Here is a 57,671-nt window from a genome sequence, read left to right as displayed (position 1 = left end):
CCGTCTAAGTCTACTCTTGAATACAAGATTCAATTTCGGTTAGCAACTCCAAGGTGTTCTTCACATATACCTCCTCATCAGGCTCTCACCGTCCCTGACTCGCTTTGGATTATAGTATATACTACTTTTCCTTATCATCGTCTTTCATTTTGTTAAACTAAAATTAATGTACTACATTCGAGAGAAAGATGCAAGACGCCTAAAAATATATCGACGATTTTTACAATCGTTCCATAAAAAAATTGCCGGAATAAATCCGGCAATTTCTTATTATTTACGTAACTCCGCACCAAATTTCTCTTCTACCGCTGTTAATACACGGTTATGTGCTTCTGTTACTTCTTCGTCTGTTAACGTACGCTCTGCATCGAAGTAGTTCATAGAGAATGCAAGTGATTTCTTGCCTTCTTCCATTTTTTCTCCTTCGTATAAGTCAAATAGTGTTACGTCTTTCAGGAGTTCTCCACCAGCTTCAGCAATAACTTGCTTCATTTCGCCAGCTTTTGTTTCTTTCGTTACGACAACAGCCATATCACGTGTCATAGATGGGAAACGTGGGATCGCTGAGTAGTAAGTTTCTTCTGCATCTGCACCGAATACTTTTACAAGAGATAATTCGAATACGAATGTATTTTTCACATCTAATTGTTTTTCTGCTTCTGGGTGCAATTGACCGATGAAACCAATTACTTCGCCATCTAATACGATGTCAGCTGTACGACCTGGGTGCATACCTTCACGTTTTGCTGGTGCATAAGTGATCTGGTTTGAAACGCCAAGTACGTCGAATAATCCTTCTAGTACACCTTTCACAACGAAGAAGTCTACTACTTTCTTCTCACCTTGCCATGCATGGTGAAGAGCAAGACCAGTCATAACACCTGCAAGATGTTGTTCTTCTTTCGGAAGTTCTCCATCTTCTGTTGGTAAGAAGATAGAACCTACTTCATATAAAGCAACGCTGTCGTTTTTACGAGCAACATTGTATGAAACTGCTTCTAACAATTGTGGCACTAGGCTTAAACGAAGTTGGCTGCGCTCTTCACTCATTGGAAGCGCAAGACCTACAGGCGCCTTTTCGTTTGGCTCAACCATATATTGTTTCGCTTTGTCAGCGCTTGTTAATGAATATGTGATCGCTTCATATAAACCAGCACCTTCTAAGAAGCGACGTACTTTACGACGTTTCGTTTGTGCTGATGTTAATTTACCACGAGTCATTGTTCCAGAAGGTAATGTAACTGGAATGTGGTCATAACCGTATAGGCGACCCACTTCTTCTACTAAGTCTTCTGAAATTGTAATGTCAGGACGACGTGCTGGTACATTCACATGGAATGTTCCTTCTACTTCTGTGAATGGGAATTTTAAGTTTGTGAACATTGTACCCATTTCACTTGCAGAAATATTTGTACCTAATACACGGTTTACTTTTTCTGCCGTAACAGATACTGTACGCTCTTGTACCTGTAAATTGTCAGCTTCTACTACACCTTCAAGCGCTTCTCCGCCAGCGTATTTCGCCATTAAAGCAGCTGCGTGTTGAATTGCTTCAAACGTACGCGTTGGGTCGATTCCTTTTTCGAAACGTGCACTTGATTCACTGCGAAGACCTAAGTCTTTTGATGTACGGCGCACTGTTTGACCTGCAAAGTATGCAGATTCGATTAAAACGTTTACTGTCTCATTTGTAACTTCAGAATCAGCTCCACCCATTACACCAGCAACAGCTAAAGCTTTTGTGCCGTTTGTAATTACAAGATGGTGATTTTGTAACGTACGCTCTTGATCATCTAACGTTTCAATTTTTTCGCCTTCTTTTGCAAGACGAACAACGATTTCTTTTGAACCTAATTTATCGTAATCGAATGCATGTAACGGTTGACCGTATTCCATTAAAATGTAGTTTGTAATATCAACTACGTTGCTAATTGGACGAATGCCAGCTGCCATAAGACGTGTTTGCATCCACATTGGAGATGGACCAACCTTTACGTTTTTCACCATTTTCGCAATATATAATGGGTTTTCTTCTTTCGCTTCTACACTTACAGAAATGTAATCAGCAGTTTTTTCTGCTGTTTCTTGTAAGTCGATAGCTGGAAGTTTTACTTCACGACCGTAAATAGCAGCGACTTCATATGCAACACCTAACATGTTTAAGCAATCTGCACGGTTTGGCGTTAAACCAAGCTCAAGTACTTCATCATGTAAGTTTAAAATTTCAAGTGCATCTGCACCAACTTCAGCGTCACTTGGGAAGATGAAGATACCGTCTGCGTATTCTTTCGCAACTAACTTTCCATCAATACCAAGCTCTTGAAGCGCACAAACCATACCGTGAGAAGCTTCACCACGTAGTTTTGCTTTTTTAATTTTAAAGTTGCCAGGAAGTACAGCTCCAACTTTTGCAACTGGTACTTTTAAACCTTTTGCAATGTTAGCAGCTCCACAAATAATTTGAACTGGCTCTTCTTCACCGATATCGATTAAGCATTTGCTTAACTTATCAGCTTCTGGGTGTTTTTCACATTCTAATACGTGACCAACTACAACACCTTTTACACCTTTATTTAATACTTCAACACCTTCTACTTCAATACCACTTTTCGTGATTTTATCTGCTAGTTCTTGTGCTGTTACATCTTTAATATCTACATACTCTTGTAACCAACGATATGATACGAACATACTTATCCTCTCCTTCCCTTACGCTCGTTTGAATTGTTGTAAGAAACGTACATCATTTGTATAGAAATGACGAATGTCATCTACGCCGTATTTCAACATTGCGATACGCTCTGCGCCCATACCGAATGCGAAACCTTGATATTCTTTTGAATCATAACCAGCCATTTCAAGTACGTTCGGGTGAACCATACCTGCGCCTAAAATTTCGATCCAGCCAGTTCCTTTACAAGTGCCGCAACCTTTACCGTGACACATCATACAAGAAATATCCATCTCTACAGATGGCTCTGTGAATGGGAAAAAACTTGGACGAAGACGGATTTCACGATCTTCACCGAACATCTTTTTCACGAATACTTGCAGTGTACCTTTTAAGTCACTCATGCGAATGTTTTTATCGATTACAAGACCTTCAATTTGCATGAACTGGTGTGAATGAGTCGCATCATCGTCATCGCGGCGATACACTTTACCAGGACAAATAATTTTGATTGGACCTTTTTCTTTATTATTTTCCATCGTACGTGCTTGTACAGAAGATGTATGTGTACGTAATAACGTTTCTTCTGTAATGTAGAATGTATCTTGCATATCACGCGCTGGGTGATCTTTCGGTAAGTTTAATGCTTCGAAGTTATAGTAGTCTTTTTCTACTTCTGTTCCTTCAGCTACTTCATAACCCATACCGATGAATACATCTTCAATTTGTTCAACAACAGCTGTTAACGGATGGTGACAACCTGTTTCAACAGGACGACCTGGCAAGGTAACATCAATTGTTTCATTAGCTAATTTTGCTTCGATTACTGCTTTTTCTAAATTACTAATTTTGTCGTCTAAACGAGTTTGAATCGCTTCACGTACTTCATTTACTAATGCTCCCATACGTGGACGCTCTTCTGCTGATAATTTTCCCATGCCGCGTAATACTTCTGTAATTGGGCCTTTTTTTCCTAAATACGCTACGCGTACATCGTTTAAGCCTTTTAGCTCTTTCGCTTCTTCAATAAGCTCTAACGCTTTTTGCTTTAGCTCTTTTAAACGTTCTTCCATTTGGAACCCTCCTAATTTTAAAAATAAAAAAACCTCGCTCCCAAAAAGGGACGAGGTAAATTCGCGGTACCACCCTAAATTGACAGAACATGTCTGCCCACTCATTAGTTATAACGATCAATTCTGACCGGAACGCCTTTACATGTACATGGTCCTGGCGTCAACTCCAGAGGTGAATTCACTTCCGTCTACCATAAGAATGCTTTCAGTCTACGGCATTCTCTCCCTATATGGCGATTTTGTAAGCTACTCTTCTCTATCAACGTTTTTCGTTATTTAACTTTTAATATAATGTACTTCAACTTATTATAAGAAGTTTTTTATTTGTTCGCAACCGGGCTTTGCAAATAATACGTTAAAATCCCTGCTGCAACTGCAACATTTAATGATTCTGCCCCGCCGTAAATCGGAATATACAAGTTTTGATCCGTTTTCGCAAGAATTTCTTGGCGTACGCCATTTCCTTCATTTCCTACAATTAATGCAAAACTACCAGCTGGTGTTACTTCACCATAAGGAACTCCATTTTCAAGAGCTGTTCCATATACAGGAACGTTATTTTCTTTTAGCTTGTCTACCCATTCTTCTAAGTTACCTTTTACAACTGGTAAGTGGAAAATAGAACCTTGTGTAGAGCGAAGCACTTTACTATTATATGCATCAACGCATCCTTCTCCAAGCACAACGGCATGAATACCGGCTGCATCAGCTGTACGAATAATTGTCCCTAAGTTACCTGGATCTTGCAGGCCATCTAATAAAAGAAATTTCCCATCAGCAAGAGCTACTTCCTTCTCATGCTTTTCACAAACAGCAAATACACCTTGCGTCGTTTCTGTTTCACGAAGTACTTTTACGATAGCTTCAGGTACGATATACATTTCTACATCATTAACTGTCCAATCTTTCGGAAGATCTGTCTGATCTGACACGATAAGTTCCGTTACAATCCCTGCCTTTAAAGCTTCCTCCACTAAGTGGAATCCTTCTACAAAAAATAAACCTTTTTTATCGCGCTCTTTTTTCGTTTGCAGCTTTTTCCACTGCTTCACACGCGGATTTTGTACTGAATCAATGTTTTTCATAATATGTATTTCCCTCTCTTCTTGTCTTATCATTATAGCCTATTTTCCATACATATTTACATAAAAAAGAACAAAAACTAACGTCAGTTTTAATTCTGAAGAAGAGGTGAAAACAATGAGTTTTAATTTACGCGGTGCTGTATTAGCAAATGTATCTGGTAATACACAAGATCAATTACAAGAAACAATTGTCGATGCAATTCAAAGCGGTGAAGAAAAAATGCTTCCAGGTCTTGGTGTTTTATTTGAAGTCATTTGGAAAAACGCTGATGAAAATGAAAAGCACGAAATGTTAGAAACACTAGAGCAAGGATTAAAAAAATAAGCAATTTGAAAATCACCTTTGCATAGATAGGCCAAGGTGATTTTTTTGCGGAAAAATTTTTTCTTCTCCTAAACATTTCTACTTTACTAACGAACTATGATGGAGTACAATGTTCAAAATATATTTAAACCGATCGATTTTCTTTATAGACACCATAAGATAAAAGGAGTGAATGTTTTATGCACCGTATTACGCTTGAACAAATTTTTAAACACCATATTACACAAAAATACGTAAATCGTTCTGGGATGGTCCACGCGATTGCTGTCGCTTACCATGCGTTTCACTTAGCTAAAAAGCATCACGCCTCAGTCGATGCTGCTACAAAAGCTGGTTTCCTTCATGATATCGGACATCATACATGGTACACAGGTGGCGAATGGGACTATGATTTATACAAAAAGAATGATATACACGCAATTAAAGGAGCAGAAAGAGCTCATAAATTGCTTATTAGATTAGGAGAGCACCCTAAACTAGCAAAAGAAATTTCTATCGCAATTCTTCTTCATACAGATTCTTTCTTAGTACAACAAGAAATTGAAAGAACGTCTCTTCAAAATATTATTAAATGGGCAGACGAAGCAGATGAAGAACCGGGCGGAGCGCATCATTATAGAACGATTTCTTATGAAAAAGCATTAAAAGCTATTCAACAGTTAGATCGATTGGTAGAGCGCGAATTGCAAATAGAGCAATCAAAATTGAATAACAAGGCCGAACATAGTTATCAATGAGAAAGAGGCATCACTATAGGGTGATACCTCTTTTATTATTTTATGGAAAATACACCTGTATATGTAATATTTAAATGTTACATCCAAAATAAAATACTTTATAATTAAATATACAAATATAAAGAGGTGATTTTACAAATGCAACCCGCTACACAACTTTCTAATGAACAGAAATACTCTATGTCATGGGGACAATTTATTAGCTCCGTTTTATTTGCTTTTTTCGGAACCGGACTCATTACTGTGTTCCTCGCAATGCCCTTAACAATTTATACAGCTGGTCTTACAGATAAAAAACAAATTGCCCTGTATGAATCTATCGTAAATACTGCAAGTATCGTATTACAACTAGCCGTGTTGTTATTCTTCATTTTTAAATTCGAACCCGCAAAAAAATTACTACTACAATCATTTAACTTTAAAGCACTTAAAGAATGGCGTACATACGTATACTTACTTCTTTTCTTCGCTATAAACATTTTACTCAATTACATCTTGTTAAATTATGTGTTCCAAGACGCACCAAAGCAGCAATCTTCCGCACTAAACTTAGATGTCTTTAAGCAGTATCAAATATTATTACTTCTCGGCTTTGCAATACTCACCCCAATTTTTGAAGAGCTTATTTTCCGTGGCTTTATACTTCGCTTTTTCTCAGAACGCTTTCCATTTTGGATTGCAGCGATTATAACAAGCTTCTTCTTCGGTATCGCTCATACATACTCACTTGGCGTAATGGTCATTACTTTTTTCATGGGATTATTAATGGCTATTTTATGTAAAAAAACAAAATCTATTATTCCAGCTATGTTATTTCATATTATGAATAATCTGTTGGCATTCTTGAGCTAAAAAGAGGTATCATCACGATACCTCTTTTATCAATTCGTATGATCACTTCTCATTTCTATCAATTTATACATATTTATTAATAATATCCAAAATAAACCTCATGTAGTAAAATATAACTTACTTCACATAAAGGAGTTTACATATGTTCATGATTATTTGGATGCTTTTTACGCCACTTCTTTTACTATGCGGGATTGCTGGTGGTATTTTTTTAATAGTAACAGGGATTAAATATCGGAAATTACTCGTTGGTTTAATGGGGCTACTGAGTCTATCCTTTGTCACACTACCTTTTGTTCTTTTAAGTGTAGGGATTCATATCGATACAATTTTCCCGATTCCAACTGCTCTATACTGGACGCTATTTTCTTTAACTGGATTATTAGCAGGGGTAAGTGGAGTACAAACAAAAATTAAAAGTATACGTAATATGGGCTTCATTATTTTTACCACTGGAATCTTAGGGGTTATTTTCTGGGTACTCATGTCTGTAGGTGATTCATTCTATATATAACATTTTTTGAAATCCACAAATCGGAGGTAACACAGAAGTGTTCGGAATATTAACTTGGATGATTTTAGCTCTTACTTTGATTTTATGCGACTTCATCATTGGCATTTTTTTAATTATGGCTGGTATTAAATGTCGTAAATCACTTACCATTATAGCTGGTTTCATTAGCATATCGCTTATCGTTGTTCCTATCGTTTGTATAGGTTCTGGAATAGATTTAGAGGGGATGGTTCCAATTTCGGGAACTTTATATTGGTGCTTCTTCTCTTTAGCTGGACTATTGGCTATTATAAGCGGCAGACAAATATCAAGTATTCGTGCTATGGGAACAATTTTGTTTATAACAGGGCTTTGCTCCGTAGCTGGTTATCAGCTTTTATATTTAACTGCATAAAGAACACAAAAAAAGCAGGGAAATTAATTCCCTGCTTTTCTATTTGGTTTATTGCCTGATGGTAAGAAGAACGATAACACCCAAGCAATCCCTGCCAGTATCGTTGCAATTAAGAAGGCATCGTTAATACCGTTAATTGCAGATAGCTTTGAAATTTGTCCATATAATAGTTGTGTACTCATCGCGTCTCCTGCTTGTGCTGATCCAGCTAAGGCCGCTAAGCTTTGCCCCATGCCATGTACTTTATCAACTAAAATTGGATTTGAAGTTGTTAACATGTTGCCGTAATCTGCTACGTGAGCAGTCGTTTGTTGCGTCATAAGTGTAATTAATATCGCGGTTCCAATTGAACCAGCTACTTGTCTTGACGTATTTTGCGTTGCTGTACCGTGAGAAATTAATTTCATCGGCAGTGCGTTCATACCAGCTGTCATAATTGGCATCATAATGAATGACATACCAATCGAACGTATAATGTAATCCGTCATAATAACACTATACGGTGTATCCATCGATAACGTTGTGAATTCATATGTCGCAAATGTTGTAATGGCTAACCCAACAATCGCTAACGGACGAATACCATACTTATCAAATAGTTTACCTGCAATAGGTCCCATGATCCCCATAATTAATGATCCTGGAAGTAATAATAAACCTGATTCAATCGGTGTGAAACCGCGAATGTTTTGCAGATATACTGGAAGTAATAACATACCTCCGAATAATGCCATCGTAACGATTGCGTTAATTACTAAAGTAAAAGTAAATACTGGGTATTTAAACACTTGTAAATCAAGCATTTTATTATCTGTTGTTAACTCTCTCCAGATAAATAACGCTAAACCAATTACACCGATAACAAGTGAAATAACAACTTCGGCACTAGTCCAACTATTATTTCCAGCTTCACTGAATCCATACAGTAAGCTTCCTAGTCCAATACTTGAACTAACAACACCAAATACATCTAATTTCGTATTAGACACTGGCTGAGCTAGTGTAAAGAATTTTAAAGATAGGAACGTAATAATTAAACCGATAATAAACATCGCGTAGAACATTAAGTTCCAGCTGTAATTTTCAATTACCCAACCTGTTACAGTCGGTCCGATAGCTGGAGCTAAAATCATCGCTACACCTAGTAATCCCATCGCTGCTCCGCGCTTATGAGGCGGGAATAATGTCATGAAGATATTCATACCAACCGGCATTAAAATACCTGCACCAACCGCTTGAATAACACGGCCCGTCATCATCATCGTAAAGTTTCCAGAAGTAGCACAAATGATAGATCCTACCGTGAAGAATAACATTGCTGCTACAAATAATTTACGGTACGTAAATCGTGAAACTAAAAAGGCACTAATCGGTACTAAAATACCATTTACAAGCATGAAACCTGTAATTAACCATTGTGCTGTTGAAGTTGATACGTTAAATTCATTCATTAACGGAGGCAATGCAACATTAATGATTGTTTGGTTTAAAATAGAAACGAACATGCCGAGAATCAATACAGCTACAACTGCTTTTACGTTCACATTCTCTACAGGCGTAGACATTTGTTTTTTCGGCACTTCTTTTACTTCTTCTTGCTTTCCTGTTTCTAACTCAACTACATTAGAAATTTCCGATTCTTGCTTTCGTTCAATTTCTTTCTCTTCTGTTTCTACCTTACTTACTTCTATTTTATTTACGGCTGGGACTTGTTCTTCTCCCACGTTCGTTTTTTTCTTTCGTAAAAGACGATTTACAAGGAAGAAGACGATTATACAAAATAGTGCATATCCTGCAATTGCAATTGAGGACATCTCATCTCCCCCTTACTTATGAATACGAACTGACACATTCATTCCAGGAACAATATTTACTGATTTACTATGATCTAAAGAAATTTTAACTGGTACTACTTGTGTTACTTTCGTATAGTTCGCTGTTGCGTTGCTTGATGGTAACATAGAGAATGTGTTTGCTGTTGTTAATCCAACTTGCTCTACTTTTCCTGATAACGTTGTATCTGGGTATGCGTCTACATACACATCTACGTCTTGACCTTTTTGTACATCGTCAACATCTGTTTCTTCAATGTTTGCCGTTACCCATAAATTGTTCATATCAAATGCATAAGCAATTGGGCTACCTGCTCCAACGAAAGCATTTGTCGTCGCGTTTGATTGTACAACCGTTGCATTTTGTGGAATTGTTACATCTACTGTTTGTTCTCCATTTGCTGCCGCTACAGTAACAGCACCTAATTTATCGTTCTCATTGTAGTTCTTACCTACTTCAGCTTTCCAGTCAGTTAATTTACCTGCTACTGGTGATGCAATCGGAATTACCTTTCCATCAATTTTTGCATTATCTGTTTTTAAGTAATTTTCCGCTTGATTGTAATAGTAATAACCGCCAATACCGCCGCCAACTAGTACAATTAATGTGATAATGTTAATAATCACCATTCTTCGAAACTGATTCATTGCATTCCTCTCCTTATATCGCATATAATTTTTTTCTAAACTATTTATGTCCTTATTGTTTAGACTGTTTAATTGTTAATTATATTAACTTTTAAACAAAAAAATCACACCATCTGAGGTGTAAATCGAAATTTATCTACCTGCGAGCGGTGCTGATTTCTGAAGGACTATCGTTTATAATTATAAATAATTATTTCGAATCTACAACCGACATTTTACGTATGAAATGTCGCTTAAACAACAATATAATACCAATATGTTGTTTAAGTATAAAAAATTAAACGAGGGGAAGTAAAAATGTCTATTAAAAATACAAATGATCCACGTGTAAAGCGAACGAGACAACTCATACAGGATGCTTTTGTCGCTTTAGTAGGCGAAAAAGGGTTTGACGATGTAACTGTTCAACATATTGCCGAACGTGCTCCTGTAAATCGTGCTACGTTTTATAGTCATTACCACGATAAATATGACTTACTAGACAAAAGCATCGAAGAAATGTTAGAAAAATTAACCGAAGTTATTAAACCAAAAAATAGAAATAAAGAAGAGTTTCAACTTACATTTGATTCACCACATCCGACATTTTTAGCTTTGTTCGAGCATATCGCAGAAAATGCGAACTTCTATAACGTTATGCTTGGCGATAAGGCTGCTGGAAACTACTCTTATAAAATGATGAAGACGATACAAACACATTTAACATTAAGCTTATCTATTTCACAGCCCGATGATAAAGATCTTATGGTTCCTCGTGATATTTTAATTAGTTATGTGACAGGAGCTCATATCGGGATGATTATGTCATGGTTAAAAAGAGGGATGATATATACCCCGCATTTTATGGCTATGCAATTAACTCGTTTAATTATTTTAGGAGCTCATACTGCGGCAGGATTAGAGAGACCTTTTTAAAACATAAAAAAAAGCGAAGGAGCACCTCCTTCGCTTTTTCTATTAATTAAATGTAATGTTATGTACAGCCTCTTTATCAAGACGTTTAATAACTTCTACAATTAACTTCACTGCATTTTCATAGTCATCACGATGTAACATTGCTGCATGAGAATGGATGTAGCGCGTTGCAATCGTAATGGCCATAGACGGAATACCATTTACAGCAATATGGATTGCACCTGCATCCGTTCCGCCGCCTGCTACTGAATCATATTGGTATGGGATTTCCAATTCATCAGCAACATCAACTACAAAGTCACGTAAACCTGTATGACCAATAACAGAAGCATCATATAAAATAATCTGTGGTCCATCACCCATTTTACTTTGCGCTTCTTTTGACGTTATACCAGGTGTGTCACCAGCGATACCAACATCTACTGCGAACGCGATATCTGGTTTAATATAGTTTGCAGATGTTTTCGCACCACGAAGACCGACTTCTTCTTGTACAGTCCCTACGCCGTATACAACGTTTGGATGCTTTTCATCTTTTAATTGTTTTAATACGTCAATTGCAATTGCACAACCGATTCGGTTATCCCATGCTTTTGCAAGTAACATTTTTTCATTCTTCATCACTTGGAATTCAAAGTAAGGTACAACTTGATCTCCTGGTCGTACGCCCCACTCCATTGCTTCTTCTTGGCTAGAAGCACCAATATCAATGAACATGTCTTTAATTTCAACTGGCTTTTTACGCGCTTCTGGAGGTAAGATGTGCGGTGGTTTTGAACCAATTACACCTGTTACATCTCCTTTACGCGTTACAATTGTCACGCGCTGCGCAAGCATAACTTGTGACCACCAGCCACCAACTGTTTGGAAACGAAGGAAACCTTTGTCATCAATTTGCGTGATCATAAAGCCAACTTCATCTAAGTGACCTGCAACCATAATTTTCGGGCCGTTTTCTTCCCCTACTTTTTTCGCAACTAAACTTCCTAAATTATCAGTAGAAAGTTCGTCCGCGAACGGCTCAATATATTTCTTCATTACTTCGCGTGGTTCACGCTCGTTACCCGCAATACCACGTGCATCTGTTAATTCTTTTAGCATTGTCAATGTCTCATCTAATTTTGTCATTGCCAACACCCTCCTTTTTCTTCAGTCACTTCATTATACAAAAGGAAATTGAAATATTCAAAAATTAACTTAATATCCTTGTGTTTGACGCTGATGATTTACTTCGTTTTTATCTAAGTATGCCTTTTCGATCTCTTCTTGTTCAAACTCAAGCGCTTGTCCAAGTCGAAGGTAGCTTGTAAATAATTCAATATAGTTCGTAATAGATGGTTGATCTGTAAAACGAATTACCTTCGCATATGTGTCTAAGAAAATCTCTACTTGTGTTTTATTCGTCTGTGCACACTTATAGAATAGGAAGTTTTTATCAATACCTAAATCAATTCCGATTGATAAAATAAAATGTAAACCATCTACGTATTCTTCTAGTATCACTTCACGTTCTGATGCTGGTTTGTTGCTCCAATATTTAAAACAACGTGTTTCATTTGCAAGTTCTCCAATTTCTACAAGAAGAGCTAACATTTTTTCTTTTAACAACTTTTTCGGTTGTAAGTCATGCTCCTTCGCAATACGGTCATCTAATTCTTTTTGTAATTTAAATAGTTGTAGTAAGTCCATTCTATTGTCCTCCTCCAACATCGCATGTTACGCAACAATGTTGTTTCATCTCAAAGTTCATTATTATTTTTCGTTTCTTATTAATAAGTCAGCTATCTACCTCTTTACAAAATAGCTTGTCCTTAATTTACAAATACGTTTCAATCATCACGATTAGATTGTTCATTCCGATTGGTGATAGTTAATAATTATCCAGGAATTGCCCACTAATAAAAATATTATTTTATCTGATGAAAGTTCCATATCATCTTTCCATTATAGCAGTGTCGTTTCAGGTAGGAAAGATACTCTTCTTTCCAGAGAGTGATAATTAAAAGAAGCCAGGAGGATTCTCCTGGCTTCATATATATATTCTTCTATATTACTATAGCTTTTATATTGGTTTTGTCATATCGATAACGACATATCTCTCTTTGTATACAAACAAAAAAACCTTAGAAGAAAAATCTTCTAAGGTTTCAACTAATTAATTAGTTAATGTTGTTTTTTGCAACTGTTGCTAATTCAGCGAAAGCTTTTTCGTCATGAACAGCTAAGTCAGCAAGCATCTTGCGGTTAACTTCGATGCCAGCATTTTTAAGACCGTGCATTAAGCGGCTGTAAGAAAGACCATTCATACGAGCTGCTGCGTTGATACGTGTAATCCATAATTTACGGAAGTCACGTTTCTTTTGACGGCGGTCACGGAATGCATACATTAGAGATTTCATAACCTGTTGGTTAGCAACCTTGAATAATGTATTTTTTGAACCGTAGTAACCTTTTGCTAATTTAATTACTTTTTTACGACGTTGACGAGTAACTGTACCACCTTTTACTCTTGGCATAATATTACCTCCTAATTGTTCTATATATCAGCCGAACTTATTTTAAGTTGTCAAGCATTTGACGAATGCGTTTGAAGTCACCAGCGCTTACTACACCAGCTTTACGTAGTTTACGTTTAGCTTTTGTAGATTTGTTAGCGAATAAATGGCTTGTGTAAGCGTGAGAACGTTTCAGTTTACCTGATCCAGTCTTTTTGAAACGCTTTGCAGCGCCGCGATGAGTTTTTTGTTTAGGCATAGGTATTTCCTCCTCTATCTATTACTTATCGTTTTTCGGTGCTAAAACTAAGAACATACTGCGTCCTTCCATTTTAGGCTTAGATTCGATTGTACTAACTTCAGCACAAGCTTCTGAGAAGCGATCTAAAACACGTTGACCGATTTCTTTATGAGTAATGGCACGTCCTTTAAAGCGAATTGACGCTTTAACCTTGTCGCCTTTCTCTAAAAACTTGATAGCATTACGAAGTTTTGTGTTAAAGTCGTGTTCATCAATTGTTGGACTTAAACGAACTTCTTTCATGCTAATTACTTTTTGATTTTTGCGCTGTTCTTTTTCTTTCTTCTGTTGCTCAAAGCGGAATTTACCGTAGTCCATAATGCGGCATACTGGCGGTTTCGCATTTGGAGCAACTAATACTAAATCAAGATTAAGATTTGCAGCTAAGTCTAAAGCGTCATTACGAGACTTGATTCCAAGTTGATCGCCATTTGCACCAACTAAACGTACTTCACGTGCACGAATTTGCTCGTTAATCATCATATCCTTGCTAATAGTAAGCCACCTCCAAGGTTTTCTCAGAACATAGTTTGTAGTCATAGAACCCGACAAAAAAAGTGCGGGCATACGACACCCACACTTGTAAAATCTTAAGTAAGAAATACATTTACCTGTAAACTGCGAATGCGTCCATCAGGTGAGAAGCGGGTGCTTCTACTTGTTCCACAAAACAATATTCTATTATCCTTGATGAGTTTATCATAGGACATGACGTCTGTCAAGAAGACGCGATGTGTTTTACTAACAACAAGAAATATTGTAACAAACAACTAACATACTTGCAATACTTTTTTACGATAAGTATTACATGGTTTTTTTTTCTAATTTCTCTTACTTATATTACATAGAAAAGCCGCGGTATACCGCGGCTTTTTCTTATCGTTTTCCTTCTACTTTAATCATGTCAACAAAAGCATCTAATGCGATTGTTTCTGATTTTTGTTCACCGTATTTACGTACGTTTACGCCGTTTTCAGTTACTTCATTGTCACCTACTACAAGCATGTACGGAATTTTTTGCATTTGTGCTTCACGGATTTTGTAACCAATTTTCTCTTCACGAGTATCTAATTCAACACGGATACCAGCACGGCGTAATTCGTCTTGTACTTTCTTCGCATAGTCTAAATGTACTTGCGGAGAAACTGGAATTACTTGTACTTGAACTGGAGCTAACCAAGTTGGGAATGCACCTTTGTATTCTTCAATTAAGAAGGCTACGAAACGTTCCATTGTAGATACAACACCACGGTGAATTACAACTGGACGATGTTGTTTACCGTCTTCACCAACGTAAGATAATTCAAAGCGTTCTGGAAGTAAGAAGTCTAATTGTACAGTTGAAAGTGTTTCGTCTTTTCCAAGAGCAGTACGAACTTGAACGTCAAGTTTTGGACCGTAGAATGCCGCTTCACCTTCAGCTTCATAGTAATCAAGACCCATTTCATCCATAGCTTCTTTTAACATACCTTGTGCTTTTTCCCACATCTCATCATCAGCATAATACTTTTTAGTATCTGCTGGGTCACGATAAGATAGACGGAATGAATAGTTCTCTAAACCGAAATCTTTGTACACTTCTAGAGTTAAGTTTACAACACGTTTTAACTCTTCTTTAATTTGATCTGGGCGAACGAAAATGTGTGCATCGTTTAAAGTCATTCCGCGTACACGTTGTAAGCCAGATAACGCACCTGACATTTCATAACGATGCATTGTTCCAAGTTCCGCAATACGGATTGGTAATTCACGATAGCTGTGAATATCGTTTTTATAAACCATCATGTGGTGAGGGCAGTTCATTGGACGAAGAACTAACTCTTCATTATCCATTTCCATTGATGGGAACATACCATCACGGTAGTGGTTCCAGTGTCCAGAAGTTTCATAAAGCTCTCTGCTTCCTAGTACTGGAGTGTATACGTGATCATAGCCTAAGCTCGCTTCTTTATCAACGATGTAACGCTCGATAATGCGGCGGATTGTTGCACCCTTTGGTAACCAAAGTGGTAAACCTTGTCCTACTTTTTGGCTATTAGTAAATAGTTTTAATTCTTTACCTAATTTACGGTGATCGCGCTCTTTCGCTTCTTCAAGCATACGTAAGTGCTCATCTAATTCTGCTTTCTTAACGAATGCAGTACCGTAAATACGTTGTAGCATTTTATTATTGCTATCGCCGCGCCAGTAAGCACCTGCAACGCTTAATAATTTAAATACTTTAATTTTCCCTGTAGATGGAAGGTGAACGCCACGGCAAAGGTCGAAGAATTCGCCTTGCTCATAGATTGAAATAATAGCATCTTCTGGAAGATCGTTAATTAAATCTAATTTTAACTCATCGCCGATTTCTTCAAAACGACGAATTGCTTCTGCACGTGGTACTTCATGACGAACGATTTCTAAGTTCTCGTTCACAATTTTTTGCATTTCTTTTTCGATTTTCTTGAAGTCTTCAACTGTAATTGCTTCTTCCATATCAATATCGTAGTAGAAGCCATTTTCAATTACCGGACCAATGCCAAGCTCAACCTTAACATCTTTATATAAACGTTTTAATGCTTGTGCTAAAAGGTGAGCTGTTGAGTGGCGTAAAATATATAAGCCATCCTCAGAATCTAATGTAATGATAGAAACTGCACCATCTTCTTCGATTGGTGTAACAAGATCGATCATCTCATCGTTTAATTTTCCAGCCACAGCTTTTTTCTTTAAGCCTGGGCTAATAGAAGCTGCGATTTCTTCAGTTGTTACGCCTTTTGGAAACTCCTTCACAGCTCCATCAGGGAAAGTAATTTTAACTACATCTGCCATCACTGGTCACTCCTCTTTTTCTCAAAATAAAAAACACTCATCCCGTAAAAAGGGACGAGTGTTGAATTCGTGGTTCCACCCTTGTTCCAATTAACCTTATTGTTAATTGCTCAAGTTCAACATAACGGTGTTGTCCGTTAGCAATTACTAGAAGAATCGTTCACTGCTAAAGTTTAGAGGTGGTAAGTAATAATCCCGTACTAGGAAGCTCACACCCTAAGGCTTCCCTCTCTGAAAATCGTAGAAAACTACTCATGTCCTCATCATGACATTTCAATATATTTCATTTATGTAGGTAATTATATGCTCAAAAACTTAGAAAATCAAGGGCGTTACCTTTATTTTTTAAATTTTTCACATTACGCTCAAACTCATGTAATCCATGTAATTGTACCCGTTCTTGAAATACATTTCGCAAAGTAATAATCATATTATGGTCTTGTTCTTTCGTATATAAATAAATTTTTTTCGGCGAAATAGAAAGAAGTGGCGCAATTACTTTCGTATCAATATATACATCCTTTTGCTTCAATAATTCCTCATCTATATATTGAACCAATTTCTCCTGTTTTAAACGTCTACCTTTATCATCGTAGAAAATAAAACTCTCATCAAAAATAAGATGCACACAGGACAAACGTGATTTCCGGCTACGCACTTGTTGCCTTAGCGACTCAATAAACATTTGATATTCTTGTTCCAACTTATACTCATCAATCGCCACTTCGGCAAGCTTAGCTACCATTTCCCTATATGTACGAAGACGAAAACGAACATATGATGAAAACGAGAATGAAAGTGGATCACAAAGCCAGTTATCTAAAGAAGATTTAATATATGATTCAAATGTGTGACGCGTTAATTCACGGGTAATCCCTTTTCTTCTTCCCTTTAAAATCTCATGTGCCATATGCAATATTTGATGACACTCTTCCTCTTCTTCATAAAAAAACTTCTCTTTTAAGATTGTATATATCCACTCATTTTGTTTCACATTCACAATAAAATATACCATTACTGGCAATAAAATCTTTTCAATATAATTCGATTCACCTACCGGTATGTGAATCACCACTTTTTGTTCCTGTAAATACACACTCGTTTCATCATATAACAGTTCCGCTCTTTTCAGTAGTTGTCTATATACGTGCATAGCATCATTTTTTTCTTCGAAGCAAATTTCAATCACTTTTGTCCCCCCTTTTATCCCTGCTCTAAAGGACTGTATCTATACGTTACAAATCCTATAAGAGTCCGTCCCACGTGAAGTTCACTCTTAGTAGAATTACATTTCCTATCGTTAGAAAATCCATTCAATATGGCTTGCTAATTTTATATATATTAAGGGAGGGAGAAAAAAATGATACAAGCTACTACGAATTTTCAATAAGAACTTTTCATTTTACAATTCAACTACTTTAAAAAGTACTTCATACGAAAAAAGAGCAAGCTTCTAAGCTTACTCTTTACTTATGACGACGGTTTTTCCCGCCAATTGTAATTGGTTTCGCTAAATATTTAATTCGTTCCATAATACGAGCTGCTTTCATTTCTTCCGCTTCACCGCGCTGTGTATACGTTAAATGATGTTCTAGCTCCTTGAAATCAAAGTTAGACGTAAAGAACGTCGGTAAGTTTTCTAACATACGGAATTGTAAAATTGCACCAAGCACATCATCACGCACAAAGCTTGACATCGCTTCTGCTCCAATATCATCTAACATTAAAACTTGTACGCGTTTCACCGCATCAATCTTTTCCCCAATCGAATTATCTTGAATCGAGCTTTTAATTTCACGTAAAAATTCAGGAAAATATACGAGCATCGAACTTATTTTCTTTCGAGCAAGCTCATTCGCAATTGCCCCTAGCAAATACGTTTTCCCTACACCAAATTTACCGTACAAATATAAACCTTGTACTTTTTTACCAGGTTCATATGTACTTAAAAATTCATTAGCTGCACCAATTGCATCAATACGTGCATCTAAATCTGATGGATCCAAGTTTTCCATCGTTGCCTGTAAAATATCAGATGGCATATATACACTTTGAACGAGTTTTTCATATTTCTTTCTCTCGTCATATGCTACTTTTCTAACGCAACGATCGTATTGAATATCGATCATCTTCCCTTGGATAACGAGCTTTGGCTCATATCCTTGCAACATGTTTTTACAAGAGCCTAAATCTGGACAATCCGCGCAACCTACACTTTGTCCAATATATTCGTATAACTTCACAAGGCTACGCTCAATCATAGAAGTTGTCACTTCACCTTGATGTGCGTCTATAAATTCTTTCACACGAGGATGTGCCATTACTTCCGCCTTTAATACTTCATATCTATTTTTAAAATTTTCATTTTCCATTAACTTTGCAAATGAATTTTGAATATGCTCCATTTCCTCACCTCAAAGAGCGTTCATTCTCTTCTATTAATCACGCTTATATTTTTTCAACACTTCTTCTAATCGTTTTCGTTCATCCTCTAACGTAGTTGCACCTTTTTCAACACTTACATCTTTTTTCACAGTTTCTTTTGCTTGTTCTTTCGGCTCTTCTTTCAGCCAATCTGGTACCATTTCTTTTCGCACTGTTTTCTTCGACGTACGACCTTTTTTCTTCGTCTCAGCCCATTCCTGATATTGACGGTTTTCTTCTTTCGCTAACGCCATTGCTTCAGCTACTGTACCGACCTTTTTACGCGCCCAATGCCCAGCAATCTTTTCCACGTACGTTTTCGCAAGTTTCATATCTGAGCGTAGCATAACGTAATAAATAAGTACATTCACAACACCTGGCGTTAACTTTTGATTGATCATTACATCTTCAACGATTTGCAAGTCCGCCTTCGTCGCCTCTGCACCACCAGAGATTTCTTTCAATAACTGCTTTGGTGAGATTTCCTCTAACTGTTTGATTAACATCTCTTCTTGCGTAGAGGGCTCTTTCTCTTTCATCATACGCGCAGCATGAGGCTGTACTCTTTCACTCAATACAGGTAACGCTTGACCGTTTTCAAACTGATACCAATCACGTGCTCCTTTTCTAAGCCTTTCAATATCAATTGTCTGCATCTCTGTCACCGCACCAAGAACGATATTTTGCATCGATAACACATCTACATCATACACGTAAGCAAGTGTAATGACACATTCTCGCACTTGATCTGTAATTGCCTTTTTAGGGACAAGAGCGGACAATCCATCTACAAATAAGGAGAAATCAAAGAAATCATTCCAAACTTTTGGAGCGTCTCCCTTTTCGCGACTTGGCATAGCTGTCGTTTTCGGAATACGAAGATCCTCTTGCGCATGCTCAAGCTGTCCTGGATTAAACGAACCAAATACATCATTGAAAGAACGCGTAACATTTTCATAAGATACAAAATCAAATTCTTCTTCTAAGAAATATTGCTTTACTTGATTATATTTTGTCCGACTCAATCGATTGTATAAAAAGATACTTAAAACAATATCATCAAAAAACTGCTTCGGAGATAAAGGTGGTTGCAGCTCATATATAAACATTCGAATATCTTTTTCTTTCTTAATATATACTTTCAAAAGTCCAATTGCCTCTAACTTTACTCGTTCCCCATATATTTCAGGAAGTTGCATTTGCATAGTCACCATAAGGGAATGATGCGTATTCTCTTTTCCAAACACACGATCTTGCTCTAACTCTCCCCATAGCGTCATGTACAAGCTAAAAGCTCTACTACCTATTAACGGTTGGTACAACATCGTCAACACTTTTCGGTCGTAATTATGCAGTAACCCTTTCGCACTTACTTTATAACGATCAATCGGCAATAGCTCCATCCATGACTGTTTTTCCATTCTTGCTTTTCCTTTCTCTCATCCAATCTATCCTCTACTGCATTCGTTCTATCTTTACTATATAATTTCTTAGCGAAAAAGAGCTATTAGCTTTCGCTTCTAGCTCTCTTATCTCATTCCTTACAGTATGTAAAGAGAATACAATACAAATTCTACTCTCTTTCTTTTTGCAGTATATCTTTTAATTCTTCAATAAATACATTTAAATCTTTAAATTGGCGATATACAGAAGCAAAACGCACGTAAGCAACATCATCGATATCACGCAGTTCTTCCATAACAATTTCACCAATCATATCACTTTTCACTTCTGATATACCTAAATTACGAAGTTCACGTTCCACACTTTGAGTTACTTCTTCTAATTGTCTTAAAGATACTGGTCTTTTTTCGCACGCTTTAATTAAGCCACGTAAAATCTTTTCTTTATTAAACTCTTCTCGTGTGCCTTCTTTCTTTACAACGATAAGAGGTGACTCTTCTACTCTTTCAAATGTTGTAAAGCGGCTTAAACAACTTTCACACTCTCTCCTTCTTCGAATAGAGCGCCCCTCGTCTACCGGACGCGAATCTAACACTCTTGTACCATTATGAGAACAGGATGGACAACGCAATATATTCACTCCTTTACACTATACTCTTTATTTTTTCTCTACTTACTTCATCTGACAATATATATACATTATTATATAACTCATTCTAACTCTCTTACCACTTTAAGTTAAAGCACGTTATGTCATCATCTTGGTTTCGAAAATAAGATGGTAGATGGAATGCTAACTTATTCGTAAGAGCTCCATTTATTTACCTAACGAGTACGTTATATTTCCCCTTTTTTATAAACTAAAAAAGAGGTGCATTATACACCTCTTTACATTTTAAATCAATTATGTTCTTTTTTAAAGAGCTTTTGTTTCTCTCTGCTTAATTTCGAAGCTACCAGTGCCTCGAGGAAGCTCGATGCTCTCACGCGTTTTCGCGTTTAAACCTTCTGCAATATATTCTGCAGCAACATTTGGATCAATACGATCCCCACAAGTATAAACATCAATACTTGCGTAACCGTGCTCCGGAAAGCTATGAATTGTTAAATGTGATTCCGAGATAATTACTACTCCACTTACACCTTGTGGTGCAAATTTATGGAAAGCTACCTCACGCACTTCAGCACCAGCTCTTAGTGCTGCATCCACAAATAATTGTTCAATATACGGCATGTCATTAAGCTTGTCGAAATCGCAATCCCAAAGTTCAGCGATCACGTGACGACCCATCGTATCCATAGTATCCATTCTACAGTTCCCCCTTGTAAATTTATTCTAACTGTTCGAATTGAAAACTAATTTGCAATTTGGCTTGCTCCACTACCACGGGGGAAAGTTAGTCCAGAGAGGTCCTAACCCTTTAAGTAGTGACTACGTACCTCAGCTCTTAAGTTTACGAGTGTTAGTATACTTTGTTTATTTTCATTTTGCAACAACAGTTTTTTCGATTTTCTGTCATATTTTCCTCTTTACTTTTCCCTAAAAAAAATAAATGATTCACAAATACAGTAATCCCAACGTTTCGTGGTATGTCCACTTCCGAAAATATACTCCTGTAATTTTTTTCCTTTTCAGAAAAAATTAAAAAAAGAGGGCAAATATTCACTTGCCCTCTCCCTTATTCACTTAAATATGTTGCACATTTTCTTGTTTCGCTAATTCTTCAACAACTAACGTTACAAGATCTACAACACGACGAGAGTAACCCCACTCGTTATCATACCAAGCAAGTACTTTCACTTTACGATCACCCATTACCATTGTAGATAAACCATCAATGATAGCTGAGTGTGTATTTGTATTAAAGTCAATAGATACTAAAGGCTCTTCACTGAATTCTACAATGCCTTTAAGCGCACCATTTGCAACAGTTTTGAATGCCTCGTTAATAGCTTCAACTGTCACATCACGTTTTACATCTACTACTAGGTCAACAAGAGACACGTTTGGTGTTGGTACACGAAGTGCCATACCATGAAGTTTTCCATTTAAATGTGGAAGAACTTTTGCTAGCGCTTTCGCAGCACCTGTCGTTGTCGGAATAATCGATTGTCCGCAAGCACGTGCTCTTCTTAAATCTTTATGTGGGTTATCAATATTTTTTTGGTCATTTGTATAAGCATGAACTGTCGTCATTAAACCGTTTTCAATTCCAAACTGCTCATCTAACACCTTAACAACAGGCGCTAAACAGTTTGTTGTACAAGATGCATTTGAAATGACAGTATGTTTTGTAATATCTAATTGGTCTTCGTTCACACCAACTACAATTGTTACATCTTCATTTTTACCAGGCGCTGTTAAAATAACTTTTTTCGCTCCAGCTTCAACGTGAAGAATTGCTTTTTCTTTTGAATTAAACTTACCAGTTGCTTCAATTACAACTTCAACACCTAGATCTGTCCAAGGCAATTCCTTTGGATCGCGGTTGTTTAAAAGGCGAATCATTTTCCCATCAACTAATAAGTGATCTTCAAATGCTTCTACTGTTCCGTCAAACTTGCCGTGAACTGTATCATATTTAATTAAATGTGCTAACGTTTCAGATGGATAGCTTGCATTGATTGCTACAATTTCGAATGCGCTTTCTTTTATTGCCTGACGAAATACCATTCTCCCAATACGTCCAAATCCATTAATTGCCACACGAGTCATAATATGTTATCCCCCTTGAATGCGTTATACTATTTATCTCCAATCCCAATAATAGTATAACACAAAAAGGGGATATGTCACTAAGCATTTTCATTAATTTCACAATTTTTTAGTCAATAATGTTCCAATTCTTTAAAATTACCTGCAATTGTGTTTTCGTTTCCATAATTGTGCCATCATTATTTATCACTTCATCTGCATGTTTCACTTTTTCCTCTAACGGCATTTGAGATTGAATACGTGCTGTTGCTTCTTCTTCTGAAAAATTATTGCGCTTCATTAAACGTTCTAATTGCGTCTGCGGCTTAACCGCTACAACTAAAACACGATCAACGAGACTTGTTAATTTACTTTCAAATAAGAGAGGAATATCTAACACAATCGCTTGCGCACCTTCTTTTATGTACATTTCCTTTTGCCTATTCATTTCCTCACGCACTGCAGGATGAACAATTTTATTTAACTGCAATCGCTTTTCTTCATTATTGAAAACGACACTTCCTAATTTCGGCCGATCCAGTTCTCCATCTTCTTGTAATATTTCCGCTCCAAACACTTCCACTATTTTGTTATATGCTGGTTTTCCTCGCTCTACAACTTCTCTTGCAATAATATCCGCATCAATAACCGGTATACTTAACTCACGAAACATTTCTGATACCGTACTTTTCCCGCTTGCAATGCCTCCCGTTAATCCAATTACTACTGTCATCATAATCCTCCTCACAATATAAAAGGCGCGAAACTAATGTTCCACGCCCATACTTACATTTTCCAAATTCCAATAATAATGAGTAATACCCCAGGCAGGAATGTAAATTTTTGTAACCATTTCATATTTGATAAAACCGTTCCAAGTTTCATTCCGATAAATAAAAACAAAGAACTCATAACCGCAACTAATATTGCCATCATTGCAGGTGCATACCCTAATAAAGATGCACCAATTCCAGCACCGAACGAATCTACAGAAAGAGCGATACCAAGAAGCAATGCTTCTCCTGCAGAAATGGTGCCTGATTTATCGAAATCTGCGACAGTCGGTTTCCGTAAAATTTGGATCACTAGCCCGAGTGAAGCAATTTCTAATTTCCAAACCTTCTCCTCTTGCTTCAGTTCTTCTTTTTTCTCACTTCGAAAAAATTGGTATAATACCCAAATTCCTATTCCAATAAGAACAAGCCCACCGATACGCGTTGCGGTAACAGGTGAAAATATTTTTGCGATCATATGTCCAATTCCCATTGAAACAAGCATAACAGCCGCTGAACACATTCCGATAATTATAATTGATCTTAGTGGAATTCTTACACTTCTTAACCCATATGTTAGCCCTACACTACAGCTATCTAAGCTTAATGTAAAAGCTAATAAAATAAGAGATAAATAAAGGTACATCGGTAAGCTCCTCCCTTATACATAGCTCTGCTGTATGTATATGACAAATGCCTATCCGATGTTATCTCTTTTCTATATTCTTGGCTGACAAATCGGGCAGTAATGCGTTCCTCTTCCGCCAACAACTGTTTTTTCTAATATCGTACCGCAAGTCACACACGGTTCTCCTTTTTTTCCGTATACATTTAGAAGTTCCTGGAACGAACCAATTTGCCCTTGCGAGTTAATATACGTTCGAATGGTACTTCCGCCACGCTTCACTGCTTCGCCTAACGTTGTAACAGTCGCCTCGTAAATTCGTTCGATTTCTTCTGTTGTTAAAGACGACGCTTCTCGCTCTGGATGAATTTGAGAACGGAATAAAACTTCATCTACATATATATTTCCAAGTCCCACTAATAGACGCTGGTCTAATAATACAACTTTTATTTTACGATTCGTCTTTTGCAATCTCTCTTGTAAATATTGTGGTGTCAATTCAGCATCAAAAGGCTCCGGACCTAAATCAGCAAGAGGCATTTGATTCAACTCTTCACCTTTTTTAAAGAGGTGCATCGTACCAAACTTTCTCACATCTTTATAATGTAATTCAGTTCCATCTGTAAATAAGAAACGGACGTGCGTATGCTTATCAATTGGCTCATCCTCTTGATGCAGTAAATACTTACCTTCCATACGCAAATGTGAAACAATGGCATAATTCGTTACATATAAAAGCAAAAACTTTCCTCTTCGCTTTATACTTTCAATCGTCTCGCCTTTTAGCATTTCTTTAAAGATTTCTGCATCATCTGGACGTTTTACTATTTTGGGATAGGTAACAATGACATCTTCAATTGTTTTTCCTGTTACAAGATTTTCAAGTGTCCGTCTGACGTTTTCAACCTCTGGTAATTCAGGCATTTCATCACTTCCTTATTTTGCGTCGTACCAAGTTGGACCGTAAGAATAATCAACTTTTAGCGGAACTGCGAGTTCAATTGCATGCTCCATTACTTCTGGTACAAGCTTCTCTAATTTTTCAATTTCTTCTTTTGGTGCTTCAAATATTAATTCATCGTGTACTTGCAGAAGAAGACGCGCTTGTAATCCTTCTTCTTCTAAACGATCTGCCATAATAATCATCGCTTTTTTAATAATATCTGCTGCAGTACCTTGAATTGGTGTATTCATAGCTGTACGCTCAGCAAAGCTACGTAAATTGAAATTACGACTTGTAATTTCTGGAATGTAACGACGGCGATTTAATAGTGTAGCCACATATCCTTTTTGCTTCGCATCTTTTACGATGTCATCCATGTATTCTTGTACACCAGGGAAACTTTCTAAATACTTTTCAATAAATTCCGCTGCCGCTTTTCTTGTAATTCCTAAGTTTTGTGAAAGACCATAATCACTAATACCATACACAATTCCGAAGTTAACAGCCTTCGCTTGTCTTCTCATATTTGAAGTTACTTCATCTTTTTCAACGCCAAATACATCCATAGCTGTTTTCGTATGAATATCCATATCATGTTGGAATGCGTCAACTAGCCCTTTATCATTTGCAATATGAGCTAATACACGAAGTTCAATTTGCGAATAATCCGCTGCGTACATAATCCATCCTTCTTCAGATGGAACGAATGCCTGACGAATCTTTCTTCCTTCTTCTAATCGAATCGGGATATTTTGCAAGTTTGGATCCGTTGAACTTAATCGGCCCGTTTGCGTTAATACTTGATTGAAACGAGTATGAATTTTAGATGTGTCTTCATGTACAACTTTTAATAAACCCTCAATATACGTTGAGTTTAGTTTCCCTAATTGACGGTAATGTAAAATGTTTGGAATAATTTCATGGTGATCCATCAGCTTATCTAGTACATCAGCTGACGTAGAATAACCTGTTTTCGTCTTTTTAATAACTGGTAAGTTTAAGTTCTCAAACAGAATAACACCTAACTGCTTCGGTGAATTAATATTAAATTCTGTTCCCGCAAGCTTATAAATTTCCTGTTCCATTTCCTTTAATCTACCTGCAAGTTCTTCTCCCATATTACGAAGGCGCTCTGTATCAACTTTTACACCTTTTACTTCCATATCAGCTAATACACGTGCAAGCGGTAATTCTAACTCTGTAAACAGTTCATATTGCTCATTCTTCTCTAATTCTTCAACGAATGTTTGTTTTACATCATATAATACATGCACTTTACGAGCTACATGCTCCGCTACTACTTCTAACTCTGGCACAGCACGCTTCACACCTTTTCCGTAAACTTCTTCATCGGATTTCACAGCATGCGTTTCTTTCATTTTCGCTACAGTACGGAAATCTTTATCCGTATCAGCCGGATCAAGTAAATAAGCGGCGATTAATAGATCAAAGTCGATCCCTTGCATATCTATACCGTTCCATTTCAGTGCAACGATCGCACGCTTCGCATCAAATGTATGCTTTCTCATTTCCCCATCTGCAAGCCACTCTTTAAAAGCGTCTGACTTAAGTGCAATGTCTGTCTGAATAAAGTAGCAACCATTTTCATTTTGAATACCGAAACCTTGAATATCTGCTTTATGATAGTTATCTTCTTGTACTTCAACAATAAGCGCACTATCTTGCTGAAGCATCTCATCTGTAACTTCTTCCACAATATCAAATGTAATATCATCTAATTCCGCTGGAGCCGTTTCTTCTGGCGTAACACCTAATTTATTTAAAAGAGATGTAAACCCTAAATTCTCAAACATCGGAATGACATCACTCGCTTCATACCCTTTATACTCCATATCATCCACATGCACTGTAATCGGCGCATCTGTAATAATAGTTGCCAGATCTTTACTCATAAGAGCTTGGTCTTTATTTGCTTCCAGTTTTTCTTTTAATTTCTTCCCGCTTACTTGATCTATATTTTCATACACTTCTTCAACCGTTCCAAACTGTGTTAACAATTTAATCGCAGTTTTTTCACCAACTCCTGGTACACCTGGAATATTATCTGATTGGTCTCCCATTAAACCTTTCATATCGATAATTTGCTTTGGTGATAAGCTGTATTTCTCAAATAAAGCTTCTTTCGTATATTCATCTACTTCCGTAATCCCTTTTCTAGGAATACATACAAGCGTGTTATCAGAAACAAGTTGAAGTAAATCTTTATCTCCTGAAATAACCTTTACATTTGCTCCTTGTTCACTCGCTTCTTTCGCTAGCGTTCCCATAATGTCGTCCGCTTCATAATTTTCTAATTCATAGCGCGGTACGTTGAATGCATCAAGCATCTCACGAATAAACGGAAATTGCTCTGATAATTCAGGTGGAGTCTTTTGACGCCCTCCTTTATACTCACTATATGTTTTATGACGGAATGTCGTTTTCCCCGCATCAAATGCTACTAACATATGCGTCGGTTTTTCTTCCTCTAATATTCTCATCAACATCATTGTAAAACCGTAAATTGCGTTCGTATGTATACCTTTGTCGTTATTTAAAAGCGGTAGTGCAAAGAAAGCACGATACGCGATATTATTACCATCTACTAATACGACCTTTTTTTCCAAATCAGAAACCTCCCCATACAAATTTGAAATGATTTTTTTCACAGAAAAAAACCGTTCCTTTCCTCTCTCTATATTAACATGACTAATAGAGAGAAGAAAAATAACGGCTATTTTCTATCATATATAAAAACGTTTACTAATATAAAAGGGAAGTGACGAGAACAGCATAACTATTCTCGTCCAAAATTACTCCTTGGATGAAGGGGTTTTCATGTATTATATTAACAGAGCTTTATTAATATTTAATTAAGCCATTGTTAATATATTGTAAACATCCTTCACCCTATTTTTCAGTTGCTGATTTTGGTAAAACAACTGTAAATGTTGTCCCTTCCCCAACTTCACTATCCACTGTAATCGTACCGTGATGCGCCTCAACTAAATGTTTTACAATCGATAATCCGAGACCTGTCCCACCAGTATTTCGACTTCTCGCCTTATCTACTCGGTAAAAGCGTTCAAAAATACGTGGAATTTCATCTTTACTAATACCAATTCCAGTATCCGAAACTTTTATATAAGCATTATATTTATCTTCTGCTAATTCTACAGAAACAACGCCTCCAGCCGGCGTATATACGATTGCATTGTTAATTAAATTAATAAAGATTTGCTTCAAACGACTTGGATCTCCAATGACAGAGACTCGTTTTAGCGTATTTACTTGTAAAGAGATTTCTTTTTCTCCCGCTTTATTATCAAGCACCATATGAATGTCTTCAAGAAGTCCCTTCATATCAACGGTCCCCATACTCAATTTAAATCCTTGTTGTTCAATCTTTGATAGATCTAATAAATCTTCAATTAACCCTTGCATGCGTTCACTTTCTTTTAAAATAATGTGTAAGAAATGTTCGCAGAATTTTTTATTATCCATAGCACCGTCCAATAGCGTTTCCGAAAAACCTTTAATAGAAGTAATCGGCGTCTTTAGTTCATGAGAAACATTCGCTAAGAAGTCTTTTCTCATTTGTTCTAATTTCTTCAGCTCAGTAATGTCATGGAATACAAGGACAATTCCTTTCCATTCATGATTCGTCCCGATAATTGGTGCTCCATATACTTCAAAATGCTTTCGCTCAATTCCAAGCGGCAATAACATTTGTTTACGCACTTTCACTTCTGTCATAAAGATTTCTTCCACAAGCTCTATAATTTCTGGATGATGAAACGATTCATAATATAAACGATCTAAATATTCTTCATCTGTTACGTGGAAAGTTTCTTTATATGAACGGTTTACAAGGTTTATATAACCGCGACTATCAATTAAAATCATTCCACTTCCCATATTTTCAATTAACGTATGCAGACGATCTTGTTGCATTTCTTGTTCAAGTGTCATCTCTTGTAAATTACGAGCTAAAATATTAATCGCCTTACTCAACATTCCCGTTTCATCTGAATGATTTTCATAAGCGCGTGCTTTATAATTGCCCTTCGCTAATTCGATAGCAACTTTCGTAACGGATTCAATCGGCCTAATGTATTGCCCTGTAATTCTCATACCTAGAAATACGACGACGAGACACGCGATAACAAATCCGATAATTAATAATCCCCACGTTTTTTGATGAACAGCTTTCAAAGGCTCAATTGTACTTTTCACCAAAATGTAACCTTGTTTCCCTGCTACATCTTGAACGAATACCGCATGGTAAAATTCATTATTTTGATCGGTTTCTTTCGTAATGACTTTATTTCTTTGTTTTGTCGTTTCAGAAGAAAGTTCTTTAATCATCCCTTGGCTAAACGCAGAATGTTCTCCTCCGCTATATTGAACTTTCTTTTTTTCATCTACAAATGCAATAGACGCCTGAATTTTTTCTTCTAACTTTTCAAATACATACGGATTTTTTAAAACATCATCAAAACCTTGTTCTTCTGCTAATACCGCAACGTATTCTGTCTCTTTTACCATTCTCTCTTTTGCATGATCTATATAGTAGTTTTCAAACACAGTTTCCAGCAGTAAACCTAGTCCGACTAAAATGAAAACAATAAGAGAAACAAATGTAAAAAGAAGCCTGGAACGAAATTTATTCATCCCCTTTTGGCTCCTCTAATTTATATCCTAAACCACGTATCGTTTTAATGTACGTCGGTTTTTTCGTATTTTGTTCAATTTTATCACGCAAATGGCTAATATGAACGTCAACAATTCGTGTATCACCAGCAAAATCATAGTTCCATACAGCACTTAATAATTGATCACGCGTCAACACACGGCTCTTATTTTTCGCAAGATAAACAAGTAGTTCAAATTCTTTTGGTGTTAGTTCAAGCTTTCTTCCTTGGAAATAAGCCTCATAAAACTCTGGCAAAATTTTAAGGTCAGCAATTGTGATACTCTCTTCATCTGATGATTCTGTAACTTGCTCTTCTTGTTGCAATTTCGTACGGCGTAAAATCGCCTTCACACGTGCCACAACTTCCCTTGGACTAAACGGCTTCGTCATATAATCATCCGCCCCTAGTTCAAGACCTAACACCTTATCAAATTCATCATCTTTTGCTGTTAACATTAAAATCGGCGTCATAACGCGCTGCAATCGTAATTCTTTACAAACTTCCATACCATCCATTTTTGGAAGCATTAAATCTAATATAATTAAATCTGGGCGTTCTGTTGTCGCTTTTTGAAGCGCCATTTCTCCATCCATCGCTGTTATAACCTCAAACCCAGCTTGTTGTAAATTAAATTCAATTAAAGTTAAGATAAACTCCTCATCATCAACTACTAAAATACGATTGTTCATTCTTTTCCTCCAAGTTATAGACTTGAAACCTTCTTCATCCTAGTATTTTCCCCGTTATTCTCATCATACTAGAAAACAAGGTCCCTCTCAATATAATTGTCTATTCATGGATTCAGATTGTTCTATCGTTATTACTCATTCACTTCCATTAACGTGTTGTTATCCATACTTTATACACATCTATCTTTTCATTCCATTCTACTTCCGTATGAATATTGAATTCTCGATTTTGCGCTAGTAAAAACGAAAGAGCATATGCTATTTTATAGTCCGGCGTTTCATATCCATCAAATAGTCTTCCATACATTTCATTCGCGACCCCGTCCGCCCACACTTCAGCTTCTCTCATCGTTTCAAAGATAACGTCTTCTTTTTTCCATCTCATCCTAAAAAACCCCCCTTCATTGACTTACATTACCAACACTTATATTATTAATTTAAATATATAAATATTTATTATATGGAGGTCTTTTATGCGACTAGTTCTACCTATTCTATCTTTAATAGTGACGTGTATTCTTACATTCAACGCCCCAAGCTGGGATACGATTAAAACAGGCTGTTCAGATTTCGCTGAAGGATTCACACAAGGATTCTTCAACTAAAAATAGCGCTAGCCCCTTATAGTAAGGTATGCTAGCGCTATTCATATTTTCATTTTTTAAAAATTATCTAATGCTTTTTCCATAATAGAAACTGATTTGAAAGGCGGCGTTACTGTTAATGAACCTTTTACAACCGTTTCTCCTTTTTCATCATGAGCAGATACAAGCATATCAATTGTATGCTCCTCCTCAGAAACAGCCACAACTTCAAAGTGGATTTGTAACGTTTCATAATGGTGAACATGCTTCACGAACGTAAGGTCCTTTCTCGTAATATGACTACCTGGACCTGGTAAATATTTCGTAACTGCCGTTGTAATCATTCCAGTTAGCATAATGCTTGGTACAATCGGCTTTTCATACGGAGTTTGGGATGCGTAATCATGCTGAATATATAATGGATTGGCATCATTCGTTAAACCTAAGTACAATAACAAATCTTTATCCTCAATTTTTTCAGTGATAGATAATTTCTCTCCTACTGTAATTTCATCCATTTTACGACCAATTTGAACTTTTTTCTTTAACATGTTACAACCCCCTCCGATTTTTTCACCTTATTATCCTACTAAAAGCGATACTTGATCCGAAAATTACTATGATGAGGGCAATGTATAGTATAAATCTATAGTTTCATTATAGGATACACCAAATGATAGCGTTTTCATATTATTTCAAAAAAACATTTGCATATATAGTAGAAAAAGATTCGGAGCCCCGAATCTTTTTCTACTTATATTTAATTATTAAACAAGAACCTTCATAACATTACGTACAGATTCCACAGAGCGATCTAGCGCTTCTTTTTCATCTGCAAGAAGTTCTAATTCAATAATTTTTTCAATTCCGTTACCACCTAGAATTACTGGTACCCCTAAGTAAAGGTCACTATAACCATATTCACCTTCAAGGTAAGCAATAGCCGGTAATACACGGCGTTGATCTTTTAAGATTGCTTCTGTCATTTCAACTAAAGAAGCAGCTGGTGCGTAATATGCACTACCGTTTCCTAATAAGCCTACAATCTCGCCGCCACCTTTACGGGTACGTTCTACGATTGCTTCTAAACGCTCTTTCGGAATCAACGTTTCTAACGGAATGCCACCTGCATAAGAATAACGTACAAGAGGTACCATATCGTCACCGTGTCCACCAAGAACAAATCCTGTAATGTCTTTCACAGAAAGATTCAATTCTTGTGCGATGAATGTACGGAAACGAGCTGTATCTAATACGCCCGATTGACCGATAACACGCTCTTTCGGGAATCCCGCTTCTTTAAATACAGAATATGTCATTGCATCAACTGGATTTGTTAATACAACAATAATTGCATTTGGTGAATGTTTTGCAATGTCGCGCGTAATACTTTTCATAATTTTAGAGTTTGTTGCTACTAAGTCATCACGGCTCATACCAGGCTTACGCGCAATACCTGCTGTAATTACGACAACGTCAGAATCAGCAGTATCTGCGTAATCAGATGTTCCAATAATGTTAGCATCAAAACCTTGTACTGGGCTCGCTTCTAACATATCTAACGCTTTCCCTTTTGTTGGATTTTCCAGTTGTGGAATGTCCACTAATACAACATCTGCAAGTTCTTTTTGTGCTAATAAGAATGCTGTTGTTGCTCCTGTAAATCCTGCACCGATGACTGAAACTTTCTTGCGTTTGATTGTCATAATTTACCCCCCCGCTTTAATTATGCGTTTTTGATTATCGCTACATCCATGTTTTTAATAAGTTCATTAGCGAACTCAGAACATTTCACTTCTGTTGCACCTTCCATTAAGCGTGCGAAATCATAAGTTACTACTTTTGAAGCAATTGTTTTCTCAACAGAAGCAGTTACTAATTTCGCAGCTTCGTTCCATCCTAAGTGTTCTAATAATAATACACCAGAAAGAAGAACTGAAGATGGGTTTACTTTATCTAAACCTGCATATTTGGGAGCTGTACCATGTGTAGCTTCAAAGATAGCATGTCCAGTTACATAGTTAATGTTTGCACCAGGTGCAATACCAATTCCACCTACTTGTGCAGCAAGTGCATCAGAGATGTAGTCTCCGTTTAAGTTCATTGTTGCAACAACATCGAACTCACGTGGACGAGTTAAAATTTGTTGTAAGAAGATGTCTGCAATAGAATCTTTTACGATAATTTTTCCAGCCGCTTCAGCGTCTGCCATCGCTTTATTCGCTGCATCTTTACCATCTTTCTCAACGATACGATCATATTCAGCCCAAGTAAATACTTTGTCGCCGAACTCTTGTTCCGCTACTTCGTAACCCCAGTTTTTGAAAGCACCTTCTGTAAATTTCATAATGTTTCCTTTATGAACTAATGTAACAGAAGAGCGTTTTTCGTTGATTGCATATTGAATTGCAGCACGAACAAGACGCTTTGTCCCTTCTTCTGAGATCGGCTTAATACCAATACCAGATGTTTCTGGGAAGCGGATTTTATTAACACCCATTGCTTCTTTTAAGAAAGCAAGAACTTTTTCTGCTTCTGGAGATCCTTGTGCATATTCAATTCCAGCATAAATGTCTTCTGTATTTTCACGGAAAATAACCATATCAGTATCTTCCGGACGTTTTACAGGTGAAGGAACACCTTCAAAGTAACGAACTGGACGTAGACATACATATAAATCTAATTCTTGACGAAGTGCTACGTTTAGAGAACGAATACCACCGCCAACTGGAGTTGTAAGTGGACCTTTAATCGCGATTAAATACTCACGGATTAAATTTAAAGTTTCTTCTGGTAACCACTCGCCTGTTTGGTTGAATGCTTTTTCCCCTGCAAGCACTTCTTTCCAAACGATTTTCTTCTCACCATCATAAGCTTTTTCAACTGCTGCTTCTAGTACGCGAGATGCAGCTGCCCAAATGTCAGGACCAATTCCATCTCCTTCGATAAATGGAATAATCGGATTGTTTGGTACATTCATAACACCATTAGTTACAGTAATTTTTTCACCTGTCGTCAATGTGATAACCCCCATGTTTGAAATTTCATATGTATGAAACTGAGGGAATAACCCCTCAGTTCAAACCGTTAGTCAAATTAAAATATTCTAATCATTACATCTTTCCGAAAAAATCAGACTTTTGAAAGCGTATTTTCACTATCGAAATAGTGTTTTTCGCTTATCGTTGTGCAATTGGAACGTACACTTGATGTGTTGGTCCATTATAGTCAGCACGCGGACGGATTAAACGGTTGTTTTCATATTGTTCTAGAATATGAGCTAACCAGCCTGACATACGGCTAATTGCAAAGATAGGTGTAAATAAGTCATGGTCAATTCCTAAACAATGGTATACAGAAGCTGAATAGAAATCAACATTTGGTGGAAGACCTTTTTCTTTTGTTACAATGTCTTCAATTTTGATAGACATATTATACCATTTGTCTTCTCCTAAAAGCACGCATAATCTCTTGGACATTTCACGTAAATGTTTTGCACGTGGATCACCTTGCTCATATACACGATGGCCAAAGCCCATGATTTTCACTTTATTTTGAAGAGCATTATGAATATATGATTCTACATTTTCTTCTTCGCCAATTTCAGTTAACATCTTCATTACATTTTCATTTGCCCCGCCGTGAAGAGGACCTTTTAACGCACCGATTGCTGCTGTAATACCAGAATATACATCTGAAAGTGTAGCTACACAAACGCGTGCAGTAAATGTAGAAGCGTTTAACTCATGATCTGCGTGAAGTACAAGTGCCTTATCAAAAGCTTCAATTTCAACTTCATTTGGTTCGCGATCATTTAACATGTACAAGAAGTTTGCAGCTAATGATAAATCGTTTCTAGGCTCAACAACATCTAGCCCTTTACGAATTCTTGCATAAGCAGCAACTAAAGTCCCCACTTGAGCCTGTAATTTAACCGCTTTCAAATAATTGGACTTTTCATCCATAATTTCAGCGCTCTCATCGTATAATGATAGCATGGAAATTGCAGTTCGTAAAACCGACATCGGATGTGCGATTTTTAAATCTACTTGTTTCAAATATGTTAAAATCTCATCTGGCACTTTATAGTATTCCGATATAGTCCCTTTAAATTTCTCTAGTTCTTGTTCGTTAGGAAGCTTGCGATGCCATAATAAGTATACTACTTCTTCAAATGTAGCATTCTCCGCTAAATCATCAATATTATACCCAACATAAGTTAATGTATCATCAATAATAGAGCTCACAGATGATGTTGTTGCTACTACCCCTTCTAAACCTCGAATAACAGTCATGACATTCTCTCCTTTTCCTGAAAATTCTCCCAACCTTGCTCCTTATATCTATTTGCTTCCCTTTTGAATTATGAACGCCCGTTCACTCTTTAGGCAAGCAAAATGCACGATCATGCAAATTTGTTGCGATGTTCCCCTCTTATTGTCCATTGTTTACATGGAAAGCATGAGCGTGAATGTCTCCCCGAATCCTCACGCTCAAAACAACAAGTTAGTGAGGAAAATTAATTCCGAAGAGTTTTATGATAAAAACAACATAAAACAANNTTGTTTTATGTTGTTTTTATTTTATCTGGTGTAAAGTCTCTGCTGTTATGTAACTTTTCAAAGTTTCTAATCCTATTATAAACAATTATCTGACTTTTGTGAACAGAAAGAATTCAAAATTTTTATATTACTATAAAATTCCTTATTTAAACATCTGTATAATACTCATAACTGCATAGGCAATTCCAGCCCCAATTAACGGACCTACAGCAACTCCATTAAATAAAGCAACCGCTATAATTGTCCCGAAAACGAGGGCAGTTGTAATATGAGGATCCGTCGTTAATAATTGCACGCCGCCTTTTGCTAACAAGGCAACCGCTACCCCTGAAGCTAAAGCAATCCATGCATAATACGATTTCGCTGCTTCTCCGAGTTGTTTAAAACCTATCTCCCCCGTCGCAATCGGGACGAGTACTGCTATTGTAATAACCGTAACACCGAGATTAATTCCTTTCGTTTGTAAATATGGAAAGACTTTATCTCCTAGAAACGTAAATTTCAATAAAAATAACACACCAATAGCTACAGTTAGCGATTGGTTTTTCGCAATAAGTCCTATAATAAGTAGTATGAATAAAAATAACGTTGACTGACTAATCATGTTTACACTTCCTTTCTGAAAATAATGAACTCATTTCCAAACAAAAATACCTTTAAACCTATCGTTATACATGCTATATCGATGCCTATTCAACATGAATCACTTCATTTTTTTATGTATTTTAAAATGATAACCTGAGACTTTCACCATCAAAATGGAAGCATGTATACATTTTTAAAAACGGTCGTCTCTCCTTTCTTTTCTAAAAAGAAACAGGTAAAATAAAAAGAAGAGAAAATGAAGTTTTTACCATATAGTAGAAGCATCAACACCAAGCTTTCACAGTCACTCACGTACTGAAAAAGCAGGAAAAATCCATCATTCCACTATAACATAAAGTGAAACTTTAATCAGTGGGGCATTTTCCACTGATTATTAGCCTTCACCAATCGGGCATTTACGGGCAGTTTATCTCCATGTAACTCCTTTGATACAGCTGCACTTCGGGTAGGAGATTTACTTGCCCGCAAATAGCGGGGTAAAGTGAAACTTTAATCAGTCGGGCACACTCGTTATAAGTTGAACGAATTAGGATAATCCAAATTGGAATGGGAGGTATACATCTTTGAATCGAAACTTACTATATATGATATTGCGACTCATATTTGTCATTGTAGCGACGGTAGCCGGGTTCTATGCATTACTATATATGTCAGGACTTATCTACCCTTTCATTATCGCTTTCGCATTTGCTTATTTGATTAATCCTGTCGTCAATTTCCTTAATCAAAAACTACAATTTCCTCGCGCACTCGCAGTACTCGTTAGCTTAATTCTCGTATTCGGAGCTATCGTCGGACTCGTTACATACCTTGTAACAGAGGCAATATCTGCCACAACATACTTACTACAACTTGTTACAGTAAAGTTTCCAGATATCGTTGCATTCGCTCAGCAATTTGCACTTAATCATATTATGCCTCTCTATGATGATTTAATTTCTAAATTTAATCATCTCGGGGAACCACAGCGCTATACGATTACACAAAACATTCAAAACCTAGGAACAGAAGCAACGACGCAAATGAAAGAACTTTTAACGGCTATTATAAGCGGATTAACAAATTTCATTAGTGCATTGCCAACAACTTTAACTGTGCTTGTATTCGTTTTATTAGCCACTTTCTTCATTAGTTACGATTGGCATCGTCTTGCTCAGAAAGTAAGAAAATTTTTACCCAACCGTGTTCACGGCTATGGAAAAACGATTTTTGTCGATTTAAGAAAAGCTTTATTCGGTTTTGTTAAAGCGCAACTTACACTCGTATCTATGACAACTATTATTGTATTAATCGGACTTTTAATATTACGCGTACCATACGCCATTACTATCGCGATTATTACAGGGGTTGTAGATTTACTCCCGTATTTAGGAACAGGAGCTGTCTTCGTTCCTTGGGTTATATACGTATTTTTCACTGGCGACACTGCTTTCGCCATTGGTCTTCTCATTTTATATATCGTCGTGATTGTCCAAAGACAAATTATGGAACCTAAAGTACTTTCTTCTAATATCGGTCTCGATCCATTAGCAACACTGATTGCTCTATTTGTCGGCTTTAAACTCTTTGGCTTCTTAGGATTAATCATCGGTCCAGTCACCTTAGTACTACTTAATACATTGCACAAAGCTCGTGTATTCCATGATTTGTGGAAATATATTAAAGGCTCACCTTCAAAATAATAGTTTCTAATTCATACACAACAAAAAACTTACATGTAATCAGTGGGAAATTCCCACTGATTATTCCTTGCACTTATTTTTCACACTCATTACACACAACAAGAGAATTGCCCTAAAAAAGGATAATTCTCTTGTTTTTTGCATAAAAAACGTATATTACGAGGTATTTTTACATATTTATTCTATTAACTTTATAATTATTACTTACATTTATTACTTTTTATGTAAATGAATAAATATACAAAAGTGCATAGAATTACACTTAAACTAATCATTTCACCGATCACTTTTAACATTTCCACATCAATTCATTCTTTTTATACACAAATCAAACTTGATTTCAAAGAAATTATTCTAAAACAGACTCATTAAAAACTACTAACTCCTCAAATTACAGATTCACTCGAAAAATATACAACAAATCAAACTTTAACCTTTAGGAATTTCATCTGCACAATCACTAAATTTTAATTAACAGGCCTTTAACCACCCCTCTCATCCTTTTATAGACAAAAAATAGTGCTTAGATCGCTATAATCTAAGCACTATTTCTGCACAATAATAGTAGAGTTCTTTCTAAACTTCCATTCTATCCACTTCATAACAAACGGCTTCAATAACCCCCTCGTCATAGGGATAACGAAGATCAAACCTATTATATCCGTTACATATCCAGGAAGCACTAAAAGAACACCTCCTATAAAGATAAAAATACCATCTAGGACCGCTCCTCCTGGCATTTCTCCTCTATTCAACTTAGAATGAATCTCTCCAAGCACTTTAAAACCTTGTCTTTTCGCCAAATACACACCTACAACACCCGTAAATACAATCATAGCGAACGTAGACCACAAACCTATTACATGACTCGATCCAATTAAGACTGTAATCTCAATCGCCGGTATTAATATAAACAAGAATAGTAACCACTTCATAGTTCTACACTCCTCTCACATACTATCACTTTAAACGCCCTCACAACGTCCATATACACCACATAAAAGCCGAATGTACTTCCTTATCAAACTTCATAATAAACAGCTTTTAAAAGCAATTTCAGACGTCTTAAGCTAGTTTTACCTCATTTTTGTGTAAAAAAAAAGAGAAGGACTCCGATCCTTCTCTCCGTATTACTTATAGCACTTCCGCATGTCCATTATAAACAATTCCGCGTGCTGCATCAACTGTTACTTCTTGGCCATTTTTTAAAGTTGCTGTTACGCCGTTTACACCAACGATAACAGGAATACCGATTGATACACCTACAACAGCAGCATGGCTTGTTAAACCGCCCTCTTCTACAACTAGAGCAGCAGCTTTTTCGATTGCAGGAATCATATCTTTATCAGTGCTTGTTGTAACAAGGATATCACCTTCGTTTACGTTCGCTACAGCTTCAGCAGCTGTTTTTGCTACAACTACCTTACCTTTTGCAGCTTTACGACCGATTCCTTGTCCTTTAGCAACTTCTTCACCAACAACGTGGATTTTCATTAAGTTTGTTGTACCAGTTTCAGCAACTGGAACGCCAGCAGTAATTACCACAGTGTCTCCAAGTCCGATTAGACCTGCATCCATACCTGTTTGAATTGCTGTATCTAACATTTCGTCAGTTGAAGCTGCACGCTTCTCAGCCATAAATGCTTGTACACCCCAAACAAGTGCAAGACGACGTCCTACTTGCTCGTCAGATGTTACAGCTACGATTGGAGATTTTGGACGGTATTTAGAGATCATTTTCGCAGTATATCCACTTTCTGTTGGAGCTACGATTGCAGCTACATCAAGAGCAAGTGCTGTATGCGCAACAGATTGGCTAATTGCATCTGTAATTGTTGGAGTGAACTCTTTAATGCGTTTTTTGAACATATCTTCGTATTGTAATGATTTTTCAACACGTACAGCAATGTTAGCCATCATTGTTACTGCTTCTACTGGGTATTGTCCAGCAGCTGTTTCACCTGAAAGCATGATTGCATCTGTACCATCGAAGATTGCATTAGCTACGTCACTTGCTTCCGCACGAGTTGGACGTGGGTTACGTTGCATAGAATCTAACATTTGTGTCGCAGTAATAACCGGTTTACCTAACACGTTACATTTTTTGATTAGACGTTTTTGTACTAATGGTACTTCTTCTGGTGGAATTTCTACACCCATATCACCACGAGCTACCATTAAGCCGTCAGAAACTTCTAAGATTGAATCGATGTTGTCGATACCCTCTTGGTTTTCGATTTTTGGTACGATTTGGATGTATTGAGCGTTATGCTCTTCTAATAATTCACGGATTTCTAATACGTCAGCTGCTTTACGTACGAATGAAGCTGCGATGAAATCAACTTTTTGCTCGATACCGAAGATGATATCTTTTACGTCTTTTTCAGTGATACCAGGAAGCTTAATGCTTACGTTTGGTACGTTAACACCTTTTTTATTTTTTACAGTTCCGCTGTTAAGAACTTTTGTACGGATGTTTCCGTCAGCTTTTTCGATTACTTCTAGTTCGATAAGACCGTCATCGATTAGAATACGAGAACCTGGGTCTACATCATCATAAAGACCAGCATAAGATACAGAGAACTTCTCTGCAGTACCTAATACTTGCTCAGTAGAAAGAACTACTTCTGCACCTGTTACAAGCTCAGCTTGTCCGTCTACGAAGTCGTGAGTACGGATTTCTGGACCTTTTGTATCAAGTAAGATACCAACTGTTTTACCAGTTTTCTTTGAAGCTTCACGAATGTTTTTAATACGAGCACCGTGCTCTTCATGGCTACCATGAGAGAAGTTTAAACGAGCAACGTTCATACCTGCTTCGATTAATTGCTCTAATTTTTCAATACTTTCACTAGCAGGACCTATAGTACATACAATTTTAGTTTTACGCATATTGCACCTCCGAAAATTATGAAACCGTTCCCAAATATCCGACATTACGCCGATTAGATGGATAATTCTTTAGATAATTGATACATATCTTTATCGATTGTATGCTTTTGAGCTAACGCTTCGATAATATCATGATCAACAAGTTTGTTATCTTGAATACCTACACAACGTCCACCTTGACCAGCAATTAACAATTCAACTGCTCTTGCACCAAGACGGCTTGCTAATACACGGTCTTGTGCACTTGGTGATCCACCACGTTGTACGTGACCTAATACAGTTACGCGAGTATCAAAGTTTGTTGCTTCTTCAATGTGCTTACCGATGTCAATTGCACTTCCAACACCTTCAGCTACAACGATAATACTGTGTTTTTTACCACGTTCACTACCACGCTTCAGACGAGCGATAACATCTTCCATGTCATACTCTTCTTCTGGAATTAAGATTGTTTCCGCACCATCAGCTAAACCAGCCCATAATGCGATATCACCAGCGTGACGTCCCATTACTTCGATAACATATGTACGTTCATGAGATGTAGCTGTGTCACGAATTTTATCAATTGCATCAATAACAGTGTTTAAAGCTGTATCGAAACCAATTGTGAAATCTGTTCCAGGAATATCATTGTCGATTGTACCTGGTACACCAACACATGGGAATCCTTGTTCAGTTAATTTTTTAGCGCCTTGGTAAGAACCATCTCCACCAATAACAACAAGTCCTTCGATACCGTGTTTCTTTAATTGCTCGATACCTTTTAGTCGTACTTCTGGGTCTTTAAACTCAGGACATCTTGCTGTATATAATTTTGTACCACCGCGGTGGATAATATCGCCAACAGAACCAAGTTCTAATTTTTCAATATGACCAGAAATTAATCCAGCGTATCCATGGTAAATACCATATACTTCAATATCATGGAAAATCGCTTTACGAACAACTGCACGAATGGCAGCATTCATACCAGGTGAATCTCCACCACTTGTTAATACACCAATACGTTTCATTTGTACTCACCTCATAAAGATTATTTGCCTTATAATAAAATAACACGAAAAAATATAAAAATACAATGGAGAAGATGTGTCTTTTCATAATAAAAACGTGCATTCGCGAAGTGGAACGCACGCTTTTCTTATTTTATCCAAATGGAAGCGTTTGAAAACGAAACTTGCCCAATTTTCATATATTTTTCATAACGTTTTTCGATTAATTCATCTTTCGAAATTCCGTTTAATTGTTCAAAAGTTTTTCCAAGCATTAAATCTATATTTTCTGACTGTTTCAAAATATTACGGTGCGCTCCACCTTTTGTCTCTGGAATAATTTCATCGATTACACCTAATTCTTTCAAATCTGCTGCTGTAATTCTCATCGCTTCTGCAGCTTCCTTCGCTTTTCCTGCATCTTTCCAAAGAATTGCCGCTGCACCCTCTGGCGTAATAACAGAATAAGTGGAATTTTCTAGCATATGAATGTAATCCCCTACTCCAAGACCTAGCGCGCCACCACTACCACCTTCGCCGATAACGATACAAATAACAGGTACTGTTAATCCTGCCATTTCAAATAAATTGCGGGCGATAGCTTCACTTTGACCACGTTCTTCAGCAGCTTTACCAGGATAAGCTCCTTTCGTATCAATAAAGCAAATAATGGGACGATTGAACTTCTCCGCCTGCTTCATTAAACGTAATGCTTTTCGATATCCTTCTGGATGAGGCATTCCAAAATTACGGCGAATATTTTCTTTTGTATCTTTTCCGCGTTGATGCCCAATTACAGTTACAGGCATCCCTTTATACTTCGCAATGCCGCCGACAATCGCTGCATCATCGCCAAATAGACGATCTCCATGACATTCAAAAAAATCAGTAAATAAGTGCTCAATATAATCGAGCGTTGTCGGTCGTTCTGCATGACGAGCAATTTGAACACGGTCCCACACTTTCATATTGCCGTATATATCTTCCTCTAAATTTTCTAGCTTTTCTTCCAAAATACGAATCTCCTCACTGAAGTCCATCTGGCTGTTTTTCGTATAGTCTTTCAGTTCACGAATCTTATTTCTTAGCTCAACAACTGGTTTCTCAAATTCTAGCTCTGCCATACAGCCATTCCTCCTCCTTGATGAACTTCCAAAATCTTGCGAAGCGATTCTCTCATATCATCACGATGTACCACCGCATCTAATTGACCATGTTCTAGTAAGAATTCTGCCGTTTGGAAATCTTCCGGTAGTTTCTCACGCACGGTTTGTTCAATTACACGTCTACCAGCAAATCCGATCAGTGCCCCTGGTTCTGCAAGATTATAATCACCAAGTGAAGCGAAACTCGCTGAAACCCCGCCCGTCGTCGGATGAGTCATAACAGAAATAAATAATCCTCCTGCATTACTATGCTTTTTCAAAGCTACGCTTGTTTTTGCCATTTGCATTAAACTTAATATCCCTTCTTGCATACGGGCACCACCCGAAGCAGTAAAGATAATAAATGGAACTTGTAAGTCGTATGCCTTTTCAACCGCACGGGCAATTTTTTCTCCTACAACAGAGCCCATGCTCCCCATTCGAAAACGAGAATCCATTACTGCAACAACAACAAGCATGTCATCAATTGTTCCTTCACCAGTTACAACCGCTTCGTTCAATTCAGTCTTCTTACGATCGCTCTCTAGTTTCTCTTCATACCCTGGAAACTCGAGTGGATTTAATGAAACCATTTCTTTGTCATACTCACGGAATGACCCCTCGTCCAATATACTATCAAGACGTTCCCATGCATTCATAGGATGATGATATCCACAATTCACACATACTTTTAAATTTTTTAGAAGCTCTTTCGTATACATGATTTTTTTACATTTCGGACATTTTGTCATAACGCCATCTGGTACGTCTTTTCGTACTTGTTCTGAAGGTATTGCAGCGTACTTTTTCTTTTTCACGAATAAATCTCTTAGCACAATTTGACCCCCTTCGTTGAGAGCTAAGGTTAGCGTAAGAAGAAAATTGGGCTAACACCAAAGTTTGATGTTAGCCTTATCTTCTCAATCTGTCTAATAACCTCACTCTTTACGTTTAACTTTAACCGCTACGCGATAGAATGTTTGTCATAACGTGTCATGGTCATTTCGACAAATTTTATACATTACGAGTGAAACTGTATATTCTCTACTAATTCATCGTAAATTTTTAGTGCATCATTTTCTTGTTTTTCTTCCAAAGTAGCGTAAAGCTTTCTATACATATCGATAGAATCTCCTGAAACTTTACAAGAAAGAGTTGCTACGTAATCATTTACGATCATCCAAATGCGATATAGTAAATAATTATCGACTTGTTCAATAAGTGTTTTAAAGAACGTTTGATGAAGCATTGGAATTGAGTTTTCATTTTCTTCAAGCACTTGATGTAATTTGCTTAGCACTTTAGAAAACGTTTCTTTCGGTAAATTACATACAATTCGAATCATATCTTTCTCAAGCAATCGTTTCGTTTGTAATAAATCACGAATTGTTTTCTCATCTTGCAGCAAGAACGGAGCAATTAATTGTACAAGACCGTTATCGTAAAAGTTTCGAATAAACGTCCCTTCACCACGTCTCGTTTCAATTAATCCTACTAGTTCTAAAGCACGCAATGCCTCTCTTACAGAAGAACGCCCTACATTTAAACGTGAACTTAACTCACGCTCAGACGGCAAACGATCTCCCGCTACCAATCCATCTTCTTCCATAATGGAACGGATTTTCTTTACAATTTCGAGATATACTTTTGTATTTGATGATGTCAATGGAAATTCCTCGCTTATTCTTTACCAATCAGCGCTAATTGTTTTGTTTTCTCAGCAACTTCATTTGGATCTACCTGACGGCGAGCTACTCCTGTCTCCATTGCAGCTTTCGCAACGTAAGCTGCTACTTGAGGCGCTACACGTGCGTCAAACGGTGCTGGAATGATATAGTCTGCATTTAACTCATCTTCTGCTACAAGCTCAGCAATAGCTTGTACAGCTGCCATCTTCATTTCTTCGTTAATTTGTGTCGCATGTACGTCAAGTGCACCGCGGAAAATACCAGGGAACGCCAGTACATTATTTACTTGGTTTGCGAAGTCAGAACGACCTGTTCCAACAACAGCTGCGCCCGCTGCTTTTGCCAATTCTGGCATAATTTCTGGAACTGGATTCGCCATTGCAAAAATAATTGCATCGTCATTCATTGTACGAACCATTTCTTCTGTTAATGCACCTTCTGCAGATACACCAATGAATACGTCCGCACCTTGTACAACATCAGCTAAAGAACCTTCGATACGATTCTTATTTGTATATTTTGCAACTTCATCCTTCACCGGATTCATACCTGTAGGACGACCTTCATAGATTGCCCCTTTACGGTCACACATAATAATGTCGCGTACACCATAGCGATATAAAAGTTTAATAATTGCAATACCTGCTGCACCTGCGCCGTTTGCGACAACTTTAATGTCAGACATTTTCTTTCCAACTAGTTTTAGCGCGTTCACAAGACCTGCTACTGTTACGATAGCTGTTCCGTGTTGATCATCATGGAAGATAGGAATATTTGTTTCTTTTTTCAAACGTTCTTCAATAATGAAGCAGTTTGGTGCTGCGATATCCTCTAAGTTAACGCCGCCAAAAGTTGGCTCCATTAATTTTACAGTTTCAACAATTTTATCTACATCGTTTGTATTTAAGGCAATTGGGAATGCATCTACACCAGCAAAGCTCTTGAACAATACAGCTTTACCTTCCATTACTGGAAGAGATGCTTCAGGTCCAATGTTACCAAGACCAAGTACAGCCGTTCCATCAGTCACAACTGCTACCATATTTCCCTTCATTGTATATTCATATACCTTACTTTTATCGTCATAAATTTCCTTACAAGGTTCTGCAACCCCTGGAGAATATGCAAGACTTAAATCTTTTGCATTTTCTACTTTTACTTTTGATACAGTTTCTAATTTTCCTTGATGCACTTTATGCATGTGAAGTGCTTCTTCACGAAGTGTTGACAAACTATCCACTCTCCTCAAATTATTCTTGCTGATATCAATTTCTCCAAGTGGTCTGACCACGAACACTACTACTATAATAATCGAAGTGTAGGGAAATTGTCCATTATATTTTCACAACTACATTTTCTTCCCCGACAATTTCACGAAGTGCTCCTAAACATTCTTCACTTGGATGGATCGATAAACTCCGAGATAATTGTACCATTTTATGTTCCTTTTCATAATAAATTAGTACTTTCGCAAAACCCGAATAGTCAAACAATATTTTAGTAACCTGATTTAACAGCTTTTTCTCATATTGAGACGGCAATTTCACGTAAACTGATGCGTCTTTCTTTTCTTCATACACATCCATTTCTTCTAACGGATATAGCCCATTTACTATCCATTGCAACTTATGATTTCTAAGCTCAATCATGCCATCAACTAAAACAATTGCTCCTTCTTGTAACCTATCTGAGAAATGTATATACGTCTCGGGGAAAAGAACTGCTTCCATTTCATCATTTTGATCACAAAAGGTAATAAACGCCATCTTCTGCAACTTTTTCGTACGAATCACTCTTACGCTTGTTATATACACGATAGCTCTTTGTACCTTTTTCTTATGCCGCATCGCCTGAGCGAGAGATGGAATTTCTAATTCTTTCGCTAACTTCACATACTGCGCTGTCGGATAGCTCGATAAATAAAAACCTAGTGCTTCCTTTTCTTTATTTAACTGTTCAATAAAAGAAAGCTCTTCTCCTTGTACGTATTTTGATTTTGGAACAGCATCTCCTAAATCACGTGCAAGATTTGCGTATTCTACCGCCCCTTTAAGACTTTTCCACAAATTCGTTCTCGAAACACCAAAATCATCAAAACATCCAGACCAGACAAACGCCTCTAAATTTCGCTCTGTCACAAATTTTGATGGCATGCGAAGACAAAATTCAAATAAATCTTCAAACATTTTTTTCTCTCGTTCTTCGAGTAATGCTGTCACTGTAGCCATTCCGATGTTCCGAATGGAAAGTAGACTGTAACGTATTGCATTGCCTTCTATTTGGAAATTATAACCACTTTTATGAAGAGATGGGGGCAAAACATGAAAACCTTTTCGCTTCGTCTCTCGTATATACTGCACAATCTTATCTTCATTTCCAATTGCACTCGATAATAGTGCCGTCATAAATTCCAGCGTATAATTCGCTTTTAAGTAGGCAAGCTGATATCCAATCATACTGTAGGCTACTGCGTGACTTCGGTTAAAACCATAATTCGCAAATCTTACAATTAAATCGTAAATTTTCTCGGCAGATGTCTCGTCATAACCATTTTGTAAACAACCTTGTACAAAATGCTTACGTTCCTGATCCAAAATATCACGATTTTTTTTACTCACTGCACGGCGTAATAAATCTGCTTCTCCAAGCGAGAATCCCGCTAACTTCGACGCAATTTGCATAATTTGTTCTTGGTATACAATTACACCGTATGTTCTTTCTAGAATTGGCTTTAAGTCTGGATGTAAATATTCAATTTTTCTTTTTCCGTGCTTTGATTCAATAAAGGTCGGAATTTCTTCCATCGGTCCTGGTCTATATAACGAGTTAACAGCGACAATATCTTCAAATTCATTCGGTTTTAACCCGCGAAGTACATTGCGCATACCACCTGATTCAAGCTGGAATACACCTGTTGTATCCCCTCTACCTAACAATTGAAACGTCTTTTCATCTTGAAGTGGTAAATTTCTTATATCGATTTGTGTCCCCGTCTTTTTCACGATAAACTTTATAATATTTTCGAGTAACGTTAAATTACGTAATCCTAAAAAGTCCATCTTGAGCAAACCAAGCTCTTCTAATACATCAGCTGGGTATTGCGTAACATACACATCGTTATGCCCTTCTTGAATTGCAACACTTCCGGTTAACGGCTCTTGGCTCATAATAACGCCAGCTGCATGAATAGACGTATGGCGCGGTAAACCTTCTACACGCTTTGCAATTTCAAATACGCGCTCATGCAGAAGGTTTCCTTGTATAAACTCACGGAGTGATTGCGATTCCTCATATGCATCTTTTAACGTTATACCGAGCTTTGATGGGATAAGTTTTGAGAATATGTCAATATCTCGCGGTGGAAGCCCCATTACACGCGCAATATCTCTAATTGCTGCTTTCGCTGCCAATGTTCCGAACGTTACAATTTGAGCAACACGAAGCTGACCATATTTATCTTTCACATATCGAATCATCTCGTCACGTCTTATATCCGGAAAATCAATATCAATATCTGGAAGCGTCACACGTTCAGGGTTTAAAAATCTTTCAAATAATAGATCGTATTCAATTGGATCAATATCTGTAATTTCTAATACATAAGAAACGAGTGAGCCAGCCGCGGACCCACGTCCTGGCCCTGTTAAAATATGATTTTCATGCGCATATTTCATAAAATCCCAGACGATTAGGAAATAATCACTAAACCCCATACTAGAAATAACGTTTAATTCATGATTCAAACGCTTTATATGTACTTCTTTCGGCGTACCATAACGTTTCTGCAACCCTTCTTCACAAACGCGGCGTAAATACATATCACTCGTCTCATTGGCTGGAACAGGGAATTTCGGTAATTGATTTACATGAAACGGTATTTCTACTTTGCAACGTTCTGCAATTGCTACTGTGTTATAAATCGCTTCTTCTACGTGAGAAAATAATGCTTCCATTTCATCTGATGATTTTAAATAATATTGATCTGTTTTCAGCCTCGGCCTATCTGGATCCGTCATTTTCGTTCCACTTTCAACAGATAATAAGCATTCATGAACGAGTGCGTCACTTTGATTAATGTAGCGTACATCGTTTGTTGCAACGACTGGAACATGTATCCTACTCATAAATTCGGGTAATTTTTCTTGCAGAAGCAGTTCATCTTGAATCGCATGATGCTGTAAACTCATATAAAAATTGCCAAACATGCTTTGATACATACGAGCTACTTCTTCAGCTTGACTCTCTTTGTCTTCTAATAATAATTGTTCAATTTCCCCATCTTTACCTGGTGAAATGGCAATTAATCCTTTCGCATAATGGGCAAGCCACTTTTTCGGAATACCTTCTTTTGACTTCGTCATAATGCTACTAGAAATCTTTAATAAATTTTGATACCCTATTTCATTTTCCGCAAGTAAAACAAGCGGATAAGATTTTTCTTCTTCTTCACTAAAAATAGAAGCTGTTAAGCCGATGATAGGATGTATGCCATGTTTCTTACACGCTTTATAAAACGGAATAACGCCATACATAACATTTTCATCCGTAATAGCAAGTGATGAAAAACCAAGCTCTTTGGCCCTGACTACAAGCTCATCAATTTTACAAGCACTTTTTAATAAACTAAAAACGGTTTGACATTGTAAATGCACAAACTTCACTGTTGTACCCTCTCTTTACCTATTTGACTACTTTTATTATAGGTGAAGAGGAAAGCGGAAATCAAAACATACTTCTTATACTTTGTCCATATATATGAAGAAGAAAGGAGAATGACGATGGATGTAAGAGAACACACTTTTTTCTCTCTGCTTATTATTAGTTATTTTATTGCCTTTGGGGTTATACTTGGTGGTTCATTAATTGGTGGATTTGGTGCATTTCTTATCGGAAAACCAACTCTCACGTACATTAATCAATTCGCCCAAAATTTAAGGATTTGGGCACTCGTTGCAGCGATTGGCGGAACATTTGATACTTTTTATAGCTTTGAAAGAAGTTTCTTTGGCGGAGATATGAAAGATATCGTAAAACAAATTCTCCTTATTTTTTTCGCAACGGGTGGTATGCAAACGGGTCTTATTATTATTAAATGGCTAACGCAGGAACATGTATGAGAGTACCAAGTGCCAATACAGCAAAAAGATGGTATTTAGTTTTAGCTGGTGCTGCTGTTGGAGGCGTGTTGAGCTGGTTTATCTTTTTGTACATATACGGTGTTTTTCAAGAAGAACAAGCTAGTAAAATAGCAGAACAAAGAGAAATTATAGAAAAACAAGAAGCAAAGCTCCACGTCCTTCTCGAAGATCAAGAAAAATTGAATACTGAAAATAAACGGCTCTTAACCATTCAAGAGATTAAAATAAAACTTATAAACCGAGAAAAATACGATTTAGACAACCTTACACTTGAAAATATGACCACATCTATCCATAATGACCTCCAACATCTTTTAACGAAAAACATTCAAAGTATAGCCAAAAATAAAGACCTACTCAAAAAGGTAATTGAAAACAAAACGTACAAACATTACGATCGGCTATACCGTTTCAAAGTCGATACGATATCTTTTGATACAGTGCTTGAAATTAGTATTACGATAGAGAAAGAAAAATAAAGAAGGAGGGCTTTAGCGCCGCTCCTTCTTTTTGTTCTACTATATAATCTCTTATCTACACAGCTCACGTAAATCAGCAAAAAGACGATCCGCTTCTTCCCAAGAAGATGCTTTTGCACCAGAAGCCATCGGATGCCCTCCGCCATTATATTGCATTGCTAATTTATTTATTACTGGTCCTTTTGAGCGAAGACGAACACGAATCACATCGTCTTCCTCTAAAAATAGAACCCACGCCTTTAATCCATCAATATTACCAAGTGCTCCAACAACGCCTGATGCCTCAGAAGGAAGTACATCAAACTTTTCTAATACTTCTTTCGTTAATTTAATGTAAGCTGCTCCTTCTTCTACCATCGTAAAGTTTTGTAAAATATAGCCGTTTAAACGAGCAATCTTTTCTTTCGTCTTATACATTTCATTGTATAAATCTGTGAATTTCACATCCATATCAACAAGCTCACTCACGTAACGAAGTGTTTTCGCTGTTGTATTCGGGAATAAGAAACGACCTGTATCCCCAACAATACCCGCTAAAATAAGACGAGCTGCTTCTTTTGTTATCTGTAATCCTTTATCTTTTCCATACGTGTAAAACTCATAAATCATTTCACTTGTAGAACTTGCTGTCGTATCTACCCACGTAATATCTCCGTATGGATCTTCATTCGGATGATGGTCAATTTTAATTAACATCTTCCCTTTTGCATAGCGTTGATCGTCAACACGTTCTTGGTTCGCAGTATCACATACGATAACAAGTGCATTTTCATATACACTATCTTCAATATCATCCATTACTCGTAAATATGCTAGTGACGGTTCATTGTACCCAACCGTATAAATATTTTTCTCTGGAAACGATTCTTGTAGAATTGTACCAAGACCGCCTTGTGAACCTAACGCATCTGGATCTGGACGCACATGACGGTGAATAATAATTGTATCAAACTCTTTAATGGCTCTTAAAATTTGCTCATGCATATGTATAATCTCCTTTTTACTCATCTTCTTCACTTTATCTTTCATTATAACGGAAAGTATTTCATACATGCGAACAATTGCTTTATAATAAAAGTTAGAAAGTTTAGATATTTCATTTTTCTCCACTATTATTTTTCATAAAACGATGGGAGTGTGCATTATGCCAGTATTAGTCTTCTGTATTATCGTCTCATTTATGTTGTATCTCTTCTACAAAACAAAATACTTTCGTACAAACCGCCCAATGGAGAAAGGTTGGCTCTCTGGAAAATCCGCAATGGCACTCGGTTCATTCGTCTTATTCTTCGGGATAAACCAATTCTTTTTAGAACTTTCAACCGCTCGTATTATCGTTGGTGTTTTATTTGTTCTATTTGGTAGTGCAAGTGTATTTAATGGATTTCGCCAATATAAACATTTCTTACCATTGGCAGTTGAAGAGGCTGAATCTTATGAAGCAACATAAAAAAGCATCAATATTGTGATGCTTTTTTACGTCCTCTAACTTTTAAAATCATATATGCAACAAAAGCAGAAGGGATATTGAATGGGTTCCCTTGCACATGAAGGTGTAATTGTTCTTCCCCAAAAGACATTTTTTCATATAGCTCTCGCTGAGATAATCCTGTTTTTTTCTTTTTTTCATGCAAACCTTGTAAGTATAAATATTGAATCGGTATCATCACAAGAAAGTAAAATAGTGCGATACTACCAAAAAAGAGTACTGTTGATGACATAATGCATACCACCTTCCAGAAATCCATTTTCTTACAATATAATCATAACATAATATATAACCTAAATGAATTACTATTCTGTCTTTTATTTATATAACTGTTTCTCCACATAACTCTTTTTCAGCATACTGAATATATCGCCGAATAAAAGCGCCAGGATCTTTTCTAATAGGTTCGATATCAAGCCTTAATGGTATCTTTCCAGCCATATAAAAGATTCTTGAAGCGGTCCCAAGTCGAATGGATGGTTCTGAAATACATATCCTTCTATTTTTTCATTTCTCTACCCGAACTCTTACGTAGCTTAAATAATAACTTCAAAAACAAATAAAACAAAATAAAGTTAAAGAAAAAACCTAATGGATAAAACGAAATTTCCCATCCGCCATAATAAATGAAGTTTTCTGCCGGTATACCGAAGTAAAGAAAATCGCTATTATTTCCTCCAGTTGTAGGGATAAAGGAACAAATAATAGCGAAAATCAAACTTACTACATACAATTTCTTTTTCTTTGTATCCATTCTTCTATGTGTTAACACATGAAAAGTTATTGCAAATACTACCCCAAAAAAGAGAACGATTACTCCCATTCGACACCTCCACCATTATTGTTCAAGCATCTTTAAATGATTGCGTGCCCATACTTATAAATATGAAACAGGACGTGATAGATTCAGTTGCTAACTAAAATTTAAAAGTCCCTACTATAGCGTTAAAAAAATGGAACAAACCAAAGCGGCTTGCTCCATCTTTTTATTTATCAATTAACTGCACCATAAGCAATGCTTTTCCAACAACATTACCTTCATGATGCACTTCTACATCAACCTTACCAAATTTACGTCCAATTTCTAATACTTTCGGATGAACCGATACAACATTGTCAATTTGAACCGGTTTTACGAAATAAATTGTTAAGTTCTCAACAATTAAATCACTCTTCTTTTGCGCACGAATAACGCGATTCGTTGCTTCCGTCACAATCGTTGCGAATACACCGTACGATAACGTTCCGATTGAATTCGTCATTTGTGGCGTCACTGAAAATTGATATAAATGTTCATTTTTCGCTTCTTTCGGCGTCATGAATTGATTCGTAACAATATCATCAATTGTTTCACCGACTTGTGGTTGACGCTGAATCATTTGCAACGCCTGAAGTACATCTTGACGGCTAATAATACCTTGCAGTTTATTTCCTTCATCAACAACAGGAAGTAACTCAATACCTTCCCACACCATCATACGAGCCGCAGCTGCGACAGACATTTTTCCATTTACCGTAATTGGATGCTTTGTCATGACTTTATCAATCGGTGTTTCTTTCGCAACACCAATCATATCTTTTGAAGTTACAATACCTAATACCTTTTTATTCTCATCAACAATCGGATATCTTCCGTGCATCGTCTCTTCATTATACGCATGCCATTGCTGCACTGTATCATTTGGTTTTAAATATAACGTTTCTTCAATTGGCGTTAAAATATCTTCAACGAGTACAATTTCTTTCTTAATAAGCTGATCGTAAATTGCACGGTTAATTAACGTTGCAACTGTAAATGTATCGTAACTACTTGAAATAATCGGCAGTTTTAATTCATCTGCTAATTTCTTCACATGATCTTCCGTATCAAATCCGCCCGTAATTAACACCGCGGCTCCGGCTTCTAGCGCTAATTGATGTGCGTTCGTACGGTTACCGATAATCAGTAAGTTTCCTGCTTCTGTATAGCGCATCATCGCTTCTAATTTCATTGCCCCGATTACGAATTTATTTAACGTTTTATGTAGTCCTTCTCTGCCTCCAAGTACTTGACCATCGACAATGTTAACGACTTCTGCGTATGTCAGTTTTTCAATATTTTCTTTCTTCTTTTGTTCAATTCGAATTGTTCCGACACGTTCAATCGTACTAACATATCCTTTATTTTCTGCATCTTTAATTGCACGATAAGCTGTCCCTTCACTTACGCTCAAATCTTTCGCAATTTGCCTTACAGAAATTTTATGGCCTACTGGCAGGCTATTAATATGTTCTAAAATTTGGTTATGCTTGGTAGCCAAATGGTTTCACCATACTTTCTTTTCCCTAAATTCTTCATGTGTTGTATTTTCAGTATACTATATTTTCAAAACTGTTACACTCTCTCTTTGTATATCTGTACTATTTTTTTTATAACAAAATACGCCTTACATTACACTGCTACTTCCATTACAACAATGTAATGGTATTGTCATCTCGTTCGATAGTTTGTCCAGCCGCTTCCATATACAATGAAGACAAGAAATGAAACAAAGGAGCGAATACATGATGAAAAAATTATTAGAAGTTGTAGGTGCTGTATTTTTAGCTTTCGTAGACGGGAAAAAAGTTGCAATGGAATTGAATGAAACACCTGAACAGCCACTTCCAAAAAGAAAAGAATCATCAAAACAAGTACAACCTTTAAAAGCTGTCCTACACACGTAAAAAACCCTTCACTTGTCTTTTTCAAATGAAGGGTTTCTTTTCTATAGTGTAATACTTTCTCCAGCTTCTAATACTTTCCCTGTACAATTTTGTAGCTTTTCTACAAATTGATATGGATCTTGTTCAATTACTGGGAACGTATTGTAATGCATCGGTACCACAGTTTTCGCCTGAATCCATTTTGCTGCTAAAACAGCATCTTCTGGTCCCATTGTGAAGTTATCACCAATTGGTAAAAATGCTACATCAATGTTATTTAATTCCCCAATTAATTTCATATCAGAGAATAGAGCAGTATCTCCTGCATGGTACACCGTTTTCTCTTCTGCTGTAAATAAAATACCCGCTGGCATACCTGTATATGTAATCGTCTTATTTTCTTCATCAATATAACTAGAACCGTGGAATGCTTGTGTAAACTTCACTTTTCCGAAGTCAAATTCATGCGAACCGCCAATATGCATCGGATGTGTATTTACACCTTGCCAACTTAAAAATGTCGCTAGTTCAAATGGTGCTACAACAACTGCATTATTTTTCTTCGCAAGCGCTACTGTATCTCCAACATGATCACCATGTCCATGCGATAAAAGAATCGCATCTACTTTTACATCTTCAGCCTTTAAATCTGTTTTCGGATTTCCCGTTAAAAACGGATCAATTACAATTACTTTTCCATTCGTTTCAATCTTTACAACTGAATGCCCATGATAAGATACTTTCATTATTACATTCCTCCTCTATTCACATTCTCACTTTTTATTCTACATGATTTTTTAATTCCCTGTCTTTTCTAACATCGATTTACTTGTCATAACGCTTTCCTACGATGTAAAGTTATATTTGTAATTAAATATCTCGGGGGTGCCAATCGATGAATGCTAGATTAGAAAATTTAATGCAATGGCTAAAAGAAAAAAACGTAGAAGCTGCGTTCTTAACTTCTACACCGAACGTCTTCTACATGACAAACTTCCACTGTGAACCACACGAAAGACTTCTTGGTATGTTTGTATTCCAAGAAAAAGAGCCTATTTTGATTTGCCCTAAAATGGAAGAAAACCAAGCACGTAACGCTGGCTGGGCACATGAAATTATCGGATTTACTGATACTGACAAACCATGGGATATGATTGCAAAAGCAATTAAAGACCGCGGCATCAATGCAAACGCAGTTGCAATTGAAAAAGAACATTTAAACGTAGAGCGCTACGAAGAATTAACAAAACTATTCCCAAATGCCTCTTTCAAATCAGCTGAAGAAAAAGTTCGTGAACTTCGTTTAATTAAAGATGAAAAAGAACTTTCTATTTTACGCGAAGCAGCTAAAATGGCGGACTATGCTGTTGAAGTTGGTGTAAATGCAATTAAAGAAGATCGTAGCGAGCTAGAAGTATTAGCAATTATCGAACACGAATTAAAAACAAAAGGTATACATAAAATGTCATTTGATACGATGGTATTAGCAGGTGCAAACTCTGCTCTTCCACACGGTATTCCAGGTGCAAACAAAATGAAACGCGGCGATTTCGTACTATTTGATTTAGGCGTAATCATTGATGGTTATTGCTCTGACATTACACGTACAGTAGCATTCGGTGATATTTCTGAAGAACAAACTCGTATTTATAACACTGTACTTGCTGGACAACTACAAGCAGTTGAAGCATGTAAACCAGGTGTTACACTTGGCGCAATTGACAACGCTGCTCGTTCTGTTATCGCAGATGCAGGTTACGGTGATTTCTTCCCGCACCGCCTTGGTCACGGACTTGGAATTAGCGTACACGAATATCCAGATGTAAAAGCTGGTAACGAGTCTCCATTAAAAGAAGGTATGGTCTTCACAATCGAGCCAGGTATTTACGTACCAAACGTAGGTGGCGTTCGTATTGAAGATGATATTTATATCACAAAAGACGGATCAGAAATTTTAACGAAATTCCCGAAAGAATTACAATTTGTGAAATAATAAAAAAAGGCAGCGTGATTGCTGCCTTTTTTTATTTCTCTACTATTTCAAATCTCTCCACAATCATTTTTGCTGGATAGCTTTCAAGTATTTGAGAAGACCATACTTTTATTTTATCCCCTGTGTTTAGTTTATTATATGCATCTTTAACCTTAAAACTCAGAACTATATGTGATGGATACTCTTTATTCATTTGTTGTTCTATATAATTTTGTAACTCTATTTTTGTTTCAAACGTTTTATCACTGACGAAAAATACCGTATCATTTCTTACTATGACATACCCTTCTTCAGGTACTCTTTTTACCTCTACTTGTTTTGTAGTGCACGCTGATACTATGATTAGAAATACACTTAAAAACATTAATTTTTTCATATGCCTATTCATTTTTAACTCCTTACTCTAGGCTATTTCAAATTTAACACCATCTTCTCCTCATACTTATCATCCCATTTCATCACAACCTCTATCGGCTCATCTTTAGATAAAGGCGCACAACTTACACAAGATGATTTCATTTCAATCTTTGCTCCTTTATGATTTTCTGACGTTTGTGTCATTGTGCTAAAGGCTCCATTAATAGCAATCTCTAAATTTTTAAATTCTGTATTCCCATCTCCGCCCTTATATTGTCCCGTCCAACTTTTGCTCTCGCTAGAAAAAGTAACATACCAAATCGAACAACTCCCTAAAAAGAAAATACTTATAAAGTGAAACTTTAATCAGTGGGGGTTTTGTTCATCCCCCACTGATTATTAGCACTCACCAATCGGACTTTTATGGGCAGCCCGACCCCCACCTAAATTCTTTGCTTTCGCTGAATTTTGAG

The 57,671-nt window shown here is 36.8% G+C and carries 57 protein-coding genes, 1 pseudogene and 4 other annotated features (1 of these 62 running past the window's edge); of the genes and pseudogenes, 13 read left to right on the top strand and 45 right to left on the bottom strand.

Annotated elements, in window-relative coordinates; all coding sequences use genetic code 11:
• Window positions 1-147: a binding site (T-box leader), on the bottom strand; it reaches 105 nt to the left of the window's first position.
• 123 nt (window positions 148-270) lie between these two features.
• From pheT to COL05_RS07085, 3 genes are all read right to left on the bottom strand, one after another.
• On the bottom strand, window positions 271-2,691 hold the full coding sequence (pheT, locus tag COL05_RS07095; RefSeq protein WP_098668071.1) for a phenylalanine--tRNA ligase subunit beta: 2,421 nt from the start codon (window positions 2,689-2,691) through the stop codon (window positions 271-273).
• Window positions 2,692-2,709: 18 nt separating this feature from the next.
• Complete coding sequence (pheS, locus tag COL05_RS07090; RefSeq protein ID WP_098668070.1) at window positions 2,710-3,744, bottom strand: phenylalanine--tRNA ligase subunit alpha; 1,035 nt, start codon at window positions 3,742-3,744, stop codon at window positions 2,710-2,712.
• Window positions 3,745-3,787: 43 nt separating this feature from the next.
• Window positions 3,788-4,016 (bottom strand) — a binding site (T-box leader).
• 48 nt (window positions 4,017-4,064) lie between these two features.
• Window positions 4,065-4,862 (bottom strand): TrmH family RNA methyltransferase, encoded by a 798-nt coding sequence (locus tag COL05_RS07085; protein WP_139895974.1) that lies wholly within the window; start codon window positions 4,860-4,862, stop codon window positions 4,065-4,067.
• A gap of 82 nt (window positions 4,863-4,944) precedes the next feature.
• On the opposite strand from COL05_RS07085, the gene sspI reads away from it, so the two are divergent.
• The 5 genes from sspI (at window position 4,945) to COL05_RS07060 (ending at window position 7,651) form a co-directional block, all read left to right on the top strand.
• Window positions 4,945-5,154: a small acid-soluble spore protein SspI gene (gene sspI, locus COL05_RS07080; RefSeq protein WP_000009513.1), complete on the top strand. Its 210-nt coding sequence runs from the start codon at window positions 4,945-4,947 to the stop codon at window positions 5,152-5,154.
• A gap of 179 nt (window positions 5,155-5,333) precedes the next feature.
• Entirely contained in the window at window positions 5,334-5,891 is a 558-nt protein-coding gene (locus COL05_RS07075) for an HD domain-containing protein (protein ID WP_098668068.1), read from the top strand.
• A gap of 138 nt (window positions 5,892-6,029) precedes the next feature.
• Window positions 6,030-6,743: a CPBP family intramembrane glutamic endopeptidase gene (locus tag COL05_RS07070; RefSeq protein ID WP_098668067.1), complete on the top strand. Its 714-nt coding sequence runs from the start codon at window positions 6,030-6,032 to the stop codon at window positions 6,741-6,743.
• Between the two features lie 142 nt (window positions 6,744-6,885).
• Window positions 6,886-7,257, top strand: a complete 372-nt coding sequence (locus COL05_RS07065; protein WP_098668066.1) for a DNA-binding protein — start codon at window positions 6,886-6,888, stop codon at window positions 7,255-7,257.
• Between the two features lie 37 nt (window positions 7,258-7,294).
• Entirely contained in the window at window positions 7,295-7,651 is a 357-nt protein-coding gene (locus COL05_RS07060; protein WP_098668065.1) for an ammonia permease, read from the top strand.
• A 23-nt stretch (window positions 7,652-7,674) separates the two neighbouring features.
• Here the strand turns inward: COL05_RS07060 and COL05_RS07055 are convergent, their stop codons facing one another.
• Both COL05_RS07055 and COL05_RS07050 read right to left on the bottom strand, forming a co-directional pair.
• On the bottom strand, window positions 7,675-9,465 hold the full coding sequence (locus tag COL05_RS07055) for a DHA2 family efflux MFS transporter permease subunit (RefSeq protein WP_098668064.1): 1,791 nt from the start codon (window positions 9,463-9,465) through the stop codon (window positions 7,675-7,677).
• A gap of 12 nt (window positions 9,466-9,477) precedes the next feature.
• Window positions 9,478-10,131, bottom strand: coding sequence for an HlyD family secretion protein (locus COL05_RS07050; RefSeq protein WP_048531600.1), 654 nt, complete (start codon window positions 10,129-10,131; stop codon window positions 9,478-9,480).
• Between the two features lie 297 nt (window positions 10,132-10,428).
• On the opposite strand from COL05_RS07050, the gene COL05_RS07045 reads away from it, so the two are divergent.
• Complete coding sequence (locus tag COL05_RS07045) at window positions 10,429-11,046, top strand: TetR/AcrR family transcriptional regulator (protein ID WP_098668063.1); 618 nt, start codon at window positions 10,429-10,431, stop codon at window positions 11,044-11,046.
• A 42-nt stretch (window positions 11,047-11,088) separates the two neighbouring features.
• Here the strand turns inward: COL05_RS07045 and COL05_RS07040 are convergent, their stop codons facing one another.
• The 19 genes from COL05_RS07040 to COL05_RS06945 all read right to left on the bottom strand — a co-directional run bounded on the left by COL05_RS07040 (window position 11,089) and on the right by COL05_RS06945 (window position 31,291).
• On the bottom strand, window positions 11,089-12,174 hold the full coding sequence (locus COL05_RS07040) for a M42 family metallopeptidase (RefSeq protein ID WP_098668062.1): 1,086 nt from the start codon (window positions 12,172-12,174) through the stop codon (window positions 11,089-11,091).
• A gap of 69 nt (window positions 12,175-12,243) precedes the next feature.
• The gene (locus COL05_RS07035; RefSeq protein ID WP_000365050.1) at window positions 12,244-12,735 is read right to left on the bottom strand and encodes a dUTP diphosphatase; all 492 of its coding nucleotides are present in this window, start codon (window positions 12,733-12,735) and stop codon (window positions 12,244-12,246) included.
• 470 nt (window positions 12,736-13,205) lie between these two features.
• Window positions 13,206-13,562: a 50S ribosomal protein L20 gene (rplT, locus tag COL05_RS07030; protein WP_001138362.1), complete on the bottom strand. Its 357-nt coding sequence runs from the start codon at window positions 13,560-13,562 to the stop codon at window positions 13,206-13,208.
• 37 nt (window positions 13,563-13,599) lie between these two features.
• Window positions 13,600-13,800, bottom strand: coding sequence for a 50S ribosomal protein L35 (rpmI, locus tag COL05_RS07025; protein WP_001125945.1), 201 nt, complete (start codon window positions 13,798-13,800; stop codon window positions 13,600-13,602).
• 21 nt (window positions 13,801-13,821) lie between these two features.
• On the bottom strand, window positions 13,822-14,325 hold the full coding sequence (infC, locus tag COL05_RS07020; RefSeq protein ID WP_000973214.1) for a translation initiation factor IF-3: 504 nt from the start codon (window positions 14,323-14,325) through the stop codon (window positions 13,822-13,824).
• 62 nt (window positions 14,326-14,387) lie between these two features.
• Window positions 14,388-14,508 (bottom strand) — a sequence feature (ribosomal protein L20 leader region).
• A gap of 210 nt (window positions 14,509-14,718) precedes the next feature.
• Window positions 14,719-16,656 (bottom strand): threonine--tRNA ligase, encoded by a 1,938-nt coding sequence (gene thrS / locus COL05_RS07015; RefSeq protein ID WP_098668061.1) that lies wholly within the window; start codon window positions 16,654-16,656, stop codon window positions 14,719-14,721.
• Window positions 16,657-16,703: 47 nt separating this feature from the next.
• Window positions 16,704-16,932: a binding site (T-box leader), on the bottom strand.
• Window positions 16,933-16,963: 31 nt separating this feature from the next.
• The gene (ytxC, locus tag COL05_RS07010; protein ID WP_098668060.1) at window positions 16,964-17,845 is read right to left on the bottom strand and encodes a putative sporulation protein YtxC; all 882 of its coding nucleotides are present in this window, start codon (window positions 17,843-17,845) and stop codon (window positions 16,964-16,966) included.
• 277 nt (window positions 17,846-18,122) lie between these two features.
• Window positions 18,123-19,061 (bottom strand): primosomal protein DnaI, encoded by a 939-nt coding sequence (gene dnaI / locus COL05_RS07005; protein WP_098668059.1) that lies wholly within the window; start codon window positions 19,059-19,061, stop codon window positions 18,123-18,125.
• Window positions 19,062-19,094: 33 nt separating this feature from the next.
• Window positions 19,095-20,501, bottom strand: a complete 1,407-nt coding sequence (locus COL05_RS07000) for a replication initiation and membrane attachment family protein (RefSeq protein WP_098668058.1) — start codon at window positions 20,499-20,501, stop codon at window positions 19,095-19,097.
• A gap of 152 nt (window positions 20,502-20,653) precedes the next feature.
• Window positions 20,654-21,115 carry a transcriptional regulator NrdR gene (gene nrdR / locus COL05_RS06995; protein ID WP_001203687.1) on the bottom strand — a complete coding sequence of 154 codons (462 nt, stop codon included), beginning with the start codon at window positions 21,113-21,115 and terminating at the stop codon, window positions 20,654-20,656.
• A 285-nt stretch (window positions 21,116-21,400) separates the two neighbouring features.
• Window positions 21,401-21,784: an adenosylmethionine decarboxylase gene (gene speD / locus COL05_RS06990; protein ID WP_002003660.1), complete on the bottom strand. Its 384-nt coding sequence runs from the start codon at window positions 21,782-21,784 to the stop codon at window positions 21,401-21,403.
• A gap of 387 nt (window positions 21,785-22,171) precedes the next feature.
• Window positions 22,172-23,200 carry a glyceraldehyde-3-phosphate dehydrogenase gene (locus COL05_RS06980; protein ID WP_000198979.1) on the bottom strand — a complete coding sequence of 343 codons (1,029 nt, stop codon included), beginning with the start codon at window positions 23,198-23,200 and terminating at the stop codon, window positions 22,172-22,174.
• Between the two features lie 109 nt (window positions 23,201-23,309).
• Complete coding sequence (coaE, locus tag COL05_RS06975) at window positions 23,310-23,912, bottom strand: dephospho-CoA kinase (protein ID WP_098668057.1); 603 nt, start codon at window positions 23,910-23,912, stop codon at window positions 23,310-23,312.
• Window positions 23,913-23,965: 53 nt separating this feature from the next.
• On the bottom strand, window positions 23,966-24,598 hold the full coding sequence (ytaF, locus tag COL05_RS06970) for a sporulation membrane protein YtaF (RefSeq protein ID WP_098668056.1): 633 nt from the start codon (window positions 24,596-24,598) through the stop codon (window positions 23,966-23,968).
• 72 nt (window positions 24,599-24,670) lie between these two features.
• Entirely contained in the window at window positions 24,671-25,501 is an 831-nt protein-coding gene (mutM, locus tag COL05_RS06965) for a DNA-formamidopyrimidine glycosylase (protein WP_098668055.1), read from the bottom strand.
• 12 nt (window positions 25,502-25,513) lie between these two features.
• Window positions 25,514-28,147, bottom strand: a complete 2,634-nt coding sequence (gene polA, locus COL05_RS06960; protein WP_142337385.1) for a DNA polymerase I — start codon at window positions 28,145-28,147, stop codon at window positions 25,514-25,516.
• Between the two features lie 283 nt (window positions 28,148-28,430).
• Window positions 28,431-30,194 (bottom strand): sensory box histidine kinase PhoR, encoded by a 1,764-nt coding sequence (phoR, locus tag COL05_RS06955; RefSeq protein WP_098668053.1) that lies wholly within the window; start codon window positions 30,192-30,194, stop codon window positions 28,431-28,433.
• On the bottom strand, window positions 30,187-30,906 hold the full coding sequence (phoP, locus tag COL05_RS06950) for a two-component system response regulator PhoP (protein WP_098668052.1): 720 nt from the start codon (window positions 30,904-30,906) through the stop codon (window positions 30,187-30,189). Before phoP ends, phoR begins: the two co-directional genes overlap by 8 nt.
• 148 nt (window positions 30,907-31,054) lie before the next feature.
• A complete protein-coding gene (locus tag COL05_RS06945) occupies window positions 31,055-31,291 on the bottom strand; it encodes a hypothetical protein (RefSeq protein WP_098668051.1) in 237 nt (78 codons plus the stop codon).
• A gap of 88 nt (window positions 31,292-31,379) precedes the next feature.
• Between COL05_RS06945 and COL05_RS31750 the strand changes: the two genes are divergently transcribed.
• Complete coding sequence (locus COL05_RS31750) at window positions 31,380-31,511, top strand: hypothetical protein (protein ID WP_001241581.1); 132 nt, start codon at window positions 31,380-31,382, stop codon at window positions 31,509-31,511.
• A gap of 56 nt (window positions 31,512-31,567) precedes the next feature.
• Here COL05_RS31750 and COL05_RS06935 read toward each other — a convergent pair whose 3' ends face one another.
• The 5 genes from COL05_RS06935 to COL05_RS06910 form a co-directional block, all read right to left on the bottom strand.
• Window positions 31,568-32,041, bottom strand: coding sequence for a MaoC family dehydratase (locus tag COL05_RS06935; RefSeq protein WP_000914180.1), 474 nt, complete (start codon window positions 32,039-32,041; stop codon window positions 31,568-31,570).
• A 216-nt stretch (window positions 32,042-32,257) separates the two neighbouring features.
• Window positions 32,258-33,196, bottom strand: a complete 939-nt coding sequence (gene mdh, locus COL05_RS06930) for a malate dehydrogenase (RefSeq protein WP_000153232.1) — start codon at window positions 33,194-33,196, stop codon at window positions 32,258-32,260.
• A gap of 20 nt (window positions 33,197-33,216) precedes the next feature.
• Entirely contained in the window at window positions 33,217-34,509 is a 1,293-nt protein-coding gene (icd, locus tag COL05_RS06925) for an NADP-dependent isocitrate dehydrogenase (RefSeq protein WP_071715229.1), read from the bottom strand.
• 160 nt (window positions 34,510-34,669) lie between these two features.
• Window positions 34,670-35,818 (bottom strand): citrate synthase, encoded by a 1,149-nt coding sequence (gene citZ / locus COL05_RS06920; protein ID WP_142337383.1) that lies wholly within the window; start codon window positions 35,816-35,818, stop codon window positions 34,670-34,672.
• A gap of 376 nt (window positions 35,819-36,194) precedes the next feature.
• A complete protein-coding gene (locus COL05_RS06910; RefSeq protein WP_000625507.1) occupies window positions 36,195-36,656 on the bottom strand; it encodes a DUF441 domain-containing protein in 462 nt (153 codons plus the stop codon).
• A gap of 565 nt (window positions 36,657-37,221) precedes the next feature.
• Between COL05_RS06910 and ytvI the strand changes: the two genes are divergently transcribed.
• On the top strand, window positions 37,222-38,340 hold the full coding sequence (ytvI, locus tag COL05_RS06905) for a sporulation integral membrane protein YtvI (protein WP_098668049.1): 1,119 nt from the start codon (window positions 37,222-37,224) through the stop codon (window positions 38,338-38,340).
• A gap of 545 nt (window positions 38,341-38,885) precedes the next feature.
• Here ytvI and COL05_RS06900 read toward each other — a convergent pair.
• From COL05_RS06900 to dnaE, 8 genes are all read right to left on the bottom strand, one after another.
• Window positions 38,886-39,275: an FxsA family protein gene (locus COL05_RS06900; protein ID WP_098668048.1), complete on the bottom strand. Its 390-nt coding sequence runs from the start codon at window positions 39,273-39,275 to the stop codon at window positions 38,886-38,888.
• Between the two features lie 199 nt (window positions 39,276-39,474).
• The gene (pyk, locus tag COL05_RS06895) at window positions 39,475-41,232 is read right to left on the bottom strand and encodes a pyruvate kinase (protein ID WP_001232664.1); all 1,758 of its coding nucleotides are present in this window, start codon (window positions 41,230-41,232) and stop codon (window positions 39,475-39,477) included.
• Window positions 41,233-41,285: 53 nt separating this feature from the next.
• A complete protein-coding gene (pfkA, locus tag COL05_RS06890) occupies window positions 41,286-42,245 on the bottom strand; it encodes a 6-phosphofructokinase (RefSeq protein ID WP_087957151.1) in 960 nt (319 codons plus the stop codon).
• Between the two features lie 128 nt (window positions 42,246-42,373).
• Window positions 42,374-43,348 (bottom strand): acetyl-CoA carboxylase carboxyl transferase subunit alpha, encoded by a 975-nt coding sequence (accA, locus tag COL05_RS06885; RefSeq protein ID WP_098668047.1) that lies wholly within the window; start codon window positions 43,346-43,348, stop codon window positions 42,374-42,376.
• Window positions 43,336-44,205 carry an acetyl-CoA carboxylase, carboxyltransferase subunit beta gene (gene accD / locus COL05_RS06880; protein ID WP_098668046.1) on the bottom strand — a complete coding sequence of 290 codons (870 nt, stop codon included), beginning with the start codon at window positions 44,203-44,205 and terminating at the stop codon, window positions 43,336-43,338. Before accD ends, accA begins: the two co-directional genes overlap by 13 nt.
• A gap of 185 nt (window positions 44,206-44,390) precedes the next feature.
• Window positions 44,391-45,035, bottom strand: coding sequence for a FadR/GntR family transcriptional regulator (locus COL05_RS06875; protein WP_098668045.1), 645 nt, complete (start codon window positions 45,033-45,035; stop codon window positions 44,391-44,393).
• Between the two features lie 14 nt (window positions 45,036-45,049).
• Window positions 45,050-46,258 (bottom strand): NADP-dependent malic enzyme, encoded by a 1,209-nt coding sequence (gene ystJ, locus COL05_RS06870; RefSeq protein WP_011199012.1) that lies wholly within the window; start codon window positions 46,256-46,258, stop codon window positions 45,050-45,052.
• 133 nt (window positions 46,259-46,391) lie between these two features.
• Entirely contained in the window at window positions 46,392-49,718 is a 3,327-nt protein-coding gene (dnaE, locus tag COL05_RS06865; RefSeq protein ID WP_098668044.1) for a DNA polymerase III subunit alpha, read from the bottom strand.
• Between the two features lie 42 nt (window positions 49,719-49,760).
• Between dnaE and COL05_RS06860 the strand changes: the two genes are divergently transcribed.
• Window positions 49,761-50,174: a YtrH family sporulation protein gene (locus tag COL05_RS06860; protein WP_136699541.1), complete on the top strand. Its 414-nt coding sequence runs from the start codon at window positions 49,761-49,763 to the stop codon at window positions 50,172-50,174.
• The gene (gene ytrI, locus COL05_RS06855) at window positions 50,171-50,674 is read left to right on the top strand and encodes a sporulation membrane protein YtrI (protein WP_001265736.1); all 504 of its coding nucleotides are present in this window, start codon (window positions 50,171-50,173) and stop codon (window positions 50,672-50,674) included. Before COL05_RS06860 ends, ytrI begins: the two co-directional genes overlap by 4 nt.
• A 51-nt stretch (window positions 50,675-50,725) precedes the next feature.
• Here ytrI and COL05_RS06850 read toward each other — a convergent pair whose 3' ends face one another.
• On the bottom strand, window positions 50,726-51,658 hold the full coding sequence (locus COL05_RS06850) for a DHH family phosphoesterase (RefSeq protein WP_098668043.1): 933 nt from the start codon (window positions 51,656-51,658) through the stop codon (window positions 50,726-50,728).
• A 160-nt stretch (window positions 51,659-51,818) separates the two neighbouring features.
• On the opposite strand from COL05_RS06850, the gene COL05_RS06845 reads away from it, so the two are divergent.
• A complete protein-coding gene (locus tag COL05_RS06845; protein WP_098668042.1) occupies window positions 51,819-52,124 on the top strand; it encodes a YtpI family protein in 306 nt (101 codons plus the stop codon).
• Window positions 52,125-52,131: 7 nt separating this feature from the next.
• Here COL05_RS06845 and COL05_RS06840 read toward each other — a convergent pair whose 3' ends face one another.
• From COL05_RS06840 to COL05_RS06830, 4 genes and pseudogenes are all read right to left on the bottom strand, one after another.
• Window positions 52,132-52,395 (bottom strand): DUF3949 domain-containing protein, encoded by a 264-nt coding sequence (locus COL05_RS06840; protein WP_140392564.1) that lies wholly within the window; start codon window positions 52,393-52,395, stop codon window positions 52,132-52,134.
• A gap of 89 nt (window positions 52,396-52,484) precedes the next feature.
• Window positions 52,485-52,652: pseudogene (locus COL05_RS32155) on the bottom strand (phosphotransferase enzyme family protein); the annotation flags it as partial.
• Between the two features lie 10 nt (window positions 52,653-52,662).
• Window positions 52,663-52,986, bottom strand: coding sequence for a hypothetical protein (locus tag COL05_RS06835; RefSeq protein WP_098668040.1), 324 nt, complete (start codon window positions 52,984-52,986; stop codon window positions 52,663-52,665).
• 163 nt (window positions 52,987-53,149) lie between these two features.
• A complete protein-coding gene (locus COL05_RS06830; RefSeq protein ID WP_098545481.1) occupies window positions 53,150-54,463 on the bottom strand; it encodes a CBS domain-containing protein in 1,314 nt (437 codons plus the stop codon).
• 244 nt (window positions 54,464-54,707) lie between these two features.
• Between COL05_RS06830 and COL05_RS31195 the strand changes: the two genes are divergently transcribed.
• Window positions 54,708-54,869, top strand: coding sequence for a hypothetical protein (locus tag COL05_RS31195; protein WP_000976301.1), 162 nt, complete (start codon window positions 54,708-54,710; stop codon window positions 54,867-54,869).
• Window positions 54,870-54,910: 41 nt separating this feature from the next.
• Here the strand turns inward: COL05_RS31195 and COL05_RS06820 are convergent, their stop codons facing one another.
• A complete protein-coding gene (locus COL05_RS06820) occupies window positions 54,911-55,594 on the bottom strand; it encodes a metal-dependent hydrolase (RefSeq protein ID WP_098668039.1) in 684 nt (227 codons plus the stop codon).
• Between the two features lie 149 nt (window positions 55,595-55,743).
• Between COL05_RS06820 and pepQ the strand changes: the two genes are divergently transcribed.
• On the top strand, window positions 55,744-56,841 hold the full coding sequence (pepQ, locus tag COL05_RS06815; protein WP_098668038.1) for a Xaa-Pro dipeptidase: 1,098 nt from the start codon (window positions 55,744-55,746) through the stop codon (window positions 56,839-56,841).
• Between the two features lie 31 nt (window positions 56,842-56,872).
• Here the strand turns inward: pepQ and COL05_RS06810 are convergent, their stop codons facing one another.
• Both COL05_RS06810 and COL05_RS06805 read right to left on the bottom strand, forming a co-directional pair.
• A complete protein-coding gene (locus tag COL05_RS06810) occupies window positions 56,873-57,229 on the bottom strand; it encodes a DUF3221 domain-containing protein (protein ID WP_098668037.1) in 357 nt (118 codons plus the stop codon).
• Window positions 57,230-57,249: 20 nt separating this feature from the next.
• Window positions 57,250-57,549 carry a hypothetical protein gene (locus tag COL05_RS06805; protein ID WP_098668036.1) on the bottom strand — a complete coding sequence of 100 codons (300 nt, stop codon included), beginning with the start codon at window positions 57,547-57,549 and terminating at the stop codon, window positions 57,250-57,252.
• Between the last annotated feature and the right edge of the window lie 122 nt (window positions 57,550-57,671).

Origin of the sequence: Bacillus sp. AFS059628, assembly GCF_002571225.1 — a bacterium.
In the GTDB taxonomy this organism is placed as follows: Bacteria; Bacillota; Bacilli; order Bacillales; family Bacillaceae_G; genus Bacillus_A.
This window is presented reverse-complemented; position numbering and strand designations above follow the sequence as displayed.

Coding starts and splice junctions, on each gene's coding strand:
- mutM (WP_098668055.1), bottom strand. CDS start 25,501: ATGCCTGAATTACCAGAGGTTGAAAACGTCAGACGGACACTTGAAAAT.
- COL05_RS07075 (WP_098668068.1), top strand. CDS start 5,334: ATGCACCGTATTACGCTTGAACAAATTTTTAAACACCATATTACACAA.
- COL05_RS07000 (WP_098668058.1), bottom strand. CDS start 20,501: ATGGAAAAACAGTCATGGATGGAGCTATTGCCGATTGATCGTTATAAA.
- COL05_RS06850 (WP_098668043.1), bottom strand. CDS start 51,658: ATGCATGAGCAAATTTTAAGAGCCATTAAAGAGTTTGATACAATTATT.
- COL05_RS07070 (WP_098668067.1), top strand. CDS start 6,030: ATGCAACCCGCTACACAACTTTCTAATGAACAGAAATACTCTATGTCA.
- COL05_RS06810 (WP_098668037.1), bottom strand. CDS start 57,229: ATGAATAGGCATATGAAAAAATTAATGTTTTTAAGTGTATTTCTAATC.
- ystJ (WP_011199012.1), bottom strand. CDS start 46,258: ATGCATAAAGTGCATCAAGGAAAATTAGAAACTGTATCAAAAGTAAAA.
- COL05_RS06935 (WP_000914180.1), bottom strand. CDS start 32,041: ATGTTAAAGAAAAAAGTTCAAATTGGTCGTAAAATGGATGAAATTACA.
- pyk (WP_001232664.1), bottom strand. CDS start 41,232: ATGCGTAAAACTAAAATTGTATGTACTATAGGTCCTGCTAGTGAAAGT.
- dnaI (WP_098668059.1), bottom strand. CDS start 19,061: ATGGAGCATATTCAAAATTCATTTGCAAAGTTAATGGAAAATGAAAAT.
- thrS (WP_098668061.1), bottom strand. CDS start 16,656: ATGGCAGATGTAGTTAAAATTACTTTCCCTGATGGAGCTGTGAAGGAG.
- pepQ (WP_098668038.1), top strand. CDS start 55,744: ATGAATGCTAGATTAGAAAATTTAATGCAATGGCTAAAAGAAAAAAAC.
- speD (WP_002003660.1), bottom strand. CDS start 21,784: ATGGATACGATGGGTCGTCACGTGATCGCTGAACTTTGGGATTGCGAT.
- ytrI (WP_001265736.1), top strand. CDS start 50,171: ATGAGAGTACCAAGTGCCAATACAGCAAAAAGATGGTATTTAGTTTTA.
- COL05_RS07045 (WP_098668063.1), top strand. CDS start 10,429: ATGTCTATTAAAAATACAAATGATCCACGTGTAAAGCGAACGAGACAA.
- COL05_RS07040 (WP_098668062.1), bottom strand. CDS start 12,174: ATGACAAAATTAGATGAGACATTGACAATGCTAAAAGAATTAACAGAT.
- COL05_RS07035 (WP_000365050.1), bottom strand. CDS start 12,735: ATGGACTTACTACAACTATTTAAATTACAAAAAGAATTAGATGACCGT.
- phoR (WP_098668053.1), bottom strand. CDS start 30,194: ATGAATAAATTTCGTTCCAGGCTTCTTTTTACATTTGTTTCTCTTATT.
- pheT (WP_098668071.1), bottom strand. CDS start 2,691: ATGTTCGTATCATATCGTTGGTTACAAGAGTATGTAGATATTAAAGAT.
- COL05_RS06835 (WP_098668040.1), bottom strand. CDS start 52,986: ATGGGAGTAATCGTTCTCTTTTTTGGGGTAGTATTTGCAATAACTTTT.
- COL05_RS06910 (WP_000625507.1), bottom strand. CDS start 36,656: ATGATTAGTCAGTCAACGTTATTTTTATTCATACTACTTATTATAGGA.
- pfkA (WP_087957151.1), bottom strand. CDS start 42,245: ATGAAACGTATTGGTGTATTAACAAGTGGTGGAGATTCACCTGGTATG.
- COL05_RS06845 (WP_098668042.1), top strand. CDS start 51,819: ATGCCAGTATTAGTCTTCTGTATTATCGTCTCATTTATGTTGTATCTC.
- COL05_RS06840 (WP_140392564.1), bottom strand. CDS start 52,395: ATGTCATCAACAGTACTCTTTTTTGGTAGTATCGCACTATTTTACTTT.
- coaE (WP_098668057.1), bottom strand. CDS start 23,912: ATGACAGTAGTAATTGGATTAACGGGAGGCATTGCAAGCGGGAAAAGT.
- COL05_RS06980 (WP_000198979.1), bottom strand. CDS start 23,200: ATGACTCGTGTGGCAATTAATGGATTTGGACGTATTGGGAGAATGGTA.
- rpmI (WP_001125945.1), bottom strand. CDS start 13,800: ATGCCTAAACAAAAAACTCATCGCGGCGCTGCAAAGCGTTTCAAAAAG.
- infC (WP_000973214.1), bottom strand. CDS start 14,325: ATGATGATTAACGAGCAAATTCGTGCACGTGAAGTACGTTTAGTTGGT.
- COL05_RS07065 (WP_098668066.1), top strand. CDS start 6,886: ATGTTCATGATTATTTGGATGCTTTTTACGCCACTTCTTTTACTATGC.
- accA (WP_098668047.1), bottom strand. CDS start 43,348: ATGGCAGAGCTAGAATTTGAGAAACCAGTTGTTGAGCTAAGAAATAAG.
- phoP (WP_098668052.1), bottom strand. CDS start 30,906: ATGAACAATCGTATTTTAGTAGTTGATGATGAGGAGTTTATCTTAACT.
- COL05_RS31750 (WP_001241581.1), top strand. CDS start 31,380: ATGCGACTAGTTCTACCTATTCTATCTTTAATAGTGACGTGTATTCTT.
- COL05_RS07050 (WP_048531600.1), bottom strand. CDS start 10,131: ATGAATCAGTTTCGAAGAATGGTGATTATTAACATTATCACATTAATT.
- COL05_RS06820 (WP_098668039.1), bottom strand. CDS start 55,594: ATGAAAGTATCTTATCATGGGCATTCAGTTGTAAAGATTGAAACGAAT.
- rplT (WP_001138362.1), bottom strand. CDS start 13,562: ATGCCAAGAGTAAAAGGTGGTACAGTTACTCGTCAACGTCGTAAAAAA.
- mdh (WP_000153232.1), bottom strand. CDS start 33,196: ATGACAATCAAACGCAAGAAAGTTTCAGTCATCGGTGCAGGATTTACA.
- sspI (WP_000009513.1), top strand. CDS start 4,945: ATGAGTTTTAATTTACGCGGTGCTGTATTAGCAAATGTATCTGGTAAT.
- COL05_RS07085 (WP_139895974.1), bottom strand. CDS start 4,862: ATGATAAGACAAGAAGAGAGGGAAATACATATTATGAAAAACATTGAT.
- COL05_RS07055 (WP_098668064.1), bottom strand. CDS start 9,465: ATGTCCTCAATTGCAATTGCAGGATATGCACTATTTTGTATAATCGTC.
- ytaF (WP_098668056.1), bottom strand. CDS start 24,598: ATGTACCTTTATTTATCTCTTATTTTATTAGCTTTTACATTAAGCTTA.
- pheS (WP_098668070.1), bottom strand. CDS start 3,744: ATGGAAGAACGTTTAAAAGAGCTAAAGCAAAAAGCGTTAGAGCTTATT.
- COL05_RS06900 (WP_098668048.1), bottom strand. CDS start 39,275: ATGAAGTGGTTACTATTCTTGTTTATATTAATACCGGCGATTGAGATT.
- COL05_RS31195 (WP_000976301.1), top strand. CDS start 54,708: ATGATGAAAAAATTATTAGAAGTTGTAGGTGCTGTATTTTTAGCTTTC.
- COL05_RS06945 (WP_098668051.1), bottom strand. CDS start 31,291: ATGAGATGGAAAAAAGAAGACGTTATCTTTGAAACGATGAGAGAAGCT.